Source organism: Paraburkholderia sp. BGA-UO-ETr-F21, from assembly GCF_059567925.1.
This window is the reverse complement of record NZ_JCAQOY010000036.1, coordinates 456,661-511,725: the sequence shown is the minus strand read 5'-3', so window position 1 is coordinate 511,725 and position 55,065 is coordinate 456,661. Positions and strand designations below refer to the sequence as shown.

At 63.1% G+C, this 55,065-nt stretch carries 58 protein-coding genes (2 of these 58 cut by a window edge); 27 read left to right on the top strand and 31 right to left on the bottom strand.

Annotated features, from left to right (window positions below; all coding sequences use genetic code 11):
- The 7 genes from AC57B1_RS23440 to AC57B1_RS23410 all read right to left on the bottom strand — a co-directional run.
- Window positions 1-1,851, bottom strand: partial view of a sigma-54-dependent Fis family transcriptional regulator gene (locus tag AC57B1_RS23440; RefSeq protein WP_496418819.1) — the 5' portion only. 123 nt of this gene lie to the left of the window's left edge; only the first 1,851 of its 1,974 coding nucleotides appear in the window; it begins with the start codon at window positions 1,849-1,851; the stop codon falls past the left edge of the window.
- Between the two features lie 281 nt (window positions 1,852-2,132).
- Entirely contained in the window at window positions 2,133-3,221 is a 1,089-nt protein-coding gene (locus AC57B1_RS23435; RefSeq protein WP_496418818.1) for a fatty acid desaturase, read from the bottom strand.
- A 150-nt stretch (window positions 3,222-3,371) separates the two neighbouring features.
- On the bottom strand, window positions 3,372-4,160 hold the full coding sequence (locus AC57B1_RS23430) for a CDP-diacylglycerol diphosphatase (RefSeq protein WP_496418817.1): 789 nt from the start codon (window positions 4,158-4,160) through the stop codon (window positions 3,372-3,374).
- 49 nt (window positions 4,161-4,209) lie between these two features.
- The gene (gene iaaH / locus AC57B1_RS23425) at window positions 4,210-5,664 is read right to left on the bottom strand and encodes an indoleacetamide hydrolase (protein ID WP_496418816.1); all 1,455 of its coding nucleotides are present in this window, start codon (window positions 5,662-5,664) and stop codon (window positions 4,210-4,212) included.
- Between the two features lie 19 nt (window positions 5,665-5,683).
- Window positions 5,684-6,598, bottom strand: a complete 915-nt coding sequence (locus AC57B1_RS23420; protein WP_496418815.1) for a ferritin-like domain-containing protein — start codon at window positions 6,596-6,598, stop codon at window positions 5,684-5,686.
- Window positions 6,599-6,726: 128 nt separating this feature from the next.
- Window positions 6,727-6,942 (bottom strand): DUF6566 family protein, encoded by a 216-nt coding sequence (locus AC57B1_RS23415; RefSeq protein ID WP_091807664.1) that lies wholly within the window; start codon window positions 6,940-6,942, stop codon window positions 6,727-6,729.
- Between the two features lie 356 nt (window positions 6,943-7,298).
- A complete protein-coding gene (locus AC57B1_RS23410; protein ID WP_091807666.1) occupies window positions 7,299-7,958 on the bottom strand; it encodes an NADPH-dependent FMN reductase in 660 nt (219 codons plus the stop codon).
- A gap of 459 nt (window positions 7,959-8,417) precedes the next feature.
- On the opposite strand from AC57B1_RS23410, the gene AC57B1_RS23405 reads away from it, so the two are divergent.
- The 3 genes from AC57B1_RS23405 to AC57B1_RS23395 all read left to right on the top strand — a co-directional run bounded on the left by AC57B1_RS23405 (window position 8,418) and on the right by AC57B1_RS23395 (window position 10,397).
- Window positions 8,418-9,110 (top strand): J domain-containing protein, encoded by a 693-nt coding sequence (locus AC57B1_RS23405; RefSeq protein WP_408352953.1) that lies wholly within the window; start codon window positions 8,418-8,420, stop codon window positions 9,108-9,110.
- A 339-nt stretch (window positions 9,111-9,449) separates the two neighbouring features.
- Window positions 9,450-9,650 (top strand): hypothetical protein, encoded by a 201-nt coding sequence (locus tag AC57B1_RS23400; protein ID WP_496418814.1) that lies wholly within the window; start codon window positions 9,450-9,452, stop codon window positions 9,648-9,650.
- 222 nt (window positions 9,651-9,872) lie between these two features.
- On the top strand, window positions 9,873-10,397 hold the full coding sequence (locus tag AC57B1_RS23395; protein WP_496418813.1) for an arsenate reductase/protein-tyrosine-phosphatase family protein: 525 nt from the start codon (window positions 9,873-9,875) through the stop codon (window positions 10,395-10,397).
- A 193-nt stretch (window positions 10,398-10,590) separates the two neighbouring features.
- Here AC57B1_RS23395 and AC57B1_RS23390 read toward each other — a convergent pair whose 3' ends face one another.
- The gene (locus tag AC57B1_RS23390; RefSeq protein ID WP_091807673.1) at window positions 10,591-10,923 is read right to left on the bottom strand and encodes an H-NS histone family protein; all 333 of its coding nucleotides are present in this window, start codon (window positions 10,921-10,923) and stop codon (window positions 10,591-10,593) included.
- A 100-nt stretch (window positions 10,924-11,023) separates the two neighbouring features.
- On the opposite strand from AC57B1_RS23390, the gene AC57B1_RS23385 reads away from it, so the two are divergent.
- Both AC57B1_RS23385 and AC57B1_RS23380 read left to right on the top strand, forming a co-directional pair.
- Entirely contained in the window at window positions 11,024-11,377 is a 354-nt protein-coding gene (locus AC57B1_RS23385; protein WP_496418812.1) for a hypothetical protein, read from the top strand.
- A 309-nt stretch (window positions 11,378-11,686) separates the two neighbouring features.
- Window positions 11,687-12,007 (top strand): hypothetical protein, encoded by a 321-nt coding sequence (locus AC57B1_RS23380; RefSeq protein ID WP_408182517.1) that lies wholly within the window; start codon window positions 11,687-11,689, stop codon window positions 12,005-12,007.
- Between the two features lie 114 nt (window positions 12,008-12,121).
- Here AC57B1_RS23380 and AC57B1_RS23375 read toward each other — a convergent pair whose 3' ends face one another.
- A complete protein-coding gene (locus AC57B1_RS23375) occupies window positions 12,122-12,394 on the bottom strand; it encodes a hypothetical protein (protein ID WP_496418811.1) in 273 nt (90 codons plus the stop codon).
- 384 nt (window positions 12,395-12,778) lie between these two features.
- On the opposite strand from AC57B1_RS23375, the gene AC57B1_RS23370 reads away from it, so the two are divergent.
- Both AC57B1_RS23370 and AC57B1_RS23365 read left to right on the top strand, forming a co-directional pair.
- A complete protein-coding gene (locus AC57B1_RS23370) occupies window positions 12,779-14,026 on the top strand; it encodes an MFS transporter (protein WP_408352945.1) in 1,248 nt (415 codons plus the stop codon).
- A 76-nt stretch (window positions 14,027-14,102) separates the two neighbouring features.
- Complete coding sequence (locus AC57B1_RS23365) at window positions 14,103-14,813, top strand: lysophospholipid acyltransferase family protein (RefSeq protein ID WP_408353021.1); 711 nt, start codon at window positions 14,103-14,105, stop codon at window positions 14,811-14,813.
- Between the two features lie 171 nt (window positions 14,814-14,984).
- On the opposite strand, the gene AC57B1_RS23360 is transcribed toward AC57B1_RS23365, so the two are convergent.
- A complete protein-coding gene (locus AC57B1_RS23360) occupies window positions 14,985-15,269 on the bottom strand; it encodes a hypothetical protein (protein WP_091807682.1) in 285 nt (94 codons plus the stop codon).
- A gap of 356 nt (window positions 15,270-15,625) precedes the next feature.
- On the opposite strand from AC57B1_RS23360, the gene AC57B1_RS23355 reads away from it, so the two are divergent.
- Both AC57B1_RS23355 and lhpH read left to right on the top strand, forming a co-directional pair.
- Window positions 15,626-16,747: a branched-chain amino acid ABC transporter substrate-binding protein gene (locus AC57B1_RS23355; protein WP_091807684.1), complete on the top strand. Its 1,122-nt coding sequence runs from the start codon at window positions 15,626-15,628 to the stop codon at window positions 16,745-16,747.
- A 38-nt stretch (window positions 16,748-16,785) separates the two neighbouring features.
- Window positions 16,786-17,793 (top strand): trans-3-hydroxy-L-proline dehydratase, encoded by a 1,008-nt coding sequence (gene lhpH / locus AC57B1_RS23350; protein WP_408352941.1) that lies wholly within the window; start codon window positions 16,786-16,788, stop codon window positions 17,791-17,793.
- A 36-nt stretch (window positions 17,794-17,829) separates the two neighbouring features.
- On the opposite strand, the gene AC57B1_RS23345 is transcribed toward lhpH, so the two are convergent.
- Window positions 17,830-18,039, bottom strand: coding sequence for a hypothetical protein (locus AC57B1_RS23345; RefSeq protein ID WP_091807690.1), 210 nt, complete (start codon window positions 18,037-18,039; stop codon window positions 17,830-17,832).
- A 459-nt stretch (window positions 18,040-18,498) separates the two neighbouring features.
- Between AC57B1_RS23345 and AC57B1_RS23340 the strand changes: the two genes are divergently transcribed.
- The 4 genes from AC57B1_RS23340 (at window position 18,499) to lra1 (ending at window position 22,781) form a co-directional block, all read left to right on the top strand.
- Entirely contained in the window at window positions 18,499-19,251 is a 753-nt protein-coding gene (locus tag AC57B1_RS23340) for an SDR family NAD(P)-dependent oxidoreductase (RefSeq protein ID WP_496418810.1), read from the top strand.
- A gap of 97 nt (window positions 19,252-19,348) precedes the next feature.
- A complete protein-coding gene (locus AC57B1_RS23335; protein WP_496418809.1) occupies window positions 19,349-20,677 on the top strand; it encodes an MFS transporter in 1,329 nt (442 codons plus the stop codon).
- A gap of 37 nt (window positions 20,678-20,714) precedes the next feature.
- Entirely contained in the window at window positions 20,715-21,893 is a 1,179-nt protein-coding gene (gene rhmD, locus AC57B1_RS23330) for an L-rhamnonate dehydratase (RefSeq protein ID WP_091807696.1), read from the top strand.
- Window positions 21,894-21,998: 105 nt separating this feature from the next.
- Window positions 21,999-22,781, top strand: a complete 783-nt coding sequence (gene lra1 / locus AC57B1_RS23325; protein WP_408352934.1) for an L-rhamnose 1-dehydrogenase Lra1 — start codon at window positions 21,999-22,001, stop codon at window positions 22,779-22,781.
- Between the two features lie 15 nt (window positions 22,782-22,796).
- Here lra1 and AC57B1_RS23320 read toward each other — a convergent pair whose 3' ends face one another.
- Window positions 22,797-23,798, bottom strand: coding sequence for a LysR family transcriptional regulator (locus tag AC57B1_RS23320; protein WP_091807698.1), 1,002 nt, complete (start codon window positions 23,796-23,798; stop codon window positions 22,797-22,799).
- 131 nt (window positions 23,799-23,929) lie between these two features.
- Here AC57B1_RS23320 and rhaM point away from each other — a divergent pair, with 131 nt between their 5' ends.
- From rhaM to rhaS, 6 genes are all read left to right on the top strand, one after another.
- On the top strand, window positions 23,930-24,253 hold the full coding sequence (rhaM, locus tag AC57B1_RS23315) for an L-rhamnose mutarotase (protein WP_496418808.1): 324 nt from the start codon (window positions 23,930-23,932) through the stop codon (window positions 24,251-24,253).
- Between the two features lie 78 nt (window positions 24,254-24,331).
- Window positions 24,332-25,225: an amidohydrolase family protein gene (locus AC57B1_RS23310; RefSeq protein ID WP_496418807.1), complete on the top strand. Its 894-nt coding sequence runs from the start codon at window positions 24,332-24,334 to the stop codon at window positions 25,223-25,225.
- Between the two features lie 35 nt (window positions 25,226-25,260).
- Entirely contained in the window at window positions 25,261-26,811 is a 1,551-nt protein-coding gene (locus AC57B1_RS23305; protein ID WP_408184139.1) for a sugar ABC transporter ATP-binding protein, read from the top strand.
- Complete coding sequence (locus AC57B1_RS23300) at window positions 26,808-27,866, top strand: ABC transporter permease (protein ID WP_011492227.1); 1,059 nt, start codon at window positions 26,808-26,810, stop codon at window positions 27,864-27,866. Before AC57B1_RS23305 ends, AC57B1_RS23300 begins: the two co-directional genes overlap by 4 nt.
- Window positions 27,859-28,875, top strand: a complete 1,017-nt coding sequence (locus tag AC57B1_RS23295; RefSeq protein WP_091807709.1) for an ABC transporter permease — start codon at window positions 27,859-27,861, stop codon at window positions 28,873-28,875. Before AC57B1_RS23300 ends, AC57B1_RS23295 begins: the two co-directional genes overlap by 8 nt.
- Before the next feature lie 92 nt (window positions 28,876-28,967).
- Window positions 28,968-29,975, top strand: coding sequence for a rhamnose ABC transporter substrate-binding protein (gene rhaS / locus AC57B1_RS23290; RefSeq protein WP_011492225.1), 1,008 nt, complete (start codon window positions 28,968-28,970; stop codon window positions 29,973-29,975).
- A 131-nt stretch (window positions 29,976-30,106) separates the two neighbouring features.
- On the opposite strand, the gene AC57B1_RS23285 is transcribed toward rhaS, so the two are convergent.
- From AC57B1_RS23285 to AC57B1_RS23270, 4 genes are all read right to left on the bottom strand, one after another.
- The gene (locus tag AC57B1_RS23285) at window positions 30,107-31,183 is read right to left on the bottom strand and encodes a porin (RefSeq protein ID WP_496418806.1); all 1,077 of its coding nucleotides are present in this window, start codon (window positions 31,181-31,183) and stop codon (window positions 30,107-30,109) included.
- Window positions 31,184-31,262: 79 nt separating this feature from the next.
- Entirely contained in the window at window positions 31,263-32,330 is a 1,068-nt protein-coding gene (locus tag AC57B1_RS23280) for an ABC transporter ATP-binding protein (protein ID WP_496418805.1), read from the bottom strand.
- Window positions 32,323-34,092 (bottom strand): ABC transporter permease, encoded by a 1,770-nt coding sequence (locus AC57B1_RS23275; RefSeq protein WP_496418804.1) that lies wholly within the window; start codon window positions 34,090-34,092, stop codon window positions 32,323-32,325. Before AC57B1_RS23275 ends, AC57B1_RS23280 begins: the two co-directional genes overlap by 8 nt.
- A gap of 98 nt (window positions 34,093-34,190) precedes the next feature.
- A complete protein-coding gene (locus AC57B1_RS23270) occupies window positions 34,191-35,279 on the bottom strand; it encodes an ABC transporter substrate-binding protein (protein WP_408352921.1) in 1,089 nt (362 codons plus the stop codon).
- 139 nt (window positions 35,280-35,418) lie between these two features.
- Between AC57B1_RS23270 and AC57B1_RS23265 the strand changes: the two genes are divergently transcribed.
- Window positions 35,419-36,090, top strand: coding sequence for a response regulator (locus tag AC57B1_RS23265; RefSeq protein WP_496418861.1), 672 nt, complete (start codon window positions 35,419-35,421; stop codon window positions 36,088-36,090).
- Window positions 36,087-37,505, top strand: coding sequence for a sensor histidine kinase (locus AC57B1_RS23260; RefSeq protein WP_496418803.1), 1,419 nt, complete (start codon window positions 36,087-36,089; stop codon window positions 37,503-37,505). Before AC57B1_RS23265 ends, AC57B1_RS23260 begins: the two co-directional genes overlap by 4 nt.
- 14 nt (window positions 37,506-37,519) lie before the next feature.
- Here AC57B1_RS23260 and AC57B1_RS23255 read toward each other — a convergent pair whose 3' ends face one another.
- The 3 genes from AC57B1_RS23255 to AC57B1_RS23245 form a co-directional block, all read right to left on the bottom strand.
- On the bottom strand, window positions 37,520-38,668 hold the full coding sequence (locus AC57B1_RS23255; protein ID WP_496418802.1) for a CmpA/NrtA family ABC transporter substrate-binding protein: 1,149 nt from the start codon (window positions 38,666-38,668) through the stop codon (window positions 37,520-37,522).
- Window positions 38,669-38,678: 10 nt separating this feature from the next.
- Window positions 38,679-39,254 carry an ANTAR domain-containing response regulator gene (locus tag AC57B1_RS23250; protein ID WP_091807730.1) on the bottom strand — a complete coding sequence of 192 codons (576 nt, stop codon included), beginning with the start codon at window positions 39,252-39,254 and terminating at the stop codon, window positions 38,679-38,681.
- 175 nt (window positions 39,255-39,429) lie between these two features.
- On the bottom strand, window positions 39,430-40,668 hold the full coding sequence (locus AC57B1_RS23245) for a cyanate transporter (RefSeq protein WP_408352914.1): 1,239 nt from the start codon (window positions 40,666-40,668) through the stop codon (window positions 39,430-39,432).
- Window positions 40,669-40,928: 260 nt separating this feature from the next.
- Between AC57B1_RS23245 and AC57B1_RS23240 the strand changes: the two genes are divergently transcribed.
- Entirely contained in the window at window positions 40,929-41,672 is a 744-nt protein-coding gene (locus AC57B1_RS23240) for a GntR family transcriptional regulator (RefSeq protein ID WP_496418801.1), read from the top strand.
- Window positions 41,673-41,896: 224 nt separating this feature from the next.
- On the opposite strand, the gene infA is transcribed toward AC57B1_RS23240, so the two are convergent.
- The 3 genes from infA to AC57B1_RS23225 form a co-directional block, all read right to left on the bottom strand.
- Entirely contained in the window at window positions 41,897-42,169 is a 273-nt protein-coding gene (gene infA / locus AC57B1_RS23235; RefSeq protein WP_012427521.1) for a translation initiation factor IF-1, read from the bottom strand.
- 131 nt (window positions 42,170-42,300) lie between these two features.
- Window positions 42,301-42,582, bottom strand: coding sequence for a hypothetical protein (locus AC57B1_RS23230; RefSeq protein ID WP_408352910.1), 282 nt, complete (start codon window positions 42,580-42,582; stop codon window positions 42,301-42,303).
- Window positions 42,583-43,180: 598 nt separating this feature from the next.
- Window positions 43,181-43,399 (bottom strand): hypothetical protein, encoded by a 219-nt coding sequence (locus AC57B1_RS23225; RefSeq protein WP_091807738.1) that lies wholly within the window; start codon window positions 43,397-43,399, stop codon window positions 43,181-43,183.
- Between the two features lie 210 nt (window positions 43,400-43,609).
- Between AC57B1_RS23225 and AC57B1_RS23220 the strand changes: the two genes are divergently transcribed.
- The 3 genes from AC57B1_RS23220 to AC57B1_RS23210 are packed head-to-tail and all read left to right on the top strand — an operon-like array spanning window position 43,610 to window position 44,725.
- The gene (locus AC57B1_RS23220) at window positions 43,610-44,254 is read left to right on the top strand and encodes a helix-turn-helix transcriptional regulator (protein WP_408352908.1); all 645 of its coding nucleotides are present in this window, start codon (window positions 43,610-43,612) and stop codon (window positions 44,252-44,254) included.
- 57 nt (window positions 44,255-44,311) lie between these two features.
- Window positions 44,312-44,512: a DUF1653 domain-containing protein gene (locus tag AC57B1_RS23215; protein WP_091807742.1), complete on the top strand. Its 201-nt coding sequence runs from the start codon at window positions 44,312-44,314 to the stop codon at window positions 44,510-44,512.
- Between the two features lie 18 nt (window positions 44,513-44,530).
- Window positions 44,531-44,725, top strand: a complete 195-nt coding sequence (locus tag AC57B1_RS23210; protein ID WP_012427516.1) for a YqaE/Pmp3 family membrane protein — start codon at window positions 44,531-44,533, stop codon at window positions 44,723-44,725.
- 52 nt (window positions 44,726-44,777) lie between these two features.
- Here AC57B1_RS23210 and AC57B1_RS23205 read toward each other — a convergent pair whose 3' ends face one another.
- Both AC57B1_RS23205 and AC57B1_RS23200 read right to left on the bottom strand, forming a co-directional pair.
- A complete protein-coding gene (locus AC57B1_RS23205; RefSeq protein WP_091809233.1) occupies window positions 44,778-45,089 on the bottom strand; it encodes a 2Fe-2S iron-sulfur cluster-binding protein in 312 nt (103 codons plus the stop codon).
- Between the two features lie 46 nt (window positions 45,090-45,135).
- Window positions 45,136-47,124, bottom strand: coding sequence for a sigma-54-dependent Fis family transcriptional regulator (locus AC57B1_RS23200; RefSeq protein ID WP_496418800.1), 1,989 nt, complete (start codon window positions 47,122-47,124; stop codon window positions 45,136-45,138).
- 401 nt (window positions 47,125-47,525) lie between these two features.
- Between AC57B1_RS23200 and AC57B1_RS23195 the strand changes: the two genes are divergently transcribed.
- Window positions 47,526-47,816 (top strand): DUF1488 family protein, encoded by a 291-nt coding sequence (locus AC57B1_RS23195; RefSeq protein WP_091807746.1) that lies wholly within the window; start codon window positions 47,526-47,528, stop codon window positions 47,814-47,816.
- A gap of 214 nt (window positions 47,817-48,030) precedes the next feature.
- On the opposite strand, the gene AC57B1_RS23190 is transcribed toward AC57B1_RS23195, so the two are convergent.
- The 7 genes from AC57B1_RS23190 to AC57B1_RS23160 form a co-directional block, all read right to left on the bottom strand.
- On the bottom strand, window positions 48,031-48,561 hold the full coding sequence (locus AC57B1_RS23190; protein ID WP_496418799.1) for a cytochrome b: 531 nt from the start codon (window positions 48,559-48,561) through the stop codon (window positions 48,031-48,033).
- A gap of 124 nt (window positions 48,562-48,685) precedes the next feature.
- Window positions 48,686-49,987, bottom strand: a complete 1,302-nt coding sequence (locus tag AC57B1_RS23185; RefSeq protein WP_496418798.1) for an NCS2 family permease — start codon at window positions 49,985-49,987, stop codon at window positions 48,686-48,688.
- Window positions 49,988-50,128: 141 nt separating this feature from the next.
- Window positions 50,129-50,626: a YaiI/YqxD family protein gene (locus AC57B1_RS23180; RefSeq protein WP_408352894.1), complete on the bottom strand. Its 498-nt coding sequence runs from the start codon at window positions 50,624-50,626 to the stop codon at window positions 50,129-50,131.
- A gap of 262 nt (window positions 50,627-50,888) precedes the next feature.
- Window positions 50,889-51,149, bottom strand: a complete 261-nt coding sequence (locus AC57B1_RS23175) for a DUF4148 domain-containing protein (RefSeq protein ID WP_408184126.1) — start codon at window positions 51,147-51,149, stop codon at window positions 50,889-50,891.
- Window positions 51,150-51,278: 129 nt separating this feature from the next.
- Window positions 51,279-52,052, bottom strand: coding sequence for a slipin family protein (locus AC57B1_RS23170; protein WP_408352892.1), 774 nt, complete (start codon window positions 52,050-52,052; stop codon window positions 51,279-51,281).
- Complete coding sequence (locus tag AC57B1_RS23165) at window positions 52,049-53,617, bottom strand: NfeD family protein (RefSeq protein ID WP_496418797.1); 1,569 nt, start codon at window positions 53,615-53,617, stop codon at window positions 52,049-52,051. Before AC57B1_RS23165 ends, AC57B1_RS23170 begins: the two co-directional genes overlap by 4 nt.
- Before the next feature lie 84 nt (window positions 53,618-53,701).
- The gene (locus AC57B1_RS23160; protein WP_408352888.1) at window positions 53,702-54,739 is read right to left on the bottom strand and encodes an AraC family transcriptional regulator; all 1,038 of its coding nucleotides are present in this window, start codon (window positions 54,737-54,739) and stop codon (window positions 53,702-53,704) included.
- 250 nt (window positions 54,740-54,989) lie between these two features.
- On the opposite strand from AC57B1_RS23160, the gene AC57B1_RS23155 reads away from it, so the two are divergent.
- On the top strand, window positions 54,990-55,065 hold the 5' portion of the coding sequence (locus tag AC57B1_RS23155; RefSeq protein ID WP_496418796.1) for an acyl-CoA dehydrogenase. 1,058 nt of this gene lie beyond the right edge of the window; the window shows 76 of its 1,134 coding nt (coding positions 1-76); its start codon is at window positions 54,990-54,992; its stop codon lies off the right edge, out of view.

The window sequence follows — 55,065 nt, the reverse complement described above, 5'->3', positions numbered from 1 at the left end:
GGCAATGACGCTGGTGGCGACGTCTTCAAGACGTCCGCTTGGCAGCGGCAAGGCCTCTGTGCTGGCTGTGCCCGGCGCGGTAGCCGTGCGCAAGCCGTCGAAGAAATCGTCTGGCAAATGCTCGCGGCGAATCTGGCCGTCCGCATCGACCATGGCCGCCGCCGTGCGCAGAAGATTGCCCAATTGCCTGAAATTGCCCGGCCATGCGCATTGCTCGAACAGCGCCATCACGTCCGGGGCAACGCTCAGGCGCTGCCCTTCGGCACTTTCGGCAGACGCGCATTGCAGCATCTTTTGAATGACAGCGGACAGATCCGTGCGCTCGCGCAGCGGCGGCAGTTTGACCACCATGCCGTTCAGGCGGTAGTACAGATCCTCGCGAAACCGGTTCTGCGCAATCATCTCACGCAGGTCGCGGTGGGTCGCGCAAATCACAGCGATATCGACCGGTATCGACTTCGACGAGCCGAGCGGATTGACAAGCCGTTCCTGCAGCACGCGCAGCAAGCGCACCTGCAACGGATAAGGCATGTCGCCGATTTCGTCGAGGAACAGCGTGCCGCCATTGGCTTGCAGCAGTTTGCCGATGGCGCCCTTGCGCCGCGCGCCCGTGAACGCGCCTTCCTCGTAGCCGAACAACTCGGATTCGATCAGCGTTTCCGGGATCGACGCGCAGTTGACCGCGACGAACGTGCCGGAGCGTCGCGGCGAGTCGTTGTGGATCGCCTGCGCGAGCAGTTCCTTGCCGGTTCCGGTCTCACCGGTGATCAGGATCGGTATGTCCTTGCCGATCACCTTGCGGATTTTGCCGATGACTGCCGTGATCTGCGGGTCGCCCGTGTCGAGGTAGCTGAGTTTCGACAACGCACCCGCGGCTGGCGCCGGCGCTTCCGCGCGCTGGGCCGTGCGTGGCTCGCGGGTTTCCTGCGGCAGCGAGCTCGCCTCGGTGCGACTGGCGCGGCGGAATTCGACGTGCGCGCACACCACCGCGCCAGTGTGCAGGTTCAGCGATAAATGCCGGTCGCGGCTGACTCGCTGGTGATCGAGCAGTTGCGCGGTCGTGAGACCGAATAACGATGACAGCGTATGCGCGCGCAAGCCCGCGAGCGGCATGCCCAGCTGGAATTGCGCGCTGCGATTGGCGGACAGGAAACGGCCGTCGCAGGTGAACGCGGCGATGCCTTCCATCAAGGTGCCGAGAAATTCAGGGCGGCCATGAAAGGCGATCTGCAAGGTTTCGCGAAAGGTGTTCGTAAAAAGATGATTCTCGATCATCTGCACGGACATTTTCGCCAGCGCCATGGTGTGCTGGTGATAGCTGCGATAGTCGCCGGTGACATCGAGCACGCCGATCAGATCGCCGTATGGATCGAGGATCGGCACACTGGAGCAGGTGAGAAAGCGATTGGCCGCCAGATAGTGCTGCTCGCCGTGGATGGCCGTTGGGCATCGCTCGGCGAGCGCCGTGCCGATTGCGTTCGTGCCTTGCCGGTCCTCGGCCCAGTTGGCGCCCGGGCGCAGCGCGACCTTCTCGGCGCGCCGCAGAAAGTCGTCGTCGCCGATCGAATGAAGAATCAGGCCTTCGGCGTCGGTCAACACGATCATGCTCTGCGTGTTGACGATCTGCTCATGCAGCGTTTCCATCACCGGCGTGGCATGCGCGCAGAGCACACGGCTTTGTTCCAGCTTCAACGAAAGCTCGGCCGCGGGCAGGACGTCGTAGTCCGGCCGCATCAGCGCGCTCAAGCCGAAAGTTTCGGAGCGTTCGTGGGATTTCTGAATCGACGGTGTGAGCCAGCCGGGCTCATGGGCCGTCATTGGCGCTACAGCGTGATAGACCTCATCGCGCATTGTCTCCTCCTGCTGGTCAGCCCCGTTCGTTTTGCCGGGGTCGTGCGGGTACTTCAACAAGCAAGTCATATGCCAGTGAAGTGTTTCGCGGAGTCGGCGGTTGTTCCTGCCATCGCCTTGATGGGGCCGCTGAATTGAGCGTCAACGGAACACGTCGTTTGGATACCCGCGGTCAGTGTGTATGTTCGTGCCGAAACCCGTAGCGGGTTTGATCTGACTCAAACCATGTCCTCGGGGAAGCGATCCGGGCGACTCAATACATTGAGCCGCACTTGCTGCGCTTATAGGGACTGGTGTGTGGTCTGGCGTTCAGCAGTAGCGTGTGCGAGAGCTTCATGGTGTTCCGCGAGGCGGACAACGGACATGAAATTTTCCCGCAATCGAGCCGCGGAAGGGGTGAAAGCAGGCGGATTGCCATGAACGGGGAGAGACGTGACATCGTGAACAGGATGAGCGATCGGAGCGAATGCATAACGTCTTAACCATTCACCATACCCGCGCACCAGAAAGCCTCCCGAGCGATCAATGTATTGCTGGCGGGACGTTTCATACACTTTCCGAAGCGCAAACCAGGGCACTTGGGGAAGGTCATGGTGTACTGCGTGATAGTTGTTGTTCAGAAACAGCAGACGCCAGAACCACGCCGCTTCGTTGACGACGGTGCGATGCTCGTGCGCGTGCGCCGTACGATGTTCCTGGAACGAGCGGACCGAACCCAGCGACAGCGATCCATATCCCACACCGACAATAAAGACCCACGCCGGGACCGCGCAAACATGTTGCAGCCAGGCGGCGAGCGCGGCGAGTGCGGCGAAGTGCGCAAGCCACACTGGCACATCGCGCCATTCACCACGTTTGATCTGACGGAGCGCATCGACACCGGTCGCGGCGATGGCGAACGCGGGCCCGACCAGCAGGCGGCCGATAAACGTATTACGGAAGGTCAGCAGCGCGCGAATCGCCCAACCCGCGCGTTGCCACGCGATAGCGCTGACGAAGTAACTCTCGGGATCGCGCTCGGGATGCGTGAGATGCGGATCGTCGTGATGTTGAAGATGCGAATCGCGGTAAATGCCATACGGAAAGCACACGGCGAGCGGCGCGAAACCGAGCAGCGCGTTGACGAACGGCGAACGCGTGGGGTGGCCGTGCAGCAGTTCATGCTGCAATGACATGTACCACGTGCCGAGCACAGCCAGCAGGAGCGTAGTAAGCGGTAAGCCGAGGTCGCGCGCATGTGTCGCCACGCTGAACCATCCGCCATAGATCGTCACGATCAGCGCCCAGGTCGGCCATTGCGTGCGCCATGTCCAGCTTGTCGCGAGGCGGGCGAGTGTGTTGCGTTGCGTGTCGTCGAGGTAAATCGCCATGAAAGGGATCGGTCGGAATGCAGGTTCAGACCGATCCTACGGACCCCCGAGCATTGCCAGAACCAATTTGTTCAGCAATGCATCTGCTAAAACGTGCATAGCGGCGCCAGCTTGCGCGCGGCGGGCCGCCTGGCCTCGTTGGTCAGGCGCTTACCGGGCGTCCGCCACGCGGCACGCGTGATCGAGCAGGCCTTCGGCCGAGCCGTTGCCGTTCTCCACGTCGATCCCGCTGTTCACGACCAGCCAGCCGTCTTTTTCCGCGGAAGGCCCCGCACCCGTCACGAGGATGGTTTGCGTGGCCATCGTCCCGGCCCCCTGATTGTCCCGCGCGACGATGTGAAACGGATTGTCAGCGTGCGTGAGCGTGCTCACGCGCATGATGCGGTAACGGTTGCCGTCGAGCGTATCCCAATGCCATTCGTCAGGCGCATCTTTCGCGTGCCGTGCGAGCGCTTCACTGATATCACCGCGCATGCAATCGATATGAATATGCAGCTGGTTTTGCGAGCGGCGGTATTGCGAGTTGATCTCGAGGCCGAGTTGATTGTCCGGCAGATCACGCTTGACCGACTTCTCGACGTAGGTCCGCGCGTTCCAGGCGTCGGCCCAGTAGTCCTGCGCGTGCGGCGCGAGCACGAGTGGGCTTTCAATGCCGGTGATGCGGTCGGTTGGGATCAATAGATACTGCGACCGTCCGACAATATCCTTCAGGATAGCGTAGCGTTTGTCCAGGTCGACTACCGTGCATTGGCCCGGCGTGCCGGTGGCCTGTTGCGACGGCACACAGCGCAGGTCGACAATTTTCCACAGCGCATTCGAGTCGATTGTGGCGAGGCGCGCGCATGCGCTTGCAGCCAGCGCGACGGCTAACGTGGCCACGATTCGCGCACCGTAGCGCAAGCGGGCCCGTCTGCGGTGGGCGGGCGTTGGTGTTTTCATCGGCGGTAGAGTCAAATTTTTTAGAGTTGTCGCGAAGGTTGTTTCGGTATCAGAGCAACGGCGCCGGCAGCGAGCCGAGGATCTGCTCGAAGGCGATGCCGATAGCAAGAAGGCGCCGGTCCTCACCGAGAGGCCCATCCAGTTCCAGTCCAACCGGCAGGCCGCCCGCCGTCATGCCGGCCGGCAGCGAAAGTCCCGGAATGCCCGAGGTGCTGGCCGGATCGGTGTTGCGCAGGAACGCGTCCATCGTGTCGATCGGCGGCGATCCGTCTATGGATACCGTCGACGAGCCGTTCACGTCGTCGATCGGCACGGCGGCGAGGCGCGTGGTCGGAAATAGCAGCGCGTCGAGGCGTTCATCGGCGAAGGTCGCGGCAACGTATTGCTGCAAGCGCGGCCGCCAGTCATTCAGCGCCGCGTCGTAGTGCTCGCCGAGGACATCGGCGAGTACGCCGTCGTAGATCGCGCGCACGTCCGGGCTCGCGATGCGGGCCGCCATGTCGACGACGGTTCTGACCGGCGCATCATTGGCGACGAGCCAGGCGAGCACGTCGTCGCGCGCCTCATGGATCGCAATCGGGCCGCCCACCATGCCATTCAGACCGTTCAATTCGCTCATTGCCACCGGCACGAACACCACGCCCGCCGCTTCGAGCCTCTTCAACGCGGCACGCGCGACGTCCTCCACCTGCCGCTCGAGCCCTTCCCACAGCGGCGCGGGCAAGCCGATGCGCAAGCCGTTCAGCGCGATGACCGGCAACGCGCCCGCGCCGGTGATCACGCCGTCGAGCAGCGCGATATCGGCGACGGTGCGCGCCATTGGACCCACCGTGTCGCGCGTATGGCTGATCGGCACCACGGCGTCTGGATCGTGATAGCGCCGCTCGGCGCCGCCGTTGCCGACCGACGGACGAAACCCCACGGTGCCCGTCAACGCGGCGGGGATGCGGGTCGAGCCGCCCGTGTCGGTGCCGAGGCCCGCCGGCGCGATACGCGCGGCAATCGCCGCCGCTGTGCCGCCGGACGACCCGCCCGGAATCAGCGTGGGATCGTAGGGATTGCGCACCGGCCCGGCGTGCGAGGCGAGGTTCGTGCTCGTAATGCCGAATGCCAGTTCGTGCATATTGGCTTTGCCGAGTATGATCGCGCCCGCGTCGATGAGCCGCTGCACCGAGGGCGCATTGGACTTCGGCACGAAGCCCGCGAGCGCCGGGGTGCCCGCCGAGGTTTGCAAGCCGGCGGTGTTGATGTTGTCCTTCACGACAATGGCGAGGCCTGCGAGCGGCAAGCGCACCTTGTCGGCCGCGGGCAGTGCGTCGATGCGCCGCGCGGCGGCGAGCGCGCCGTCGAGGTCGAGCGTGGTGAGCGCATTGAGGCTCGAGAGCGCCGCCGCTCGCGCGAGCAGGGTGGCCACATAGTCGGCGGCCTTCAGGCGGCCGGACTGGATCGCGGCAACGGCTTGCGTGGCGCTCAGCGCGAGTTGTTCATCAACGGTCCATGTCATGGCTGGTGTCTCCTTCGTCTTATGTCGGTGTCCGGCGCGAGGGTTTCATAAAGCGCAGCGCGAGACGCGCGAGCGTCGGCACCAGCTTGGGACGCAACAGTCTTGCATCGTAGCCGCTCATGCGCCGGTCATTTTCCGCGAGGCACAACGCGAACAGGTCGCGTGCGTTCATGGCTTCGCCGATCACGCCGCTGCTCGCGGGAAGGAAATTCGAATCGTGCGCCATGCCTTCAGCGTCGATACCTTTCGCGATCGCCACACGCTGCCAGACCAGCACCACCCAGATCGCGGCTACGCGCAACGCGTGCCACGGTCTGCGCCACAGCGGCATGGTGCGGCGATGCCACGCCACCCAGTTGATGAAAAACAGAATGTGGCGCGCCTCTTCCTGAATCACGGGCTCGAAAGTCTCGACCAGCGCCTCGGGGAAAAAGCCTGACTGCTGCGCCGAGCGGAACAGCCCGAACGCAAAGAAACTGTCGATGCACTCGCTATAGCCCGTGCGCATCCATTCCCACTCGGCGTCGCGCGGGACGGGATAGGGTGGCTCGGGTGCGATCTCGATCCCGTAGGCGGCAATCAGCTTCGAGAGCACGTGCTTGTGACGTGCTTCTTCGTCGCCGTCCATGGTGATCGCTTCGCGCAGCAGGGGATCGCTCAATTGCGCGGCATAGGTATGCACGGCGATCGACGCGCGGCCTTCGGTCTGCACCGCGATGTCCCAGATCGGCAACGCGCACAGCCGTTCGAGCGCATCCGGCGGCAACGCCGGCCAGTCGATCACGGCCGGCTTATAGGGGTTGTGGGTTTCAAGCAGCATGCGGCAAAACATCTGCTTGTGCGCCTCGGAACCGATCTTCACGCGGGCGGGGTCGTGGAAGGTCCAATGGCGCAGGGTGCGGTCTTCGGCAACATCTGTCAGTGTGTCGGACATGGCAGGCGTACAGAGGGCGAACTCGATGTGTCGCCTATTCTGGCACAACCCTTCAAATTCCGACGTCGAGCGGCGCACGCCTCGCGGCGCCGCTCCCGACGCGCATGATGCGCTTGAAGCGAGTGGCGTTACTGGTGGTTATCGATCCACATGCGTCCCCAGCGGAATGCGTAGGCAAGAGCGTGTTCTTCGTCGAAGAAGTAATCGAGCGCGTCGAATGAATACGCCTGAGCGTGACTCGCGGAAGTTTTCTCGATGGTCAGGTTGGCGGCGAACAGGCCATTGGGAAGCTGTTGTGCGGCCGGTGCAACTTCATAACCCTTGTAGCGAATATGTGCGTTCATGATTTTTGACAGTCAGTGTCCCCGCGTGCGTTGCGAGAAGGCCGGCTCGTCGGACGCAACCCGTAGCGTCACGCGGCCGGTAAATCAGCGGGCAGGTCAAAGCCTAGGCCGCGCTGCGCAGCGGGTGAACCAATCAATCGTCGTTAGCAAATCAGCAGGCAGGTTAGGAGTAGCCCCGATCGGATCATATGCGCTGTGTTCGAGCACACTATCCGGCGTTGTGGATTGCGGGTCTGTTATGTGCCGCACGGTTTGCACGAACGACGACGACCGCCGTGGCCGCCCAGGCGGATCCACGGCGTCGTGAGACGGTAGGCAGAGAAGGGAGCTAAACCGAGGGAGTTAAACCGAGGGAATCAAACCGCGTGCAGCAGGCGTGCGGACGGCGTGTCCTTGAGCGCGCTGCCGATCGGCGCGGCGTCCGGCGTGCGATGAGCGTTGAACGCCAGCGCGAATTGCGCGGCTTGCTGGCCGACCGTGGCGAGCTGATCGACGACCTTCGCGTCGGAACAGGTGTCGACGGTATCGAAGCGCGTTTCCAGCGTGTTGATGCCGGCGCCGAACGGCGTGGGCCAGCCGCGCAACGCGTGAACGATCGAGCGCAACGACGTCAGCACCGAGCCGGCGGCTTGCCAGCCGTAAGCCGTGACGATACAGCCGACCGCGCGGCCGTCCAGATACGGGCGTTCGTCGGCGCGCAGTTCTTCCAGCGTGTCGAGCGCGTTCTTGACGAGACCGGATACGCCGCCGTGATAGCCCGGTGTGGCGATGATCAGCGCGTCCGCGTGGCGCACGGCCTCGATCAGTTCGAGCTGCTCGTCCGTGCGGTGGGGCTGTTCCGGAGCATAGTGAGGCAGGCTATGCAGGAAGGTGCCGCCGAACAGGCGGGTGTTCGCGCCGGCGGCTTGCGCGCCACGCAACGCGAAGCCGAGTGCGCGCTCGGTCGACGAAGCGGCGCGCGTCGTGCCGCCAATGCCGACGACGAGCGGCCGGCGAGAATGATCGAAACTGGTCAACGAAATGCTCCTTCGGTAGCGGCTCACGATGCGCCGGCGCGGGGCTGCGCGCAGCGGACCGGGGCGAACCGGACTTTGAAGTGTCATCTTAATGAGCGCGGGGCGCGGCACGAAGCGACTTTTTGTTCTAACGATATAACCGCGCGGCGTGTTGGCGCAGTGGCGGTGCGCCCGCCGCCGGTACGGCGGGGCCATGTAACACGCCCTGCAATGCACTTGAGGCCGCGCCGGATAAGCATATGGCGAAGCATTGGTTGGGGGCGCGACAACGGGCGGCTATGATCGAATCGTCTCCTCCATGACATCTCCTTGACATGGGATTCGGCCTCGCCACGCCAGTGGCGGGGCCTTTTTTTATCCTGCGAGCGAGCAGCGCCCGCGCGGACCGCTTCACGATAAAGCCGTTTTTTGCATGCTACGATGGTCCGCGAAGCGAATCACCGCGAGGTCGAGCAAGCAATGGCAACCCTTTATGACACCCTCGGCGTGCCCACGCACGCCACGGACGAAGAAATCAAGCGGGCCTACCGGAAGGCCGCGATGAAGTGGCATCCCGACCGAAATGGCGGCGCCGAGGAAGTTGCGCGCGCCACCTTCCAGGAAATCAAGGACGCGTATGCGATCCTCTCCGACGCCGCGCAGCGCAAGGTGTACGACTCGGTCTACGCCGAGCAGATGCGCGGCTGGGAAGCGCAACGCGCTCGCCAGCAGCAGGCCCGCGCCGAGCGGGAAGCGGCGGCGCGCGCCGCTGAAGAGGCGGCGTATGCGGAGATGGTCTCGCTAGCCATGCGTTTCGCCGATGATGGCCACAACCGCGATGTGCTGTTCGGCGTGCTGCTCGGGCGTCGCTGCGAGGCGCGGCGAGCCGCGCAGATCGCGGATAGCGTGTCGGCGCTGCAGATCTCGCGCCGTGAAGCTGCGAAGGCAAAAGCGAACGCGGCGGCCGATACGGTCAATGCGCCCGAGGCTGCCGATACTGCCGATGTATCAGCGCAGCCCGAAACCACGTCTGCGAAACAGGACGGCGCGACGCAAGCCGCGCAGGCCAACCGCACCGCTCCTGACAAGCGTGCGGAACCCGCAGCCGAAGCTCATCCGGCGGGTGTCTTCGAAGGCTTGTGGTTTCAGTTTCTCAATGGATTGCGGTTTTAACCTGTCGCGCTGATGGCCCGGCGCCATTGACGTCGGCCGCGCAAGCGGAATGCTCGCGCGTCGGCGGCGATTGTCGCGTTTCGGGCCGAGTTTCGGGCCGAAACAGGAGCCCTCGAATCGCAGCCATGTGAGGAATAGCGCCTTGGCCGCTAGACCATAGAGGTAGACCGAATTGATATAGAGAGCGGGCTTTAGCGCCCGAATTTGCGCTTCTAGAATCAAAGACATGGCCGTGGAATGCGAGGTCCGATCACGGCAAGTAAGAGCGATGCCTGCTCATTGCCACGCGAACCGCTTCGCTCGATTTCCACGCAGTCGATCCCTAGAGGCACGACGGCCATGTTCACTTTCATCGTAGTCGTTGCGGTGGCGGCGTTTATTCCCTACGTCGCGGCACCGGGTATTGCCAATGGCGTGAAGGCGATCAGCACGCCGCCCGCGGCGATGTTGTTCGACACTCCGCCCGCACCGACGGCCAGCGGAAGCGATGCAGCCAACCGGATCGTGTCCGGTCAGCGCGAGACCGACGCTTCCGTCTGAAACGCGCGCGTTTCGGTTGCTCTTGAATGAAGGCTCAATGAAAGCTTTGCGCGTGCGCTGGTACACTTCGGGCCGGCGCAACGCACGGTGTCCGTGAATGAAACTCCCCTGGTACAAATTCTCGTGGCGCAACAAATTTGATCATCGTAGTGTCACGAGGGCGCAAGACTGAGCCGGCAGAATTGCAGATAGAACCAAAAAAATACAGGGTACGGGGTAAGCGTGACCAGAAAATATAAGGTGCTGTTTCTCTGTCGCGAGAATTCGGCACGCAGCATCATCGCCGAAGCTCTATTGAGGGAACTGGCGGGACACCGGTTCGACGCTTTCAGCGCGGGACCGGAGCCGGCCGCCCGGGTTCATCCATTCGCGGTCGCGCAATTGCGGCCAGGCATCTCGGATCTCGGCGTGCTCAGCCCGAAAAGCTGGCTGGAATTCACCGGGGAATGGGCGCCGCGCATGGACCTCGTCATCGCGCTGGACGAATCCGTCGACGCACGCCATGCGCCCGCGTTTCCGGGTGCACCACCGTCGTGCATCTGGCATTTCGCCGATCCGCTCGCCGTGGATATCTCCGAGTCCGAACGCGCGCGCCTGTTCGACAAGGTGTTCTGGCAAATCGTGCGGCAGGTCAGTGGGTTTATCGAACTGCCGGAATACGCAGCGCCGCCATCGGCCACGGTCAACGCGGCAACGATTTGCGCGCCCATCGTTTCGGCGCACGGCGCCACCACTTGCGACGCGTAATCGCTAACCGGTGCCGCTTCGGACACGGCTGCGCTCAAAGCAAAGCGTCACGCAAGGCCACCGCACGGATTGCGCGGAAGTCAGCGGGTCGCCAACGGCTGCATGCGGTTAGCGCGCGAAGCCAGTTCTTTCATGGCGTTATGCCGCTCGATCATTAGCATGAGCCCGCGCGGTGCGGTGGCTCAGCGGTGGTTCAGCGATTGTTCGAGCGCGCGAGCGGACTGCCTGCGAACGGATCATTTTGCCAGTCCACACGTTTTTTCGGCTGCGGCGCGGGCGCCGGCGCCGGCGCGGCCGACAACTCGAAGTGATCGATAGACTGCCCGGCGCTGATGGCCTGTTTCAGCCACTGGGGCATCTCACCCTGGCCGTCCCAGCTATCTCCGGTCGCGCTGCGGTAGCGTTCGCCCTTTTTCGCAGCCGGCTCGGACGCCAGTACTGCAGCAAGGTCTTCTGGTTTGATACCAAACTCTTCCATGCGGTGGCGGAGATACGCAATCATGCTATCTCGCTTCCTTTCGTCCATAAGATATTCGTCCTTCTAAAGCGTCCAGCGTTCTGTCAATTACAGATTGCAAGGGGAAACCGCGACAGCATCGAGCCCATATAGATGGGGACGGCCCGCGGTGTGGTTATCGATTGAAGGAAATCCAAAGGCAGCGTCAGAAAAAAACGTCGTTCCCTATATCGCGGCGCAGCATATGGCCGAACCCGCCGCCTATCAAACCAGGTTATCAGTCAATGGATATTCGAGCAGCTCCGCTGCGCGGCAGATAAGGCTGGATAAGCCTCATGCCCACAAGGGAGGAAACGTTATTGACGATGCATTGATTGCGGATGACCGGTTTCATCTCCACGCTCCGTCTCTCGCCGGTGCCTCGCGCGGGGCCGATTATTTACGTTATGCCAGCATCATAACGCACTGTGTGGCCAAAGCACGTGCAGGGTCGATTGATTTTGTTTCAAAAGCACGCTTTTGAACTTACCCGCCGCGTTGGACCACGCCGGGTGTTCCGCGATTGAATTCCTGAGTGGCCGAGCTATAAAGAAACAGCGGAGCCAAAATCCGCACTTCCAGCCTGCGACGACTGATTCCGGCCATTGGCGAGAACGCGTCCGACATCGGTTGCAGGTCTGGCAAGGTGGTACCCGTTTAGTTCGATGACTCGCCGCAGCAGTTCGCATCGACATCGACTCGTCCGTCAGCCCTATCGGGCCGCCGGGCGTTTTTTCACGGACCGATTGTCTGGAGGACGAGAACTGCTGCGCCGGATTCAAGGAGTCTGGACATGAAACTACGATTATTGATGGCGGCGGCCAGCGCCATGCTCGTTCTCGCGCCGCAAACGGCGAGCGCGCAGGAGATGCAAAGCCCGCAGGCCGCCGGACTGTCGAGCAGCGCGCTGATGCAACGGAACGCGAACGAATCGGCGCAGGCGACGACCGATATGTCTTTCGGCGAACCGGCAGGGGGCATGAATGCCGGCGCCCAACCGGTACAGAACGTGTCCTATGGAGGCGTGGCAGCGGGGCAATCGGAGGCGGGAAGCCGGCAAAGCCAGCGATGCGCTTCTTCCGGGCCGCAATGCAGTGTCTATTTTGGTCAATGACAGATTCATCTTTGAGTTCATCTTTGGGAATGCGGTGTGCATTGCAGGCATCGCATTCCCGTCACTTCCCCGTCGCTTACCATTGCGCTGTGCTTGTTGCTTAAGCGAGCGCTCTTATGCGAGCGACATGCCGTGCTGCGAATGACCGGCGCGTTCGCGTAGACGTCCCATCATCGCGTCAAGATCATGGCCCTGCACCGTGGCGCGTTCGGCGAAACCACGGAATTCATCCAGCAGTGCGCGCCACGACGCATGCCAGCGCGTTTCCCTGATGCACGTTCCCGCTGAATTGGCGATGCGCAAAACGCCGTTGTCCGGATAAAAGGTGACGGTGACCGGCATGCCGTCGATCATGCAAGTGGCGGTGCAGGGGCGGGTGCTAACCATGTGCGATGTCCTCGTTGTGATAAGCGGTTGAAAGCGCGCTAAACGCTGACGTGGCATTCAGCAAACGCTGTGCCCAAGCGTCCCCACTGGAATTTGCCGGGAATCGAAGCGTCATGCTCGCTTAGGCTGCGCGCGCAAGCGCTGCACGAATAACCCCACGCGTGACCGCAATTTTCCGCAGTCGTCAGCGAGCGATTTAATACGATGTTATGGTGTATTCCATTCGGGTTTTCACTCGCTATTTTTCCAGACTGCACTCGCATCGCTGCCGGCAAGCAGGCCAACATGGCCTGCTTTTTTCATCGTGCCTGCGCTTCGTGAATGGATTAGCGCGGTGTGGCCGCTCCAATCCCATCTGTTGTTTAGAGACTCGCTAACAATACTATGTTGATCGAAGATACTCTCCCGTCCAGCAGTGCCTCGCTGGACGACGGCGCCCCGTCGTCCCTGCGATCGTGGCTTGCCGTGCTCGCCGTCGCGGTCGGCGCTTTTGCTTTCGTCACGACGGAATTTCTACCGGTCGGACTGTTGCCGCGGGTCGCCGCGGAACTCGGCGTACTGCCCGGCACGGCCGGCCTGATGGTCACCGTGCCCGGCGTCATCGCAGCCATCTCAGCACCGGGCTTGATGCTGGTGGCGGGGCGTATGGATCGGCGGCGGGTATTTCTTTTACTGACTGCTTTGCTGCTCGCTTCGAATCTGATTTCGGCTTTTGCGCCGAATTTTCTTGTCATGCTGCTCGGGCGCGCGCTGCTCGGCGCTGCATTGGGCGGTTTCTGGACGCTGGCCACGGCGGCGTCGGTGCGGCTCGTGAAGCCGAGAGATTCGGCGCGAGCCATGGCGACGATCCTCACCGGCGTCACCTGCGCAACCGTGATCGGCGTGCCGCTCGGCACGTTCATCGCGAGTTTCGCGTCGTGGCGCGAATCGTTCATGGCAACCGGCGTGCTGGTCGCTATCGCGCTCGTCGCGCAGTTCTTCTTCGTGCCGTCTTTGCCTTCTGAGGCCGCGTTGCGCCTGCGCGACCTGGTGGCGCTACTGCGCCGGCCGCATCCGCGCCGAAGCATGTTGATGGTGGCACTCGTGTTCGGTGCGCACTTTTCGTCGTACACGTACATCACGCCTTTCCTGCTGCACAACGCGAATCTGGACATGTCGACGATCACGTGGCTGCTGCTCGGCTTCGGCATTATCGGTTTCTTCTCGAACTTCGCCGTTTCGTCGACGGTGACGCGCAACCTGAAAGTGTCGCTAGCCGTGATGGTTTCGCTGCTGCTGTTCGCGCTGGTATCGCTGCCACTGCTTCAGCATTCGACGATCGGCGTCATGGCGCTCGTGCTCGCGTGGGGCATTTCGTTCGGCGCGTTGCCGCTGTGCTTCAGCATCTGGATTCAGCGCGCTACGCCCGACTCACCCGAAGCAGGTTCGGCATTGTTCGTGAGCATCATTCAGGTTGCGATCGCGCTGGGGTCGCTGGTGGGCGGCGTGGTGGTGGACCATGTGGGTATTTCCGCCGACTTTCTGCTGGGCAGCGGTCTCGCGTTGCTGGGGCTCGCCGCGCTCGCGAGCTTCGGCCGCAGTGAGCAGACTGTCGCGGCTGAGGCGTTGGCTTGCCCCGCGTGCACGGACTAATGATCGGCGGCTCCGCGCAGTCTCAATGCGTTACGGTGATATTCTTGCGCCGCTTACCCACCCGATCCAGGTCCTGATGCGCTCTACTATCACCAAATGGCTGTTTATTGTTTACCTGCTCGGTAGCGGGACGCTGTATTCCATTGTCATTCTCCTGCTGTTTCCCTTCGTCGGACGGGCTGGACGATACTGGCTCGCGAAACAGTGGTGCCGTGCGCTGGTTTTCGTCATGCGCTGGCTGCCCGGCGTGTCATGTTCGATCGAGGGGCTCGAACATCTTCCCGACGGCCCCGCGATCATTCTGTGCCGTCATGAATCGACTTGGGAAACGCTCGCGTTTCTCGCGCTGATTCCACGCCGCATCAGCTTCGTGTTCAAGGAAGACCTGCTGCGTATCCCGTTCTTTGGCTGGGTGCTGCGCGGTCTCGACATGGTCAGCCTGAACCGCGGCTCGGCCCGGCAGGCTCACCAGGCTGTGACGAAGGAAAGTGCGGAGAGGCTGGCTAAGGGCGATGTCGTCGTCATTTTCCCGGAAGGGACGCGGGTGCTTCACGATGCCCCGTTGAGAATGACATCGGGCGGCGTTCGACTGGCGTGTGCGACCGGCGTGCCTGCTGTTCCTGTGGTGTTGAACGCGGGTAAGGTCTGGCCGACGAAAGGCTGGCCTGACCGACGCGGGCATATTCGCGTGGTTATCGGGCCAGCGCTCTCGCCTCAGGAGATGACGCAGCAAGAGTTGAGTCATGCCGTTCATGACTGGATGAAAAACGAACTGGAGCGGCTCTGACGATTGTCGGCGCTGACTTTCGGACGTGATCGTTGGCCTGCAGTTTCGGCGTTGACTCTCAGCCGAGACTCTCAACCCAGCCTCTCAACCCAGCCTCGCCCCAGGTCGTCTGGACACTCAGCACCGGACGCGCAAGCACGCCACGTCCGGCACCAATGTCCCTGTGAATATTTATTGCCCGGTCTTGGTCGACTGGGCGCCGTCGTCCGGCGACATGCCGGGCATGGTGGAGGCGCCGGTGTCGGCATGCTTTGTCATGTCGCCGGGAACCCGGTTCCAGGGGCTCGAGATAGGCTCGCTGTGGTAGGTCATGCCTGATGTGGCGGCGCCGTGAGAGCCGCCGCTGCCGTTTCCGCCATTGCCATTGCCTCCAGCCTGCGCAACCATAGCGGCGCACGCACAGAGCGATGCGACACCAACCCGCGCCAGCAGGACTTTGAGCGTTAACTTTTCCATAATATTTCTCCAGCGATTCCGGCGCATGCTTCAGCACGCCCCGAAGCTTCATCTACCGCTAAAGACTGACTGATTGCGCAGCGGCGAAGCGCAAACAGCTGCTCGGGTCTGAATGACGCGGAAGTACGCCGCGTTCAGCCGCAAGCCACTGGTCAACCATGGGTCAACGCCGGAATTAACAGAGCGGCGCTGGAGCCGGATATCCACCGGCTTGGCTGATATACGCGCAAGAGTCGTGGCTGGATTCGAAAATTACCCGCGACGTGATCCGAAAGTGGCCGCGGTTCTGGGCGTTAGATTGAATTGGCGCCGAATTGAGCATATGGTGATTGCTCCCCAGTCCAATCGGAGTTCGTATGCGACGTCTTGCAATGACTGCGGCCGCATTGATGGCCGCTGGTTTCACCCTGTCCGCGACGGCCCAGGTCGTCGTCACCATCGGTCATTCGGCTCCGCTAACGGGCCCGCAAGCGCCGAACGGCAAGGACAACGAGAACGGCGCGCGCCTCGCCATCGACGAACTGAACAAGGCAGGAGTAAGCGTCGCCGGGCAGAAGGTCACCTTCAAGCTGGATTCGCAGGACGACCAGGCCGACCCGAAAATCGGCGTGCAGGTTGCGCAGAAACTGGTCGACAGCGGCGTGGTCGCTGTCGTTGGACCGTACAACTCGGGCGTGGCGATTCCGGCCTCGCGCGTCTACAACGCCGGAAACGTGCCGATACTGCCCGTTGCATCCAACCCCGCGCTGACCAAGCAGGGCTTCAAGAACATCTTCCGTATCGGCGCGAGCGACGAACAACTCGGCGGCACGATGGGGCAATTCGCCGCGAAGACGTTGAAGGCCAAAACGGCCGCTGTGATCGACGACCGCACGGCCTACGGTCAAGGCGTGGCGGAGCAGTTCACGAAGGTTGCCAAGGCGAACGGCATTCAGATCGTCGACCAGGAATTCACCAGTTCGTCGGCCACCGACTTCCTCGGCATTCTGACGAACATCAAGTCCAAAAATCCTGACGTGATCTTCTTTGGCGGATACGCGGCGCAAGGCGCGCCGATGGCCAAACAGATGCGCCAGCGTGGGCTCAGGGCGAAGCTGCTGGGCGGCGACGGAATCTGCTCCGCCGACATGGGCAAGGTTGCCGGCGACGCGGCGTCGATCGTCTACTGTGCCCAAGGCGGCATTGCGCTGGAGAAAACACCGGCCGGTCGCGAGTTCCTGCAGAAGTACAAGGCCGCGTACAACATCGATACCCAGGTCTACGCCGTGAGCTACTACGACGGCGTGAAGTTGCTCGCCGACGCCATGGTGAAGGCCGGGACGACCACGGACAAGGCGAAGCTGACCGCGCAACTCGCGAAGGAGAACTATAAGGGCGTCGCGGGCACCTATTCGTTCGACGAGTTCGGCGACCTGAAGGGCGCGCCGACCACCGTGTACACCATCAAGAACGGCTTGCCGGTTCCGTACGGTCAGTAACGTAACGGCAAGCGACCCAGCCACTTCACGAAGCAAACATGAAAATTTCACGCACGATCCAGACTGTCGAAGTCCACACCGGCGGAGAGGCATTCCGCATTGTCACCAGCGGTTTGCCGCGTCTGCCGGGCGACACGATCGTCAAGCGGCGCGCGTGGCTGAAGGAAAACGCCGACGATATCCGCCGCGCTCTGATGTTCGAACCGCGTGGGCATGCCGACATGTACGGCGGGTATCTGACGGAACCGGTCAGCCCCGGCGCTGATTTCGGCATCATCTTTCTTCATAACGAGGGGTATAGCGACCATTGCGGCCACGGCGTCATCGCGCTGTCGACGGCGGCGGTCGAACTGGGTTGGGTGCAGCGTCAGATACCCGAAACGCGCATCGGCATCGATGCGCCGTGCGGCTTCATCGAAGCCTTCGTGAAGTGGGACGGCGAGCACGCGGGTAACGTTCGCTTCGTCAACGTGCCGTCGTTTATCTGGAAGCAGGACGTGACCGTAGAGACGCCGTCGTTCGGTTCGGTAACCGGCGATATCGCATTCGGCGGCGCGTTCTACTTTTACACCGACGGAGCGCCGCATGGTCTCGAAGTGCGGGAGTCGTCGGTGGAAGAACTCGTGCGCTTCGGCGCCGAAGTCAAGGAGGCGGCAAACAGGGCGTTTCCCGTGGTGCACCCGCATATTCCGGAGATCAACCACATCTACGGCACCATCATTGCGAATGCGCCGCGGCACGCGGAGTCGACGCAAGCCAACTGTTGCGTGTTTGCGGACCGTGAGGTGGACCGTTCACCAACCGGTTCCGGGACCGGAGGACGGGTCGCGCAGCTTTATTTGCGCGGCAAGTTGGGCAAGGACGACACGCTGGTGAACGAGTCCATTATCGGCACGGTATTCAAAGGGCGTGTTCTCAGCGAGACGACCGTGGGTGATTTCAAGGCCGTGATTCCGGAGGTGGAAGGTAATGCTTTTGTCTGCGGCCTGGCAACCTGGCTACTGGATGAGCGTGATCCGCTCACCTATGGGTTCCTTGTTCGATAGGTCAGGCATCAGGCGGCAGCGGGCGGCGGCGACCGCTCAATGGGCTGTTTCGATAACGCTCCAGATTCGTTCGTCGGAATCACCGGCGAATTGTCTGGCGATAATGGCCCGGCATTTGTCGCAGCGGTAGTGCTCGAGAACGAGCGCGCCGTTGCGCTCCGCCACGCCAATCAGGGTGAGGTTTTCCTGCCGTTGAACATCGACGGGCCGGCCGTCGATATCGGAGCATCCATCGCAGACTTTCATGGCGCCTCCTGACGTTCGCATCCATCGTTCAAAAGAAGCCCGCGCGACGCGGGCGAAGACTGATGCACCCGCTGAGGAGACAACGCGGGCCAAGTCAGTATCCGGCGCGATCGGACGGTTGTGCAAGTGCAAAAAAATAAACTAAAAAGGGGGCGACCACACAGGGTGGACCGTTGCCCGCGCGCGATTTTCGCGTGATTCATCTTGCCGCCGACGCTGCCTGGTCGGGCAGACCGGCACTTGCGCACCTACTCGCGCAGTCTGCCCGCTCTGCGAAAACGGTGCCGACTGGTTCGCTGCACCGCACACGCCTCCCGATCCACTTTTGTTATCACCTGCTCCAATACTCGGATTGTTAGCGCATCGCGCCGCTCGTATATTGGCTGGGCCAGCAGCACAGACAGCCGGATACAACAACACAAAGGCATGCCGTTCAGGCCTGCCAACAGGAGCACAGCGATGAATCGAATCGATCTGGAGGGGCGCGTAGTCGCCATTACCGGCGGCGCGCGTGGTATCGGCTACGCAGTGGCGCAGCGGGCACTCAACTCGGGCGCATCGGTCGCGCTATGGGATGTGGACGCCGAACGTCTTGCCCGCAGTCAGCGTGAGCTGAGCGAATTGGGCAAAGTCACCGCGATCTCAGTCGAACTGACACAGGAAGCCGCCGTCGCACAGGCCGTGGCGCAAACCGTTGCCGATCACGGGGCGATCGACGTGTTGATCAATTGTGCCGGCATCACCGGCGGCAATGGCACCACGTGGGAACTGGCGCCCGACATCTGGCGCCGCGTGATCGATGTCAACCTGATCGGCCCGTATCTGACCTGCCGCGCGGTCGTGCCGCAAATGCTCAAGCAGGGCTATGGCCGGATCGTCAATATCGCCTCGGTGGCGGGCAAGGAGGGCAACCCTAACGCCTCGCATTACAGCGCCTCCAAGGCCGGACTCATCGGCTTGACCAAATCGCTCGGCAAAGAACTCGCGACGAAGAACATTCTCGTCAATGCGGTCACGCCCGCCGCGGCTAAAACCGAGATCTTCGATTCGATGTCGCAGCAACACATCGACTACATGCTTTCGAAGATTCCCATGAACCGCTTCCTGTTGCCCGAAGAAGCGGCGTCGTTGATTCTGTGGCTCTCGTCCGAGGACTGCGCGTTCAGTACCGCTTCGGTATTCGACCTGTCCGGCGGCCGCGCAACCTACTAAGCCGGCGCGGCGTCGCACCTGCGTTAGCACGGTAGCGCTACACAAGAAAAGAAACCCGCAGAGCCGCCACCCGCGCGTGCTCTGCGAAGGAGACGACATGGACACGCATGCGCCCGTTTCACTCGAGGCGATCAACGGCAAGGTAATGCGCCGGCTACTGCCGTTTCTACTGCTGATGTATGTGCTGGCGTTCCTCGATCGCGCCAACATTGGTTTCGCGCAAAAGGCTTTGCGGCACGACACAGGTTTGTCGAATGCGGCGTTTGCCTTCGGTGCGGGCGTGTTTTTTGTCGGCTATGCATTGTTCGAAGTCCCGAGCAATCTGCTGTTGCATCGGGTCGGCGCGCGCGCCTGGATGTGCCGGATCATGGTGACATGGGGGCTCGTGTCGGCCGCGATGAGCCTCGCGCATACGCCCACGGCGTTCTATACGCTACGGTTTCTGCTCGGCGTCGCCGAGGCGGGTTTCTTTCCGGGCGTGATCTATTACCTCACCCACTGGTTTCCGCAGTCGTCCCGGGCGCGTGCGGTGGGCGTGTTTTATTTCGGCGCGCCGCTGGCGTTTATTTTTGGCAGCCCGTTGTCGGGGTCGCTGCTCGAATTGCATGGCGCGCTGGGTCTTGCCGGCTGGCAATGGCTCTTTCTGGTGGAGGGCGTGCTGGCTTCGCTGGTGGGCGTGTGGGCATTCTGGTATCTCGACAATCGCCCCGAAGACGCGCGTTGGCTCGAACCGCAGGAGCGCGCCACCTTGCGTAGCGCACTCGAAGACGATGCGCGTGCTGCGTCCGCGCACGGCCCGCATAACATTCTGGCCGCCCTGGTGGATAGGCGCGTGTTGCTGCTGTCGGCGATCTATCTGCTGATCCAGATGAGTGTGTACGGCGTGATTTTCTATCTGCCGCAACAGGTGGCGGCTTTCCTTGGAACGACGGTCGGCTTGCGTGTGGGTCTCGTCGCCGCGCTCCCATGGCTGTGTGCGCTGGCTGTGACGTGGTACGTGCCGCGCCGCGCGGATCGCACCGGTGGGCATCGGCGTTGGGCGGTGGCGTTGCTGATCGTCGCCGGGCTCGGCATTGGTGTGTCCGGACTCGCGAGCAGTCCTTCCATCGGCTTACTCGCGCTGTGTTGTGCCGCGAGCGGTTTCATTGCCGCGCAGCCGCTTTTCTGGACGTTTCCCACGCGTCACCTCACAGGCGCGGCCGCGGCGGGCGGTATCGCGTTGATCAATTCGCTCGGCGGGCTCGGCGGTTTCATTGCGCCGAGCTTGCGCACCGCGGCGGAACATGCCTTTTCGTCGAAGTCGGCGGGATTGGTCGTGCTGGGCATGTCGAGTCTGCTCGCCGCGCTTTTGATCGGCACGCTATTGCGGCGCGACGCCGCCCAGCCGGGCGCAACTTTCAAAACCTTACTGCATCGCGCCCGCTAGGCGCTCGCTCGACGCACTCATAACGGAGCCTCCATACATGGCCATGCCTACCATTCGGCACGTGCGTGCCTTCATCGTCCGCGGCGGCGGTGCGGATTATCACGACCAACCCGGCGGACACTGGATCGACGATCACATCTCCACGCCGATGGCGCGTTATCCGGAGTATCGCCAGAGCCGCCAGTCATTCGGTATCAATGTGCTGGGCACGCTCGTGGTGGAGATCGAAGCGAGCGACGGCACCGTGGGTTTTGCGGTGACGACGGGTGGCGAGATCGGCGCGTTCATCGTCGAGAAACATCTCGCGCGTTTTCTCGAAGGGCAACTCGTTACCGACATCGAGAAAATGTGGGATCAGATGTACTTCTCGACTCTGTATTACGGTCGCAAAGGGGTCGTGCTGAATACGATCTCGGGCGTCGATCTCGCGTTGTGGGATCTGCTCGCGAAAGTGCGCAAAGAGCCGGTGTACCAGCTATTGGGCGGTCCGGTGCGCGACGAGCTGGTGTTCTATGCGACTGGCGCGCGGCCCGATCTGGCGAAGGAGATGGGATTCATCGGCGGCAAGCTGCCGTTGCAGCACGGTCCTGCCGAAGGCGAAGCGGGCCTCAAGAAGAATCTGGAAAAGCTCGCGGACATGCGCAGCCGGGTGGGCGACGACTTCTGGCTGATGTACGACTGCTGGATGAGCCTCGATGTGCCGTATGCCACACGGCTCGCGCAAGCGGCGCACGAGTATGGCCTGAAATGGATCGAAGAGTGCCTGCCGCCCGACGACTACTGGGGTTACGCCGAACTGCGCCGCAATGTGCCACGCGGCATGATGGTGTCGACCGGCGAACACGAAGCAACGCGCTGGGGCTTTCGCATGTTGCTGGAGATGCAATGTTGCGATCTGATTCAACCGGATGTCGGCTGGTGCGGCGGCATTACCGAGTTGATCAAGATCTCCGCGCTAGCGGATGCCCACAATGTGATGGTCGTGCCGCACGGTTCGTCGGTGTATAGCTATCACTTCGTGGTCACGCGGCACAACTCGCCGTTCGCCGAGTTTCTGATGATGGCGCCCAAAGCCGACGAAGTCGTGCCGATGTTCACGCCACTGTTGCTCGATGAACCCGTGCCCGTGAACGGGCGCATGAAGGTGCCGGACGCGCCGGGCTTCGGCGTGAGGCTGAATCCGGAATGCGCGCTGGTGCGGCCTTATGCGCGTTGAGTTCGCGTTGAGTTCGCGATGAGTGCGTGTTGATTGCTTGTTGTCGGGTCGAGCCGCGCCGTGCGCGTCACCCGTCGCAAATTCGAACCCTGAAAGGAGAATGACGTGCTGCTCAAGGACAAGGTCGTGATCGTCACCGGCGGCTCGCGCGGCATCGGCCGCGCGATAGCCGTTGCGTGCGCAACCGAAGGCGCGGACGTAGCGATCAACTACTGGGGCGACAACGACGCATCGTATGGACGCCGTTCCGCCGTTGCGGAAGTGGTCGGTGAAATCGAGGCGCTGGGGCGGCGCGTGATTGCGATCGAAGGCAACGTCGCTGCGCGCGAAACCGGTCAGCAACTGGTGCGCCACACGGTCGAGGCGTTCGGCAAAGTCGACGTGCTGGCCAGCAACGCGGGCATCTGTCCGTTTCATGCTTTTCTCGACATGCCGCCGGAGGTGTTGGAATCGACGGTGGCGGTCAATCTGAACGGCGCGTTCTATGTAACGCAAGCCGCCGCGCAACAGATGAAAGCGCAGGGTACGGGCGGCGCGATCGTGGCGACGAGTTCGATCAGCGCGCTGGTGGGCGGCGGCATGCAGACGCATTACACGCCGACCAAAGCGGGCGTGCATTCGTTGATGCAATCCTGCGCGGTCGCATTGGGACCGTATGGCATTCGCTGCAACTCGGTGATGCCCGGCACCATCGCCACCGATCTGAACGCTGAAGACCTCGCCGACGAAGCCAAAAAAGCCTACTTCGAAAAACGCATCCCGCTCGGCAGACTGGGCCGCCCGGAAGATGTCGCCGATTGCGTGACGTTCCTCGCCTCCGAGCGCGCGCGCTATGTGACGGGCGCTGCGCTGCTGGTGGACGGCGGCCTCTTCGTCAACCTGCAATAACGCGCGATGCCGATTTCAGTTCACCGGAGCCGAAGCCGCGACCAGGGAGTCAGATGCGGCCGCGGCGGTGTCGTCGCGTTTGAGCTTGTGCGAGAAACCGCGCAACAGGTCGATGAAACGCAGCGCCGGTTCTGCGAGCGGTTCTTCCTTGCGCGTGAGAATGCCGAAGCCCGAAAGGCTCTTGCCGATTTCGAGCGGCAACGCGACGAGCAGTTTGCCGCGCAAATGATCGCGCACGACCGACTCGGGCAGCATGGCCACCGCATCGTAATTCTCGAGCAATTGCAGCGTAGCGAAGATCGACGCGCATTCGGTCAGATTCACCGGCGTGGCCAGTCCCGCGCGCGCCAGTTCCTCTTCGAACAGCACGCGCGCCGGACTGGTGACGGGCTGCGCCACCCACGGCCAGTCGATCAGCTCACGCAAGCTGACGCGCGCGCGCTGCGCGAGCGGATGCACCGCACGCACCACGAGCAGCAGCGTTTCGCGCGCGAGCGGCTCGAAACTGAAATCGTTGTGTTGCAGCGGGCTGGTCAGGCGCCCGAGCGCCAGATCGACTTCGCGGCGATGCAGCAATTGCACGACCTGGTCACTGGTCTCGCCGAGAATGCGCACGTTCAACAGCGGGCTTTCGGTTTTCAGCGCGGCGACCGCCATGGCCAGCAGATCGGGCGCGGCGCCCATGATCGCGCCGACCGTCAGTTGGCCGTGACCGCCGCGGCGTTTGACGTCGAGGTCTTCGGCGAAACGGGTCAGTTCCGCCAGTGCACGCCGGGCATAGGCCAGCGTGACGACGCCAAGCGGCGTGGGCGTCATGCCGCGCGCGTTGCGCTCGAACAGCAGAAAGCCGAATGCTTCTTCGATATCGCCGAGCATGCGGCTCGCGCTCGGCTGGGCCACGTTGACGGCCTCTGCGGCCTGATGGAGATTGCGCGCGTCGTCGAGCGCGACGAGCAGCGCGAGGTGCTTGAATTTGAGCCGATTGACGAGTGCGACAGTTGCTGAGTGTTGGCTCATGGGTCGGGTGCGATTCGGTTTGTGGATCGCCCAATCCCAACAACGGATTGAGATGCTATCGACGCAGGAATTATAGTCGCATCAGGCGCTTCTCCGAGAAAGCGCTCCGATACGACGGGAGACAGGCCGCAATGGAAACAATCGCTTTCCGGATGGTGCTCAACCCCGGCATGCGCGAGGAATACGAACGACGTCACGCGCAAATCTGGCCCGAACTGGTTGATGCATTGCACAATGCCGGTGTTCGCGACTACCGGATTTTCTTCGACCCGGACTCGCACCATCTCTTCGCCGTGCTGACGCGAAACAACCATCACACCATGGACGAACTGCCGCAACTCGACGTCATGCGCAAATGGTGGGATTACATGGCTGACATCATGCACACGGCGCCGGATCACACGCCGCTTCAGCAGCCGCTCGAACCGGTCTTTCACCTGAACTCGCTGAGCTAAGCCGACTTGATCTGATTGCCGCTCAGCAGACTTACATGATCTGACTCGAAACGATCTTCACCGGACGGAGGATGTCGCATGCAGGTGGTCGATTCGCATATCCATTTGTGGGATCTGAAAACGCATCGCTATCCGTGGCTGGAAAACCCGGGCGTGTCGTTCGTGGGCGATGCGCGTGACTTGAAGCACGACTACCTGCTGGACGATCTGCTGGGCGAGGCGGGCGATGTCGAGGTACTGAAACTGGTGCACGTGGAAGCGAATCACGATCCCGCCGATCCGGTCGAAGAAACGCGCTGGCTGCAATCCATTGCGGATCGCAAGGAATCGCGCGGCATGCCGAACGCGATCGTCGCCGCGGTGGATCTGTCCGCGCCGAATGCGCCGGCCGTGCTCGAAGCGCATGCGTCGTTCGCGAATACGCGTGGCATCCGGCAGATTCTGAACGTGCACGAGAACAAGCTGTTCGATTACGTCGGCCGTCATTTCATGCGCGAGCCGCAATGGCGCGAACACTTCGCGTTGCTGCGCCGTTACGACATGTCGTTTGATCTGCAACTGTATCCGTCACAGATGGAAGAAGCGGCGGCGTTGGCGCGCTCGCATGGCGACACGCAATTCGTGATCAACCACGCGGGCATGTTCGTGGACCGTAATAGCGTGGCGGGCTATCGCGCCTGGCGCGACGGCATGCGCCTGCTCGCCGGTTGCCGCAATGTCGCGGTGAAGATCAGTGGACTCGCGATGTTCGACCACCAGTGGAGTGTTGAAAGCCTACGGCCGTACGTGCTCGAAACGATCGATACGTTCGGCGTCGAGCGCGCGATGTTCGCCTCGAATTTTCCCGTCGACCGGCTGTTCGGCTCATACGCGGATTTGTGGCATGCGTATGCATCGATCGTGGATGGCGCGAGCGTCGCCGAGAAAGAGGCGCTGTTTTGCCGTAATGCGGAACGTTGCTACCGCATCTGAAGGGCATTGGAACGCGAAAAAGAAGGAGACACGCTGTGCAGCAAGCCACATCCTCAGTGCCGCGGCTCGAATTGCGGCACGCGAGTAAATCATTCGGCCGGGTTCGCGCGCTTTCCGACGGCGATCTCGCGCTATGGCCGGGAGAAGTGCATGCGTTGCTCGGCGAGAACGGCGCGGGCAAATCGACGCTCGTGAAGATTCTCGCGGGCGTGCATCAGCCGGATACCGGCGAGTTGCTGGTGGACGGCGTGGCGCGCCGCTTCGCGACACCCGCTGAAGCGCGCGACGCCGGGCTCGCGGTCATCTATCAGGAACCGACGCTGTTCTTCGATCTGTCGATCGCGGAGAACATCTTCATGGGGCGGCAGCCGGTGGACCGGATCGGCCGCATTCAATACGACGCGATGCGCCGCGAGGTGGACGGCTTGCTGGCGTCGCTCGGTGTCGATCTGCGCGCCGATCAACTGGTGCGCGGTTTGTCGATTGCCGATCAGCAGGTGATCGAAATTGCCAAGGCGTTGTCGCTGAACGCCAACGTGCTCATCATGGACGAACCGACCGCCGCGTTGTCGCTGCCCGAAGTGGAGCGGCTCTTTGCGATCGTGCGCAAGCTGCGCGAGCGTGACGTGGCGATTCTGTTCATCACGCACCGGCTCGACGAAGTATTCGCGCTGACACAGCGCGTCACGATCATGCGCGACGGCGCGAAAGTTTTCGACGGCCTGACCGCCGATCTCACCACTGAGTCGATCGTGGCCAAAATGGTCGGGCGCGATCTGGAAACCTTCTATCCGAAAGCCGACCGGCCGCCTGGGGAAGTGCGCCTGTCGGTACGCGGCCTCACGCGCGTGGGCGTCTTCAAGGACATTTCCTTCGACGTGCGCGCGGGCGAGATCGTGGCGCTGGCCGGGCTGGTCGGCGCGGGGCGCAGCGAAGTCGCGCGCGCGATCTTCGGCATCGATCCGCTCGACTCGGGCGAAATCTGGATTGCCGGCAAGCGTCTGACGGCAGGCCGGCCCGCCGCCGCGGTGCGCGCCGGACTTGCGCTCGTGCCGGAGGACCGCCGGCAACAAGGACTCGCGCTGGAATTGAGCATTGCGCGCAATGCCTCGATGACCGTGCTCGGGCGGCTCGTCAAACACGGCCTCATCTCGACGCGCAGCGAGACGCAACTCGCCAATCAATGGGGCACGCGTCTGCGTCTCAAGGCGGGCGACCCGAACGCGCCGGTCGGCACGTTGTCGGGCGGCAATCAGCAGAAAGTCGTGCTCGGCAAATGGCTGGCAACCGGGCCGAAAGTGCTGATCATCGACGAACCCACGCGCGGGATCGACGTCGGCGCGAAGGCCGAGGTGTATAGCGCGCTCGCCGAACTGGTGCGCGACGGCATGGCGGTGCTGATGATCTCGAGCGAATTGCCCGAAGTACTCGGCATGGCCGACCGCGTGCTGGTGATGCACGAGGGACGTATCAGCGCGGATATAGCGCGTGCCGACGCCGACGAGGAGCGCATCATGGGCGCCGCACTTGGCCAACCCGTCGGCCATCCAGTCCAACCGATTCCACCGCTGGGACACGCCGCATGATGCGCCATTCTTCCACCCATCCCGCGCCGGTCCATCCGCCGGTCGCGAAGCGCACGGCGGGCTCGCCGGGCGGCTTTGCCGCAAGCATCGCGAAGAGCCGCGAAACAACGCTGTTCGTCGTACTGATTCTGCTGATTGTGGGCACCGGGCTCGCGAAACCGCAGTTCCTGAACCTGCAGAACCTGCGCGACGTGTTGCTGAACGTGTCGATCATCAGCTTGCTGACGGCCGGCATGACCGTGGTGATCCTGATGCGGCATATCGATCTGTCGGTCGGCTCGACGGTCGGCATCAGCGCGTATGCGGTCGGCAGCCTGTATGTCGCGTTTCCGCAGATGCCGGTGATCGTCGCGTTGGCCGCGGGGCTTGCCATCGGTCTCGTGGCGGGCGGCATCAATGCGCTGCTCGTCGCGGTCGGACGCGTGCCGTCGCTGGTGGCGACGCTATCCACGCTGTACATTTTTCGCGGAGCGGACTATGCGTGGGTGCATGGCGGGCAGATCAACGCCACCAGCCTGCCCGATGCTTTCTCTCGTCTAGCGACTGGAACGTTGCTCGGCATTCCCACGCTTGCGCTGATCGCGATCGTCGTGCTGGCCGGTCTCGCCGTGTATCTGAAGCAGTTTCGCGGTGGCCGCGAACACTACGCGATCGGCTCGAATCCGGAGGCGGCGCGTCTCGCCGGTGTGAACGTGGAGCGTCGTGTGATGGCGGGATTTCTGCTCTCTGGCGCGATTGCCGGTTTCGCGGGCGCGTTGTGGCTGGCACGCTTCGGCACCGTGGATGCCAGCACCGCGAAGGGCATCGAATTGCAAGTGGTGGCCGCCGCCGTGGTGGGTAGTGTCGCAATCACTGGCGGCGTCGGCACGATTCTCGGCGCGACGTTGGGCGCGCTCGTGCTCGGCGTGATCAGCATCGCGCTGGTCGTGCTGCACGTGTCGCCATTCTGGGAGCAGGCCATCGAGGGCGCGCTGATCGTCGCCGCGATTACCGCCGATACCTTGCTGGCCCGCTCCGTCGCAAAACGCATGATGAGGAAACGCGATCATGGCTAAACCCGATTCCGCGCTGCTCACGCGCAAACGCGAAACGCCGCTGCAATGGGAAGTGTTGCTGGTGATCGTGCTGATTCTCTCGCTCGCGCTCGGGCGGTTGCTGTCGCCGGTGTTTCTCACCGGCGCGAATCTGAGCAACGTGCTGGCGGATCTGACCGAAATTGCGTTGATGGCGCTGCCGATGACGCTGATCATCGTCGCCGCCGAAATCGATCTGTCGGTGGCCTCGGTGCTCGGCGCGTCCAGCGCGTTGATGGGCGTGCTATGGCACATGGGCTTGCCGATGCCGCTCGTGATCGTGCTGGTGCTGATCGCGGGAGCCTTGGCCGGTCTGCTGAACGGCCTCGTGATCGTCAAGCTCAATCTGCCTTCGCTCGCGGTCACGATCGGCACGTTGGCGCTGTTTCGCGGCCTCGCCTATGTGCTGCTCGGCGACCAGGCGGTGGCGGATTTCCCCGCGGCTTACACGGCGTTCGGCATGGACACGGTTGGTTCGAGTTTCATACCGCTGCCGTTTGTGATCGTGATCGTCGGCGCGGTGGTGTTCACCGTGCTGCTGCAGTCCACGGCGTTCGGCCGCAGTCTCTATGCGATCGGCGCGAATCCGACCGCCGCGGCGTTCTCCGGTATCGAAGTGGCAAAGATCCGCTTGCGTCTGTTCGTGCTGTCCGGCGCCATGAGCGCGCTGGCGGGCGTGGTCTATACGCTGCGCTTCACGAGCGCGCGGGGCGACAACGGTGAAGGTTTCGAGTTGTCGGTGATCGCGGCGGTGCTGTTCGGCGGTGTGAGCATTTTCGGCGGACGCGGGTCGATGATCGGCGTGCTGCTGTCGCTGCTGATTATCGGCGTGCTGAAAAACGCGCTGACGCTCGACGACGTATCCAGCGAAACGTTGACCATCGTGACCGGCGTGCTGCTGCTGGCCTCGGTGCTGATACCGAATCTGGTGGCGCGCTGGCGCGCGGCGCGCGACCGGCGTTTCATCGCGAAGTCCGCATCTTCAGTCTAAGTTTTTAGCCGTGCCTGCATCTGCGAAGAGAAAGTCCAACAACCGATAACCCGGACAACGTCACGTCCAACAAACAAGGCAGGAGACACTTCATGTTCAAACCTCTACGTCACACCGGCACCGCGGCGCTCTGCGTTGCGTTGATCGCGATCAGTTGCGCCGCGTCCGCCGCGGGCCTGAAAAGCGGTCTGAAAATCGCATTCGTGCCGAAGCAGATCAACAACCCCTACGAAGTGATCGCCGACGACGGCGGCATGACCGCGATCAAGGAGTTCGGCGGCGTGGGCAAAGCGGTGGGGCCGTCGGATGCGGGCGCGTCGTCGCAAGTGCAGTACATCAATACGCTGATTACGCAGCGCCAGGACGCGATCGTGATCGCAGCGAACGACGCCAATGCGGTGGTGCCGTATCTGAAGAAAGCGATGTCGCAAGGCATCAAGGTCGTGACCTTCGACTCGGACACGGCGCCCGAGGGCCGGCAACTGTTCGTCAACCAGGCGAACGCGGAAGGCATCGGCCGTGGCCAGGTTCAACTGGTGGCCAAGCTGATGGGCGGCGAGGGCGAGTTCGCCGTGCTGTCGGCCACGCCCAATGCGACCAATCAGAACACGTGGATCAAGTGGATGCAGGAAGAACTGAAAAAGCCCGAGTATTCGAAGATCAAGCTCGTGAAGATCGCCTACGGTAACGACGACGATCAGAAGTCATTTACCGAAACGCAAGGTCTGCTGCAGGCATATCCGAATCTGAAGGCGATCGTCGCGCCGACCACGGTCGGTATTGCCGCAGCCGCGCGTTATATCTCCACTTCGTCGAGTAAGGGCAAGGTAGCGGTGACCGGTCTCGGTACGCCGAACCAGATGCGTGCGTTCGTGAAGAACGGCACCGTGAAGGCGTTCCAATTGTGGGATCCGGGTCAACTCGGCTACCTGGCTGCTTATGCCGCGGCCGCGCTGTCTTCGGGCACGATCAGCGGTAAGGAAGGCGAGTCGTTCGACGCCGGCAAGCTCGGCAAACGGACCATCGGGCCGCAAGGCGAAATCATTCTTGGACCGCCCACCACGTTCGACGCGAGCAATATCGACAACTTTAACTTCTGAGTGGGCAAGCATCGCCGCGTGGTTTCTCGCGGCGATGCTTTTCACGAGACAAGAAACACGAGGCGCGCCGGCAAACAACAGCCGCGCGCTTTTTTTCTTCGGGAAGCCTTAAGCGCTTAAGCTCAGTTGCTTCAGAAACGATGCTGAATACCCGCCGTCACGCCAGTTTGCGTATCCGCCGCGCCGATCAAATCGCGTGACAGACTGACAGCGTTGTCATGCCTGGCCATCGCATAACCGCCCGCCATATACAGCACCGTGCGCTTGGATAGCGCGTACTGCGCGCGCAGCGAGAACAGCGTCGGATCGGCGTCGCTCGCGTCCCTGATGTCCTGATGGTAGATCGCAGCGAACAGCGAGAAGAACGGCGTCACCTCATATTGACCGCCGAGCCAGTACATGTCGCTGCGCAAAGTGGGCGCGGCGGTGTGGAACGTGCGCTGGTAGTTCCGATAACCGGCCATTGCCTTCACGGGGCCGAAGTCGTAGCTCAGGCCTGCGTGAATGCCCTGGATATAGTTGGTGGTATCGGCGGGCGTGACGCTGTCGTTCGCGCCGTTCTGCCGGTCGAAGGTCACGACCGCGGCGAACGGACCGGTCTCGTAGCCAAGAGCGAAGTCGTACTTCGAACTCGACTTCATGCTGCCCGGCACGTTGCCGAAACCGTACATCGCGCCGAACTTGAAGCCGGAGAAGGTGCCGTCATAACGCACCGCGTTGGACGAGCGCGAGAACAGACCGTCCTTGCGGCCGCCCGTCGCCGTGGATGACGTCGCCCACGAGTAGTTCGGCGCATAACCCATTGGGTCGAACTGCAGCATGTAGTCGTACGTGGTCGTGAAATTGCGTCCGAGCGTGATTTGCCCGAAGCGGTTTTTCAGGCCGATGGTTGCACGGCGGTCGAAGATCGCGCCGGAGCTGTCGTCGAACTGGCCGTTGGCGATGTTGATGCCGCTTTCCAACTGGAACACCGCCTTCAGGCCGCCACCGAGATCCTCGACGCCGCGCAAACCCCAGCGCGAAGTGTTCTTGCCGCCGGACACGAGGCGCGTGGCGCCACCGTCTTTGCTGGCATGGTTCACGTACTCGACACCGGCGTCGACGATGCCGTACAGGGTCACGCTCGATTGCGCGTGCGCGCCGGCTGCAAAACCGGCGAGTCCGGCGCAAGTGACGCCGACGGTCGCCTTCTTCATGCTCCACTTCATCAACAGTCTCCTGTGGTTGGTTTGTAACTTCGATTGGGCAGCCTGAAGGAGAGGTCCTTCGGGGTCTGCATGCCGCGCTTCAGCTCGCCTGAGCGAAGGCCCAGCAGTCGTTGGCGGGGAATTCGATCCAGTGGCGGCCGGCCGCGCGCGGCACGTGGCCAAAGGCGCGCAAGCGCAGGTCGCCGCAATGAAACAGGTATTCCCAGCGGTCGCCGAGATACATCGACGTAACGAGGTCGGCTTCGAGCCGGTTCGCGCCGGGACCGTCGGCGACCTGCACGCGTTCGAGGCGGATCACGGCCTGCGCGTGCTGTCCGGCCGTGAGTGCTTCGCGTGCCTGCGCCTGCAGTTGCCAGCCGTCGCCGGCAAGCGTCACGCGTTCGCCGTCGACCGCGGCCACGCGTGCGTCGATGCGGTTGTTGCTGCCCATGAACTCGGCGGTGTAGAGCGAGCGGGGCGCGCCGTACAGTTCGGCGGGCGTGCCTTCCTGTTCGATGCGGCCGTTGCGTAGCAACAGAATGCGGTCGGACATCGCCATCGCTTCGGTCTGGTCGTGCGTCACGCACAACGCAGAGAGGCCCAGTGACACGATCAGCTCGCGCAGCCAGGCGCGGGCTTCTTCGCGCAGCTTGGCGTCCAGATTCGAGAGCGGTTCGTCGAGCAGAATCACCGGCGGGTTGTAGACCAGCGCTCGCGCAATCGCGACACGCTGTTGCTGGCCGCCGGAAAGCTGATACGGATAACGCGAGGCAAGGTGGCCGAGGCCGAGTTGGTCGAGTGCGGCCTGCACGCGTTTTTTCTGCTCGGCGGGCGAGACGCGCCGCAGTTTCAATCCATAGCCGACGTTATCGGCCACGGTGCGATGCGGCCACAGCGCATACGACTGGAACACGAGTCCCAGCGAGCGCTGCTCGACCGGCAGATCGACATGCGCCGCGCCGTCGAAAAACGCCTGACCGTCCAGTTCGATGCGGCCCGACGACGGCTGTTCGAGTCCGGCCACCGCGCGCAACAGCGTGGTCTTGCCGCTGCCCGACGCGCCCAGCAGGCAGACCACTTCGCCGGGGTTCAGTTCGAACGACACGCCTTTGAGAATCGGGTTGTCGCCATAGCTCAGAAAGAGGTTGTCGACTGAGAGCTTATCCATGCAATTTCACTCCGAAGCGCAGCGCGACACCGAGTCCGGCGCCGACCATCGCGATGTTGATGACAGAAAGCGCCGCGACCTGGTCGACCGACCCGGTGGCCCACAGCGACACGAGCAGCGCGCCGATCACTTCCGTGCCGGGCGAGAGCAGATAGACAGCGGTCGAATATTCGCGCTCGAAGATCATGAAAATCAGCAGCCACGCGGCGAGCAGGCCGAAGCGCACGAGTGGCAGCGTCACATCGAGACTGACGCGCGCACGCGTGGCGCCGACGCTGCGTCCCGCTTCCTCCAGTTCAGGCCCGACTTGCAGCAGCGCGCTCTGAATCAGGCGCATGCCGTAGGCGAGCCAGACGACGGTGTACGCGATCCAGATGCTCCACATCGAGTTCTTCAGTTCCTTGAGGCCAGGCACGAACAGGAACACCCACAGGAACGCGAGACCGGCGAGCAGGCCCGGCACCGCACGCGGCAGCAGCACGAGGTAATCGAGCAGGCGCGTGGCCCAGTCGTTGCGGCGATGACCGGCGAACGCCACCAGTGAATAGAAGCCGACCGCCAGCGCGCCGCCGAACACCCCGATGCCGAGCGTGTTGAGAATCGCGCGGACCAGGTTGTTCTGCTCGAACAGTTCCGTGAAGTTGACAAGCGTGAGCGCATCCGCGAGATGCACGCCATGTCCCCAGTGCGTGACGAACGCACGTAACGTAATGCCGGAGATCGGCACGAACACCGTCAAGAATAGCCACAGCGCGACGATGCCGAGCGCGACCCAGCGCCACACGCCGAGCGGCAGCACGGTCTGCCGTCCCGCCTTGCCCTTGACCGTCACGAAGCGGTTCGCGCTCCTTAGCAGCCGGCGTTGCAGCAGCACGAGCGGGAACGTGATCGCGACGATGCACATCGCAACCGCGGCCATCAGGTGATACGAGGGCACGCCCAGCTTGTTGGTGAGCTTGTAGAGATAAGTGGCCAGCACGAGGTGCCCTTCGGGATCGCCGAGTACGAGCGGCAAGCCGAATACTTCGAAGCCGAGGAAGAACACCAGCACGCCGGCGAACAGCAGCGCGGGCAGGGTCATCGGCAGGCTCACGTCGAGCGCGACGCGAAACGGCCGCGCACCGGCCACGCGGGCCGCTTCTTCGACATCCGAGCCGAGATTGCGCAGCGCCGCCGACGAATACAGGTACACGTGCGGCACATGTGTGAGGCCGACGATCACCGTGATGGCGAAAACCGAATAGACGGTCCACGGCGCTTGCGCGGTGCCGAACAGTTCCATCCACCAGACCGAGTAAAAACCGACCGGGCCGGCGGCGACCACGTAGCCGAAGGCGAGCACCATCGGCGAGACGAACACGGGCGTGAGCAGCAGCGGTTCGAGCCAGCGGCGGCCGGGCAGGTCGGTGCGCACCATCAGGAACGCGAGAATACCGCCGAGCGGAATCGAGATGAACAGCATCCCGGCCGCGATGACAAAGGAGTTTTTCAGCGCGGACCAGAAGTCCGGGTCGCTAAAAATGAATTCGAAGCCGGCGAGGCCGAGCGTGCGCTTTGCGTCGAAGAACGGCGCGCTCAGCACGCTTTGCAGCAGGATGAAGCCGAGTGGCAGCGCCACCGCCACGGTCAGCACCGCGATGACGAGCCAGCGCAGCAGTCCCATGAACGGTTGCAGTCCGCCGCGCGACAGCGCGCCGATGGAGCCGCCGTCTGCCGCGTGCGGTGGTGCCGCGCGGTGTCCGGTTGCGCTAGTGGAAAGCATGAGTGTCCCCCTGCGGCACAAAGCCGCATATCGACAGGTATGGAAGGAAGGGCGGCCGCGCGTGTCAGCGCGCGCGCCGCTGTGTCAAACGCGAAGGGCTAGCGCTTGATCGACTGTTGCCATTGCTTGAAGAATTCGAGGCGCTTCGACTGGTCGAGGTAGACCAGCAAGCCCGAGCCGATCGGGATCGGTTTGAGCGAGTCGCCGAGCTGCTTCGTGAGGCCGGCCATCGACGTTTCACCCTGCACGTCCGCGCGAATCGAGAACAGGCCCGCCTGATTCGCCAGCAAGGTCTGGCCGCGTTCCGAGAGCAGATAGTCGACCCACAGCTTCGCGGCGTTCGGGCTGTGTGCTTTCTTCGAGATCGTCACGAGCCGGCTGACAACTAGCGTGTAGTCCTTCGGATAGACGTAGCCGATCGACGGATCTTTCTTTGCTTTGGTCTGCGCGTACGAGCCGAGAATGTTGTAGCCGATCAGGTTCTCGCCCGAGGAAATGCGCTCCATCATCGCGCCGGTGCTTGATTGCAGCTTCGGGCCGGTGGCGCCAATGGCTTTCACCAGATTCCACGTGACCTGCGGATTGACGCGCACGTCCTGAGTCAGATAGTTGAAGCCCACGCCGGACTTTTCGATGTCGTAAGTGGTGACGCGGCCCTTGAACTGATCGGGCCTGGCTTGCAGCAGTTTGATCAGATCGGCGCGCGTTTGCGGCACGTCGCCGGGCGGCAGCAGGCGTTTGTTGTAGACGATCGCGAGCGGCTCGTAGGTGGTGCCGTAAGCCTGTTTCTGGTACTGCGCCCATTGCGGCAACTGATTCGTTTCGGGCGACTCGTAGGCGGCCATCAAGCCGTCGTTGACGAGCTTGACCTGCAGATCCATGGCCGAACTCCACAGCACGTCGGCGCTGATGCTGCTCGCTGCGTTCTCGCTGATATAGCGGTTGTATAGCTCGGTGCTGCTCATGTCGTTGTAGTCGACCTTGACGCCATACATGCTTTCAAAATCCTTGATGAGCGGACGCACCAGCGCGGTGTCCGTGACCGAGTAGACGATCAGCTTGCCTTCCTTTTTTGCGCCGTCGATAGTGGCCTGGTAATCGCCTGGATAGCCGGCCGGAATGGCTGCCCATGCTGAATTGACGGTGAATGCGACAGCTGCTGCGAGTACTTTCAAAGCGTTTTGCACGTCTTCCTCCAGATAACTTCGTGTTGGTTTTGTGTAGGCGAATGGTAAGAGGTCGGTGCTTTCTGAACGCTTTCAATTTTCGAAGGAAATGCGTCACAATGGTCGAATTCGCCTCATGGATTTCCCTGGGATTCTGCTCATGCGTGTGCTGCTCGTCGAAGACAATCGGATCCTTTCCCGCTCGCTCACCGACGCGCTGACCAGCGCGAAACTCACGGTCGACTGCATGCACGACGGTGAATCAGCCGACCACGTGCTTCGTACGCAGGACTACGCATTGGTGATTCTCGATATCGGTTTGCCGAAACTCGACGGCCTCGAAGTGCTGCGCCGTTTGCGCGCACGCCGCAACGCCGTGCCGGTGCTAATGCTGACCGCGCACGGTTCGGTGGAGGAGCGCGTGCGCGGCCTCGATCTCGGCGCCGACGACTATCTCGCCAAGCCTTTCGCCCTCACCGAACTCGAAGCGCGCGCGCGTGCGCTGTTACGCCGCAGCCACGGCCAGGAACCGCTCAACGCACAATGCGGCACGCTGCTTTACGACAGCGTGGACCGGGGCTTCACGCTCGACGGAGAATCGCTTGCGCTGACGCCGCGCGAGCGCTCGGTGCTGGAAGTGCTGATCCTGCGCAACGGCCGCGCGATCAACAAGGACACGCTGTCGGAGAAAATCTTCGGGCTCGACGAATCGGTGAATGCGGACGCGATCGAAATCTATGTGTACCGCTTGCGCAAGAAACTCGAACACAGTTCGGTTGGCATCGTGCCGCTGCGCGGACTCGGCTATCTGCTGGAAGCAAGAAGCGCATGACGCAGCCGAATCTGCGCGTACGTGTCGCACTGTGGCTGTTGGTGCCGCTGCTTCTGCTGCTCGCGTTCGACGCGTGGCTCACGTATCAGCGCGCAATGAACGCGGCGCATGCGGCATTCGACCGCACGCTCGAATTTTCGCTGCGCTCGATTCGCGACGGCATCCGCTTGCGCGACGGCGAGATCGAAGTCGATCTTCCGTACCTCGCTCTGGAGATGTTCGAATCGAATGGCGGCGGCAACATCTACTATCAGATTCGCGAGGAAGGTGGGCCCGTGGTGACCGGATATCCTGACTTGCCTGACGCCGGCAACGTGCCAGGTGAGCCCTACCGCGTGCGTTTCTATGACGGCGTGTTTCGCGGCCGTCCGCTGCGTATCGCCATGTTGAGGCTGCCCGTGCACGACGTGCCGAGCGCGCAGACGCGGGTGGTGCTGGTGAGAGTCGGCGAAACGATCGAGCAGCGTCAGGCGTTGGCGCGCGAGATTCTGACCGGCTCGCTGCAACAGGAGGGCTTGCTGGTGGTGCTCGCGCTCGGCATCGTGTGGCTGGGCGTGGCGCGCGGTTTGCGGCCGTTGAACCGTTTGTCGGCGAAAGTGGCCGCGCGCGCGGAGGATGATCCAACGCCGCTCGACACGGTCGGTCTGCCGAGCGAAGTGACGCCGCTAGTAGATTCGATCAATCAGTACATCGGCCGCACGCAGTTGATGCAGTCGTCGCGCAGGCGTTTTTTCAACGACGCCGCGCATCAGTTGAAAACGCCGCTTGCGGTGATTCAGGCGGAGTCCGAACTGGCGCTGCGCGATATCGACGGCACGGAAGCGGGTTCGACTGGCGATCGTCGGCAAGCGGTGCATTTGCGGCGGCTGAATCGCGCGGTGCAGCACGCGGTGCGCATCGTGCAACAGTTGCTGTCGCTCTCGCGGCTCGAAGCGCACAGCGGCTATACGGTCAGGCACGCGGCGGTGCCGCTGCATAAGGTGGCGCGCAGCGTGACGCTCGACTGGTCGCCGGTGGCTCGCGCACGTGGCATCGATCTCGGTTTCGAGCAGGACGCGCGTGTCGACGTGATGGGGCAAAGCGATCTGCTCGCGGAACTGGTCGGCAATCTGATCGATAACGCGATCCGCTATTCAGGCGATGGTGCGGTGATTACCGTGCGGGTCGCGCGCGAAGGCGAACAGGCGTTGCTGCAGGTGATCGACAATGGGCCGGGCATTGCCATGAGCGAGCGCGAGGCGGTGTTCGAGCGCTTCTATCGCAGCGAAGCGACGCAGGCGGTGGAAGGCAGCGGACTGGGTTTGTCGATCGTGCGGGAAATCGCGCGCGTACACGGTGCGCTGGTTGCGCTCGCCGATGCGCATGGCGGCGGGTTGATCGTCAGCGTGTTGCTTCCGCCGTTGAAGGCGGCGTAACGCCGGCGCGGAATTCAGCGGCGAATCGGAAAGCGCCGCGCATAACCCGTGGGAGAGGTGCCGCTGCTCCACGTTTCGCCATCGATCAATACCTGTGATGCGCTTTCTTCCGGCACCGCGACGTTTACGCCCGCTGCCGCTTCGCGATACAACTGCGTCTGGTTGATTCGCGCGGCGATGTCCGCATAATCCGCGCGCGCGTCGATCATGCCCCAGCGCTCGAACTGCGTGAGAAACCACGCGCCTTCGATCGCTCGCGGATAATTCACCGCGCCGTTGTCGAAGAAGCGCACGGGCAGGCCTCCCGGCGCGGAAGCCGCGATCACGTTGCCGAGGCGCGCCGCGATCAACGAGGCATCAATGCCAACGTACTCGGGCAGCGCAAGCCAGCGCGCGATGTCCTCGCGATGTCCCGCGCCGTCGAGCCAGCGGCACGCTTCGAGCATAGTCTGCACGAGCGCGCGCGCGGCATGCGGATTCGCGCTGACAAAATCGCGCCGGCACGCCAGCACCTTCTCGGGATGATCGGGCCACACGTCGCTCGTATAAGCGATCGTTCTGCCGACGCCCTGCGCTTCGGCCTGCATATTCCAGGGTTCACCAACGCACAGGCCGTCAAGCTTGTCTTCGGCGAGCGCCGCAACCATTTGCGGCGGAGGAATCACCACGCTCTCGATATCACGCAACGGATCCACGCCTTGTGACGCGAGCCAGTAGTACAGCCACATCGCGTGCGTGCCGGTGGGGAAGGTCTGCGCGAAGACCGGCTTGCGGCCGAGCGTGGCGAGCGCCTTGGGCAGCGTGCCGTGTTCGGCGAGCGCATCGGCGAGACGGTTCGACAGCGTGATGGCCTGGCCGTTGCGGTTGAGCACCATCAGCACGGCCATGTCCGTTTGCGGTCCGCCGAGACCCAGTTGCACGCCGTACACGAGTCCGTAGAGCGCATGGGCCGCATCCAGATCGCCCGACAGCAGTTTGTCACGCACGGCGGCCCACGACGGCTGACGCGACAGCTCCAGCGTCAGGCCGTGCGCGTGGCCGAATTCGAGCAGCTTGGCGGCGACGAGCGGCGCGGCGTCCGAGAGCGCCACGAAGCCGAGCCGCAGATGAGTCTTCTCGAGCGGCCCGGATGGGTTGGTTGCAGTGGTAATGGGAGAGTTCATGGACGGCGCTTCATTTGGGCGAGTCGGCCGACGCGATGATGGCGCGCGCGACTTCGGCGAGTTTGACGCCCTGGTTCATCGCGCGCTTGCGCAGGTTGGCGTAGGCGGCGTGTTCGGTGATCTTCTGTTGATCCATCAGGAGCCGTTTGGCGCGATCGATCAGCTTGCGCTCGGCAAGTTCGCTTTCGACTTGCGCGAGGCGCTCGCGCAATTGCGATTCCTGCGCAAAACGCGCGAGCGCGACTTCGAGGATGGGCGCAAGACGCTCGGTCGCTAGACCTTCGACGAGATAGGCCGTGACGCCCGCGCCGACGGCGTCGCGGATCAATTGCTGGTTGGCGTCGTGGCTGAACATCAGCACCGGGCGCGGCGCGGTGGCGTTCATGACCGCAAGCTGTTCGAGCGTGTCGCGCGACGGCGATTCCGTATCGATGATGATGACATCGGGCCGCTCGCTCTGCACCACGCGATGCAGTGCTTGCGGCGTGGCGGTGCCCGCCAGCATCTCGTAGCCGAGTCGGGCAAGGGCGTCGCGAAGGTCGCCGATGGGCTTATCGGTGTCGGTTACGAGGAGAACGCGCAGCATGGAGTGGGGTTTTATCGACGGCTGACCAGGAATAAAGCAATGGCTATGCCAGTCGATGCGCCCAAGTGTAAAACTCGTGCAGTCACGCACTTGGCGATTGCGTGGGCGCCCGTCGCTGCACCTGCACGGGGCACGTCACGCCGATGCACCGAAGCGGCGCACGCCGCTCAGTTCATCAGCGCCATTGGCCGTAACTGCGGGGCGCAAACACCAAACTCAGCGCCATCATGGCGACGACGCAGCAGGCGAGCATGATCCACGCGGCGCCGAAGCTTCCGCTCCAGCCTCGCACGAGACCGGCCACAACCGGCGCGACGGCGGCCACGATGAAGCCCACGCCCTGGGTGAATGCGACGAGTTGGCCGGCCACGCGATGGTCGGCTGAATGATCCATGGCGGTGACGAGCGTCAGCGAAAAGACCCCGCCCAGGCCCGCGCCTGCTACGCCGGCCCACAGCAAGGGCGCGGCATCGGGCCAGACAATCAAGCCAAGCAGTCCGAACAGTTGCGCCGCGAGACCGAGCATCAGCCATGGCCGGCGATCCCGGAACGACGCCGCGGCAAGCGGCAACAGCAGTGCCGCGCTCGCCTGAAACACCGTCATGCCGGCCAGCAGCGATCCGCTCGCCGCCACGCTCACGCCGCGCTGCTGATAAAACGCCGGCAACCACGCGACGAGACTCGTATAGCCGCCGTTCACAATCCCGAAGTAGAGCCCGAGGGTCCACGCGCGCCGCGTACGCCAAAGTGAAAGGGTGTCTGCTTGTGCCGAAGCAGCCGCTGCGGCGCCGTTGCCGGAAGACCGGCGGTTCAATGCCCACCAGCAGGCGAGCGCCGCACAGGCAGGAATCGCCCATGCCGCGAGCCCTGCCTGCCATGACTGCATCGCGTGGCTCACCCAAGGGCTCAAACTCGCGCCCAACCCGCCGCCGCCCATGATGGACGCGGAGAACACACCCATTGCGAGCGGCACGCGCGCATGAAAGCGCTGCTTCATCACGGCGGGCAGCAGCGCCTGAATTGCGGCGACCCCGGCACCTGCCAGCAACGCGGTGGCGAGCAGCGCCGCGCCGCTCGACGCCGTCCACCGCGCCGCGCATGCCAGCGCGATAGCCAGCAAGCCGAGCGCGACACCGCGTGTTTCGCCGAGCGTGCGGGCCAGCGCGCCCGCCCCGAATGCGCCGATCCCCATTGCGACGACCGGCAGGCTGGTCAGCAGCGACGCTCCGTAGAAGCTGAGGCCGGTTGCGTCGCGGATCGTCGTCATCAAAGGGCTGATCGAGGTCAGCAACGGCCGCAGATTGATGCCGATCGCGACGATCGCACCGAGCCACACGACGTCCCGCCACGTCAGCGCCACAGCGGCGTGGTGAGCGGAAGTGCGGGTCGAACTGGCTTGGGGGTGCGAATTCACAATGGTCCTGGTGGCGAGAGAGGGGCGGCGCGCCGTGTGCTGGCGCGGTGGCGAAGCGGCGAGGTGGGCGTCGTTGGCGAAACCGGTGAGCAGCAGTGTGAAAACCCACGCGCGGCTTATTTTGGTCAACCATAATAACAAAAAATGGTTAACCATTTTTATGATGTCCGGTATAGCGAGCAGCATAAGCGGATGGCGCCGGCTGCCCGCCGCCGCTAGAATGCCTGGGCCTTTTCGCTCCATTTCCGGTCACTGAAGCCATGCCACCACGTCCCCGGCGCTCGTCGTCTGCTGATACAGATGCGCCCATTCAACCCGCACGCGAAGACGATTCGTCCAGCGTCGAAGAGCGTATTTATGCGTCGATTACCGCGGCGTTGCTGCAGGGACGCCTGCGGCCGGGCGCGCAACTGGTCGAGCGGGATCTGGCCGCCGCCTTCGGCTGCACGCGCGGCGCGCTGCGCAAGGTGCTGGCGCGGCTAGGCTTCGAAGGCAAGCTCGTGCTGGAGGCGAATCGCGGTGCGTTTGTGCCGTCGCCGTCCGAGGAGGACATTCGCCAGGTGTATCGCGCGCGGCAGATCGTCGAGGCGGGCATCGTCGCCGCGTTGTGCGGGGCATTGAGCGCGCAGCACAAGCGGAGCTTGCGCGCGCACGTTCGCAGCGAAGAGAAGGCGCTACGCGCCGGGGCGGTCGAAGACTCCGTGCGTCTTGCCGGCCAGTTTCACGTGCTGCTGACGGAGTTGGCGGGCGGCACCGAGCTGCTAGGACTGGTCGGGCAACTGGTCGCCAAAACCGAGTTGTATAAAGCGCTGTTCGACCCGTCGAAGGGTTCCACCTGCTCCGCGGACGAACACACGCAAATCATCGACGCGCTCGAATCGGGCGACCTCGCCGCGGCATTGGCGGCAATGCGGGAGCATCTGGCTGAACTGGAGGAGCGGGTGGTCGAGCAGGTGCGCAAAAGCGCTGCCGGAGAGGATCTCGGGACGGTGTTCGGCCTTTGAGCGCGTGTGGAGGGAAGCGGGGAAGGCGGTGAAACGCCCACCGGCAGCAGAAAGCGCCAGGCGATGAGGGAATTTCGGGTTGCAACAAGGCGACGCCGCAGCGCGCCGCTCAGGCTCGAATCAACGAGTCAAGCCGGAGAAGGCGCGCGAATGGCTTCGCGTACAACTCAATCGCAATGGATCACGCCGGGACCGCGCAAAGCGCGCTCAGCGTGCCGCCGGCCTTAACGGCGACGGAATTGCGTGTTGCGAGCACCGCCGCCACCGGTGGCGCGCTCGTCTTTATGACGGAAATTGATCCGGCCTTTGGTCAGATCGTAGACGGACAGCTCCAGCGTCACGCGGTCGCCCGCGAGAATGCGGATGTGGTTCTTGCGCATGCGTCCGGACGCGTAAGCGCCAACCACGACGCCGTTGTCGAGCGTCACGCGGTAACGACTGTCCGGAAGTACTTCGTCGACGATACCGTCAAGTTCAAGCAGTTCTTCTTTCGCCATGCATAACTCCTGGTCGATGGGATAAGGGGTGTTGGTCGCCCACGCCGGGCAGCACAACATCAGATTGGGGCGATAGCGGGTTTTTCGAGCCCGCTGTCCTGCGGCATCAGCCTATATGCTGATAGTACCGCTCAAAGATCGGCGACGGACTGGCCGTCTACACGGCCGTCGATCAGTTGCTCGGCGTGGGCCATGCACGCGATGCGCGCCTTGCCCGTGCCGTCGAACGGAAACAGGTACTGCAGACGGAACACACGGCCGTCGGCGGCCGCATTGGCGCCCACGCGGCAGATGCGCACCGACGCGTCGTAACCGGCGTCCGGATTGCGGCTCGTCTGACCGTCCGCCGGGCGGCGCGGATAGACGAGCGGGTGAATTTCGTAACCCTTGTACGTCTTGACTGCTGAATTCATGAAGCTTGTGTCCTGTATTACTTGGCCGGCGTGTCACGCGTGTTACGCGCGGCAAGACGGGCCGGGCAGCGCAGCACCTTGAGGCGCGCCGCCATGGAAAAAGTGTGGCACAGGCCCGATGACAAGGGCTTGAGCGCGGCCGCGCAAAATCGCGGATTCGATGGAGAAGAAACACGCTGATGTCGCGCGGACATCGGGCGCGTGAATGAACCCTCAGCTGCACAGCTCGCGACGGCGAATGCATGCGACGCATTGCCGGAGTGACGGGACCGCCAGCAGGCGGCGGTCGAACAGTCGGGGGTGGTGCGGAGATGCCGGTTTGAGCCTGCCCGGTATTGCCTGAGGTTCCACCCGCGATGATGCTGCGATTTTGCCAGGAAACGCCGGAACTACGAATGCGGAATACAGCTATTCCAATATGATGCACTAAATGGGGCTAATTGGATAGCAAAAAGTTCCACGCAGGGGTGAACCGCCCAGCCGGCGGGGCCTCGCGCGCGACGCGGCGCTCGCGCACGGCGTGCCTGGCCATGAGCGGCACGCCGGGTGAAGGGTTGCGCCGTCGTGGCGCGCGCTGAACGATCAACAGGGTCTTGCTTCAACGGGATGTTTCGGCGACGCGCTTCTGCAGCTCGCGCGTTGCCGCGAGCGGAATGCGCGCGTCATCCCAGCCGGCCAGCCATTCGACTTCCTTCGACGTGAAAATCTGCCCGTGATTGCGCAGCGTGTATTGCAGCGAATCGATGATGTGATTGCGGATGATCTCCGGCGTGCCTTCGTCATCGAGCACGGCGCGAAACGCTTCGAGCGTGGCCATCTGTTGCTCCGTGAAATAGATACGCCTTTTATCGCACGAAAAAAAATCGCTCGCCAAGCGGACAAAATTCGCCGTGCGCGAAAGGGCGGCGTCGAGAGGCCGGCGCCCGCGCCCGTTTTTTGAGGGCGTGATCGCCGCCGCGGTCGCCGCGGCGCGGCGGGGTGGCTACAATGGCGAGTTGCCGCATCCCTTGAACACCGCGATTCCCCAATGCGCAACCCAAACGTGTCTCCTGTGAAAGACCTGCTGCTCGAGCGCTACGCTCCCATTGCCGACGGCATCGCGGCGCTGTTCTATCCGTGCGCCGAAGTGGTGATTCACGACCTGCGCGACCAGACCATCGCGTACCTCGTGAACAACCTGTCGAAGCTTGAGGTGGGCGGGCCGTCAGTGCTGGACGAAGTCCATTACGCGGCGCGCGGCCAGACGATCGGGCCGTATGAAAAGCTCAACTGGGACGGCCGGCGCATGCGTTGCGTGAGCAACATCCTGTTCGACGACGACGGCAAACCGGCCGGCATGCTGTGCATCAACTTCAATATCGCGGTGTTCGAAGATGTGCGTTCCACACTCGATCTGTTCATCAAGGGCGGCAACCTGAGCGAGGCACCTGCGGAAGAACTGTTTCGCGACGACTGGCAGGACCGCATCAACACGTACCTGCATACGTGGCTGCGCGAACGACAGATCGGCATCAATGCGCTCACGCGCGAACACAAGCGGGAAATCGTCGAGGCGCTGCACGCACAAGGCGCGTTTCGCGGCCGCAGTTCCGCGAACTACGTGGCCGCCGTGCTGACAATGGGGCGCGCCACCGTCTACAAGATTCTGAAGCAGATGAAAGAGGGCGGCTGACGGTTCGACCGTTGCCGCGCGAAAGCGCTGCGTTTTTTCAATTCAGGGAGGATGCGAATGGTGCGTTACCGGCACTACAAAGGCGGGATTTACGAACTGGTTTGCGAGGCCACGCTCGAGTCGGATCCGACCGTCACGATGATCGTGTACAAAGCCGCCAATGGTACGATCTGGACGCGTCCGGCTTCGGTATTTTTCGAACTGATCGACGTGGATGGCGCCAAGGTGGCGCGCTTCGCGCCGATCGATCAGGCATAGCCAACAACAGGAATCTGAATGCGTTTACTGCTTGCCATCATTCTGCCGTGGTTTCAGTTTTTCACGATCGGCCGTCCGTTCGCGGGCATTATCTGCCTGATCCTGCAGATCACGCTGATCGGCTGGATTCCGGCCGCGATCTGGTCGGTGTATGCGCTGAGCCAGTACAACACCGATAAGAAAATTGCCCGGGCAATGGGCAGCGGGCGTTAAGGCTTGCGAGGAGCGGCGTGAGTGTGCTTCAGAGCCATGAAGCCGCCGCACTTCAGCTGGATGGCCTCGATGCGACTGCGTCTGGTGCTTCGATTACCACATCGGATTCGGCTATTGCCACGCACGGCAGAATGTAGCCTTCCTGCTTTTCTTCCCGGCTGAGACCCGGCCACTCGATCGTGTAGCGCACACGTCCCGCAGTCATCCTGCAGATACACGTACGACACGTCCCATTCCTGCACGAGCGCGGCAAACGCAGATTCGCAAAACTTGCGGCTTCGAGAATCGTGAGCGAATCGGGCGCTTCGAAGCTTTGACCAATTGGCTCGACGCGAACCAGAGGCGGGCGGATAGAGTCGGACATCGTGTGAGTCTGTGACGGATTGCGCCACACTTTACACGTTGCCGTCTCAATGCGTCGCGCCGCCGCGCCGCAAATACCGGTACACCGTATTGCGCGCCAGCCCCAACTCGCGCGCCGCCGCCGACACATTGCCGTCCAGCCGCTCGAGCGTTTGCGCAATCAACGCGGCCTGCCACGCTTCCATCTTGCCGGACGCTGGCTGCCGCGGAATTTGCGCCGCGGCAACGGCTTCGGCGTCCGGGCTTGACCCTGCAAGCGCTGCCGGTGCTTGCACGCTTTGCTCTGCGGTAGCGTCGATGCAATCCTGCAAGAAGTCCTCGGGCAAATCGTCGAGTTCGATCTGTTGCGCGCCTTCGGCCATGATGCTCGCGGTGCGCAACACGTTGGCCAGTTGCCGCAGATTGCCCGGCCATCGGCACTGTGCGAACCGGTCGAGCACCTCGGCTGAGACGCGGCGCGGCAGGCGTTCGCCATCGGGCTGCAACGCCAGCATGCGCGTGACGAGCGCGTGAAGATCGGTGCGCTCGCGCAGCGCGGGCAAAGTCACGACGAGTCCGTTGATCCGGTAATACAGGTCTTCGCGGAAGGTGCCGGCTTCGATCATCGCGCGCAGGTTGCGGTGGGTCGCGCAGACGATGCGCAGATCCACCGGAATCGCCCGTGTTCCGCCGAGCGGCAAGACGGTGCGCTCCTGCAGCACGCGCATCAAACGCACTTGCTGGGCGAGCGGCATGTCGCCGATTTCGTCGAGAAACAGCGTGCCGCCATCGGCTTGCACGATCTTGCCGACGCTGCCGCGTTTTTTTGCGCCGGTGAACGCGCCGTCTTCGTAACCGAACAACTCCGCTTCGATCAGGGTCTCCGGCAAAGACGCGCAATTCAGTGCGATGAACGGCGCGGCCTGGCGCGGCGAATCGTGATGGATGGCGCGCGCGAGCCACTCCTTGCCGGTGCCGGTCTTGCCGAGCACGAGAATCGGAATATCGCGGCCACGCAGTTTGGTGACACGCCGCAGGATCGCGGCGACTTGCGCGTCGCCGGTATCGAGCGTTTCAAGCGTGGCGAGTGGTGCGGGATCCACTGTGCGCGACGCACGACGTGCTCCGCCGGCGAGCGACGCGCGGGACCTATCGACGTCTTCCGACGGTGCGACATAGCGAGGCGTTGCGTATTCGCCGCGCGCCACCACGCGCACGCCGCTCGGCAGCGTCAGCAGAATGGTCTCGCCGGGTGCGCGCGTAATCTGCTGCAACAGCCGCGCGAACGCGATTCCGAACAGCGCGTCGAAGGGTTGCCGCTGCAACTCGGCCAGCGGCTGCCCGAATTGAAACAGCGCACTGCGGTTGGCCGACAGAAACGTGCCGTCCGGCGTGAACGCCGCGAGCCCCTCGAACAACGTGCCGATGAACTCCGCGCGCGCGTGAAAGTGAACGCGGATCGCGTCGACAAATTGATTGGAGAACAGATGATTTTCGATCATCTGCGCCGACATCCTGACGAGCGCGAGCGTGTGCTTGTGAAAGCCGCGCGTGTCGCCGCTCACGTCGAGTGCGCCGATCGTGCGCCCGAACGGATCGGCAATCGGTGCGCACGAGCAGGTGAGAATGCGGTTGGCGTGCAGGAAGTGTTCTCCCGCATGCACGACAGTGGGCTGTCCGTCGACTAGCGCGGTGCCGATCGCATTGGTGCCGCGATCCGCCTCGGCCCACGAGACGCCCGGACACAGCGCGACGCGATTGGCTTTTTCAACGAAGTCGCTATCGCCGAGGCTGTGAAGGATCACGCCATGATTGTCGGTGAGCAGCACCATGCTTTGCGTATCGACAATCTGCGCATGCAGCGTTTCCATGACGGGAAGCGCATGCGTATAAAGCGATTGATTGCGATCGACGAGCTCACGCAACGCGGGCCGGCGCAGCGGATGAAAGTCCGGCGTTTCGGACGCGCGGAGCCCGAGTTCGAGCGAGCGGGCGTGCGCCTGCGCGATGACATCGGGCCGGCCGACGGCGGGCGGCGTGGCAGAACGTTGGGTCAAGGCATGTCTCCGGTGAAACGGACACGGCGGGTACGTTGCCCTCCGCTCGATGCCGCAGCGCAACATCTGCGCATACGGTCGAACACCGATCTTACAGGACGAAACGCGCAGTGCGCGGCAGGGAAAAAACGGAGGCGGCGCACACGTCTCGCCTCAAAAAAACGCGGAGGGCACCAAAATCAGGCAAACCAAAAGGAAAACTTGCGCCGCGCCCGAACTCGTCTAAAGTGAATCAAATCACCTACGCGGGCCGCGAACTACAGCGTCGCAGCCGCGAGGTGACGAGCCCGCGTCGTCAGCATTGGACAAGGAGGTTGGCGCTTGAGACGCGACCAGTTGCAACCGGCGTGCGCATTACCCGGCTAGACCATGCGCAGCACCTACCTTCCAGGTGAACTCCCATGCAGATCCTTTTCCCGAAAGAAACCCCTGAATATTCAGGTCGCGAACTCACCTTGGCTTTCCCCGCGATGGTCGATGGGCAGAGGGTGGAATGCATGATCACGGCTGAGGCACTGGAAGACCACTTCGGCGCCGCCTCGCCGCGCCTGGAAGACATGGTCGGCGCATTCGACACGCATCGCGCCCGGATCGAAGCCGCCACGCGGCGTTTGCTTTCGGAAACGAGGGCGCAATGTCTCGTGCTCAGAAGCGGCTATGTGCGCTTCTATGAGGCCAACTGGCGCAATTGATCGAGCGCGTTTCCGGCTGACGTTAGGGCCGACGCCGGAAGCTGATCGAAAGCCGCGCAAGAATCAGAAGGTGTGGAAACCCGCGCGGCATTCATCGATCATTCGAAACCGGCTGCGGCCAAGCGTGCCGCCGGTATCAGCACGAAACTCGCAAAGCACGAAACACGCAACGCTCAGAACGCGCCCACGCTGTAGCGCGAGCGGCTGAGTGCGCTCAAATCATTCGCCGCAGCGTGCGATCCTTGAAGACCACGTGATGCGCGAGCGCCGCCAATGCGTGCAGGCCGATCACCCAATAAAATGCATTGCCGAGCCATTCATGCGCGGTTTTGAGCAATGGCCGCGCGACAGGATCGGCGCCAACCAGCGTGTAATTGATATTGAGCCACGCGAGCGTGACAGGATGTCCGCCGGTGTTGATCATCAGAATGCCGAGCAACGGCTGCGCGAAGATAAAAACGTATAGCGCGAGATGCGTGGCGCGCGCGAGGAATGCGAGCACGCGGTTGCTATCCACTTCGGCGGGCGCGCCGGCCCACAAGCGCCACAGCAAACGCAGAGCGGCGAGCCCCAGCACGAGCGTGCCGCACCAGAAATGCACGCTACTCCAGAACGCGCGACTGTCGCTGCCCTTGGGTCCGCGAATCTCGATTGCCACGTATGCCAGCGCGATCAGCAGAAACATGGCCCAGTGAAAGAAAATGGCGGGCGGCGTGTAGCGCTCCGAGGTGCGGCTGTAAGACATGAAGGGGGCTCCCGAGACCTGGTCGATCGTTTTTATGAATCATCAGATGATAAACGGTGCCTGACCGGAATGGCACCATCAATAAAATCGTGATCGATCCAGGCGAGAGCGCGCGGCGCGGAGCTTACTCGCTGCCGAGATAGAAATAGCGGAACAGGAAAATGGCCGCGATGATCCACACCACCAGCTTCACCTTGCGCGCCTGGCCGGTGAGCAGTTTCAGGCCCGCATACGAGATAAAGCCGAACGCGACGCCATTGGCGATCGAATAGGTGAAGGGCATCAGAAGCGCGGTGAGCGCGGCCGGCACCACCTCGGTGGCGTCGTCCCACGGCAGGTCGAGCATTTCGCGCAGCATCAGGCACGACACGTAGAGCAGCGCCGGTGCCGTCGCGTAGCCTGGCACCACGCCCGCCAGCGGCGCGAAAAAGAGCGCCGCAAGGAACAGCACGGCCACGGTGATGGCGGTCACGCCGGTGCGTCCGCCTGCCTGCACACCCGAAGCGCTTTCTATGTACGCGGTGGTCGACGAGGTGCCCAGCATCGAGCCGGCCAGAATCGCCGTGCTGTCGGCGAGCAGCGCGCGGTTCAGCCGGTGCATCTTGCCTTCCACCAGCAACCCGGCGCGATTGGCGACGCCCATCAGCGTGCCGGTCGCATCGAACAATTCGACGAGGAAAAACACGAGGATCACGTTCAGCACGCCACCCGACAGCGCGCCGCGAATGTCGAGTTGAAACAGCGTCGGCGCGATGGACGGCGGCGCCGAGATGATGCCGTGAAACTGGTTGCCGCCGAAGAAAAAGCTCAGCACCGTCACGCCGACAATGCCGATCAGGATCGCGCCACGCACCCGCAGGTGGTCCAGCGTGACGATCGCGAAGAAGCCGATCACGGCGAGAATCACGTGCGGATTGTGCAGGTCGCCGAGCGTCACGAGGGTGGCCGGATTGCCGACCACCACGCCGGCCGACTTCAATGAAATGATCGCGAGAAAGAGGCCGATACCGCCGGTAATGGCAATGCGTATCGAATGCGGAATGCCGTTGACGATCACTTCGCGCACGCGGAACAGCGTGACGATCATGAACAGGCAGCCGGAGATGAATACCGCGCCGAGCGCGGCCTGCCAGGTGAAGCCCATGCCCTTGACGACGGTGTACGCGAAGTACGCGTTCAGGCCCATGCCCGGCGCGAGCGCGATCGGATAGTTCGCGTACAGACCCATGATCAGCGAGGCGAGCGCCGCGACGATGCAGGTCGCCACGAACACCGAGTCCTTCGGCATGCCGGCGTCGCCGAGAATCGCCGGATTCACGAAGATGATGTAGGCCATCGTGAGGAAGGTGGTCAGGCCAGCGAGCACTTCGGTGCGCAGGTTGGTGCCGGCAGCTTCGAAGCCGAAGTAGCGTTTTATGGAGTCCATGAGGCGGGTCTCTCGTCGTTCAGAAAGCTTTTTTGTGGTTGGAGCGGTGCTTGCGCGGCGTCGGCGCCGGCGTTACGGGCGGATTGTAGTCAGGATTGGCGGCGGCGTGCCGCTTTGTGCGGGCGAGCCGCCGCGTAAAGCTCATGCGATAGGCGGTTCGCCGGGAGACTGTGGCGTCGGCGCATCAGACTGCGGCCGTTGCCGTGCCAGCCAGCGGTCCAGCTCACCCGCGAAGCTTTTGCTGTCGCGCGCGCTGAAGGCGGCCGGGCCGCCGGTATCGACGCCGCTGCTGCGCAACTGGTCGAGCATGGAGCGCATGCGCAGCCGTTCTTCGATCGTGCCGGGCGTGTACCAGTTGCCGCGCGGATCGAGCGCCTCGGCGTTCTTGGCCAGCACGGCGGCGGCGAGCGGGATGTCGGCGGTGATCACGAGGTCGCCCGCGGCGACTCGTTCGGCGATCAGATCGTCGGCGGCGTCGAAACCGGCTGGCACCTGGATTGCGCGGATCAGCGGCGAGGGCGGCACGCGCAGAAACGAATTGGCGACCAGCGTCAGCGTCATGCCGGTGCGGCGCGCGGCACGGTAGAGCATGTCCTTGATCACGACCGGACAGGCGTCGGCGTCAACCCAGATTGGCATGGTTCGGATTCCGGCAGCGGGGTTGTCGAAGGGGCGAGATGATACCTTGCCAGCGCAAAGGGCGGCGCGGCAAGTGAATTTGCGAGGCGGGTGAAGGGGGCGAGGCGGCGAGGCGGCGAGGCGCTAAAGCGCTAAGGCGTTGAAACGGTAAAGCGGTAAAGCACCGCAGAACGCAGCAAATCGGAACGGCATGCGGAGCCAACCTCGCCCACGACCATCGCAGTCGCAGGCGGCGCCGCATGCCGCGCGGTGTGGCTCGCGCTTACTGTGTCATCGTCGCGCCGGATTGCTGCGCCCGCCGCGCCGCGACGATGCGGCCCGCGCGCTGAGCATTCTGCGGATAGTCGATCCAGTCGAGCGGATCGTAGCCGGCGGCACGCCAGTCGGCCAGATCGGCCCGCACTTCGGCGCGCGTTTTCGGCGCCGACGGGTCGTAAGGCCGCGCCGAAGTCTGCGCAAACGCGGTGCTCATGCTCACGGCGGCCAACAGCGCGCCGAGTCCAACAGTAGAAACGATTTTCATGACGAGCTCCTATGGAGCGGTTAAAAACGACCTCGAGATTCTAGTTTTCACAGGCATTTCGAGTAAGGCGATTGAAGGCAATGCACCATTTCACCCAGTGAACCAAACCCAACTGGGCAAACCAGAGGTTCAGGGCGCCGAAGGCTTGCCAAAGCGGTCCAGCACGGCGCTCAGCAGATCGATCGGCAGCGGGAAAACGATCGTCGAATTCTTGTCGGCGGCAATCGTCGTCAGGGTTTGCAGGTAACGCAACTGCATGGCCTGGGGCTGGCGCGACAGCGTTTGCGCCGCTTCCAGCAGGTGCTGCGAGGCCTGCAATTCGCCTTCCGCGTGAATCACCTTGGCGCGCCGTTCGCGCTCGGCCTCGGCCTGGCGGGCAATCGCACGGATCATCGTCTCGTTGATATCCACATGCTTGATTTCCACGATCGATACCTTGATGCCCCAGGCGTCGGTCTGAGCGTCGAGCACTTTCTGGATATCGGCGTTCAACTGCTCGCGATCGGCCAGCAGTTCGTCGAGTTCGTGTTTGCCGAGCACCGCGCGCAAAGTGGTCTGCGATAACTGGCTGGTCGCCTCGAAGTAGCGTGCCACCTGAATCACCGCTTTCTCCGGATCGACCACGCGGAAATACACCACGGCGTTGACCTTCACCGAGACGTTGTCGCGCGTGATCACGTCCTGCGGCGGCACGTCGAACACAACAGTGCGCAGATCCATGCGCACGGCCTGCTGCACGATCGGAATGATCAGCACGAGGCCCGGCCCCTTGACCTTCCAGAAGCGCCCGAGCATGAACACGACGCCGCGTTCATATTCCCGAAAAATCCGTATCGACGAAGCAATCAGCGCGGCCACCAGCAGAATCAGAATGCTGCTGAAGCCGAATGTAAAACCGATCATGAAAGTTCTCCTTGTTGTCGTACTTCCGTGGGCACCACGGTCAACGTCAGGCCGCGCCGCGCGGTGACGCGCACCGCATGGCCTGCCGCGACCGGGGCCGTGCTGGACACCCGCCAGCGTTCTCCGTGCACGCGCGCCCAGCCGGCCAGCGCGCCACCGGCCGCGGGGTCCGCAGCGGCGGTCTCAGGCAGCAGGCCGCCGTCGAGCACCACGCCGACACTGCCGATCAGCGCTTCCGAGCCCGTCACCACCGGCCGGCGCCGCGCGCGCAGCGCGAGTCTCGACACGCCCAGCACGAACAGCACGCTGAAGACGACCACGGCGGCGATCATCGGCAGCGGGATGCCGTAGCCGGGCACGTCGGTGTCGATCAGCATCAGCGCGCCGATCACGAACGCGACCACGCCGCCGAAGCCGAGCGAGCCGAAAGTGGGTAGAAACGCCTCGCCGATCAGGAACGCGATGCCGAGAAAGATCAGACCGAGGCCGACGTAGTTGATCGGCATCATCTGCATGGCGAAGAGGCCGAGCAGCAGGCTGATTGCGCCGACCACGCCGGGCAGCAGGAAGCCCGGATTGGCGAACTCGAAGAACAGGCCATACATGCCGATCATGAGCAGAATCAGCGCGACGTTGGGATCGGTGATCACGGCGAGGAAATGGCTGCGCCAGTCGGCTTCGAGCGTGACGACCGGCGCTCTGGCCGTGCCGAGCGTGACATTGCCGGCGCTCGTGACGATCGTGCGGCCGTCCACCTGGCGCAGCAGGTCGGGTACGTCGCGCGCATTCAGATCGACGACGTGCTGCGCGAGCGCGTCCGCCGCCGACAGGCTCACGGCTTCGCGCACCGCGCGCTCGGCCCAGTCGGCGTTGCGGCCGCGCATTTGCGCGAGGCCGCGGATATAGGCGGCGGCGTCGTGAACCTGCTTGCGCATCTCGGTCGATTGGGTGTCGAGCGGTAAGGCGCTGGCCGAACCGGTGGGCGCCGAAGCGGCGGGTTGGGCCGACCCGCCGGCACCGCCGCCAACGCCGGGCAAACCCGGCGCTCCACCGCCCGCCGGCGGCTCGGCGCCGCCGATGCCCATCTGGATCGGCGTCGCCGCGCCCAGATTGGTGCCCGGCGCCATCGCCGCGATATGGCTCGCATACACGATGTAAGTGCCAGCGCTCGCCGCACGCGCGCCGCTCGGCGCGATGAAGGTGGCGACCGGCACCGGCGAGGCGAGGATCGCCTTGATGATCTGCCGCATCGACGTATCGAGGCCGCCGGGCGTATCGAGTTGTAGCACGGCGAGTTGCGCGTGCTCGTCGGCGGCGCGCTGCAGGCTGCGCACGATGAAGTCGGCGCTCGCCGGACTGATCGCACCATTGACAGGAATGACCACCACGCCGTTGGGCGCGACGGCGGCGCGAAGCGGCACATTCGATTCGCACGACGCGAACCCGATCGCCAATAGCATCCCGAGCACGGTCATGCCGCGCACCAACCGGCCCACGATATCGCCACGGATAAGCGAGAAGCGCGAGCCAGACTGCCGGAACGGGAGACGCGGATACGTGCTCATCGCTGACGGCTGCCGCGCCCGGTCGAAGCGTATCGACTGGCGCGGGCCGATACCCCACAAGAAGGCTGGCCTGCTCCTTACAGCTTAGTCCGATTCCGCCCGGTGCGTGAAATCCGCGCGCGCCGGCCGGTAATCGGTCGGCCGCATGCCGGTCCATTTGCGGAACGCGCGATGAAACGCGCTCGGTTCGGCAAAGCCCACTGAGGTGGCAATGTCGGCGATGGTGCGGTCGGTGTCCTGCAACTCGCCGATCGCGATGTCGCGCCGCAGGTCGTCCTTGATCGACTGGTACGTGTAGCCTTCCTGTTTCAAACGCCGCCGCATGGTGGCCTCGGCCACATGCAGCCGTTCGGCCATCTGATCGGCGGCGGGCCAGCCGGCCATCGGCATGGCGCGCAGCATCCTGCGCACGCGCGCCGCGAGCGAGCCGGGATTGCGATATTTGACGATAAAGCTGCCCGGCGCATCGCGCAGGAAAGGCTTGACCGACTTGGTGGTCTGGATCACGGGGAGTTCCAGAAACACGGGTGCGAGATCGACGTACGACTCGGCCTGGTCGAAGCACATGTGATCGCAGAACATCAGGCGGTATTCGTGCGCGGCGGGCGGCTCGGCGCAGCGAAAGCGCGCTTCGAGCAACGGAATGCGCCGCCCGACCAGCCAGCACAGCAGGCCGTACACGAGGATAAAGTAGGTCGCATAGGCGAACATGCCCGGCGCTCGCGCAGCGGGGTTCTCCACGAAGCGCAGCCTCACGCGCTGCGCGTCTGTTTCAATCTGCGTGCCGAGATCGTCCAGCACCAGCCGCATGAAGCCGACCGCGCGCGCCAGCGCCTGCGCGCCGTTGCGCGCGGTCAGCGCGGTTTGCGTCATGGCGATGAAGCTGCCGCTTTTCATGCGATGCGAATCCTGGCCGAAGAACTCGTCGTCCAGCGCGCGCGCAATCGCGGCCCACAGCGCGCCGTATTGCGCCGACGACACGCGGCTTTTCGGCGACGCCAGCATCGGCGCCGCGATGCCGGCGGCTTCGGCAAGCGGCAGCGCGTCGAGGCCGCGCGAGCGCGCCAGCGCGAGGGTTTCCTCGACCATGCTGACGGAAATCGTGCCTTTATCGTATTTCATGCGTGTCCGGCTGATTGGGGCGATCTGGCAAAAGCGCTCAACATTTTGCTTCTGACGCTTCGCCAAGTCCTTGAAATTGCGGGTGGAGTCAGCTTCGCATCGTACCAGTATGGCAAATGCGCTCAGTCAGATTGATCGGGCTGAGCATCGAACCTGCACCGTGGCTTGCCTACACTGGGTCCGAACCGATCGCGCGCAGGCTGCCTTGGGCAACCACCGCGATCAGACGCACAGCACAGGATCGAGCGCTATGGACAGCTTCTACACCGACGAACAACGCATGATCCGCGACGCGGCGCGCGACTTTGCCACCGAGCGGCTCGCCC

What these genes read in the sequence shown, in the direction of transcription:
- AC57B1_RS23435 (WP_496418818.1), bottom strand. Translation starts at nt 3,221, where the DNA reads ATGGCGATTTACCTCGACGACACGCAACGCAACACACTCGCCCGCCTC.
- AC57B1_RS23430 (WP_496418817.1), bottom strand. Translation starts at nt 4,160, where the DNA reads ATGAAAACACCAACGCCCGCCCACCGCAGACGGGCCCGCTTGCGCTAC.
- iaaH (WP_496418816.1), bottom strand. Translation starts at nt 5,664, where the DNA reads ATGACATGGACCGTTGATGAACAACTCGCGCTGAGCGCCACGCAAGCC.
- AC57B1_RS23420 (WP_496418815.1), bottom strand. Translation starts at nt 6,598, where the DNA reads ATGTCCGACACACTGACAGATGTTGCCGAAGACCGCACCCTGCGCCAT.
- AC57B1_RS23415 (WP_091807664.1), bottom strand. Translation starts at nt 6,942, where the DNA reads ATGAACGCACATATTCGCTACAAGGGTTATGAAGTTGCACCGGCCGCA.
- AC57B1_RS23405 (WP_408352953.1), top strand. Translation starts at nt 8,418, where the DNA reads ATGGCAACCCTTTATGACACCCTCGGCGTGCCCACGCACGCCACGGAC.
- AC57B1_RS23400 (WP_496418814.1), top strand. Translation starts at nt 9,450, where the DNA reads ATGTTCACTTTCATCGTAGTCGTTGCGGTGGCGGCGTTTATTCCCTAC.
- AC57B1_RS23390 (WP_091807673.1), bottom strand. Translation starts at nt 10,923, where the DNA reads ATGGACGAAAGGAAGCGAGATAGCATGATTGCGTATCTCCGCCACCGC.
- AC57B1_RS23380 (WP_408182517.1), top strand. Translation starts at nt 11,687, where the DNA reads ATGAAACTACGATTATTGATGGCGGCGGCCAGCGCCATGCTCGTTCTC.
- AC57B1_RS23375 (WP_496418811.1), bottom strand. Translation starts at nt 12,394, where the DNA reads ATGGTTAGCACCCGCCCCTGCACCGCCACTTGCATGATCGACGGCATG.
- AC57B1_RS23370 (WP_408352945.1), top strand. Translation starts at nt 12,779, where the DNA reads ATGTTGATCGAAGATACTCTCCCGTCCAGCAGTGCCTCGCTGGACGAC.
- AC57B1_RS23365 (WP_408353021.1), top strand. Translation starts at nt 14,103, where the DNA reads ATGCGCTCTACTATCACCAAATGGCTGTTTATTGTTTACCTGCTCGGT.
- AC57B1_RS23360 (WP_091807682.1), bottom strand. Translation starts at nt 15,269, where the DNA reads ATGGAAAAGTTAACGCTCAAAGTCCTGCTGGCGCGGGTTGGTGTCGCA.
- AC57B1_RS23355 (WP_091807684.1), top strand. Translation starts at nt 15,626, where the DNA reads ATGCGACGTCTTGCAATGACTGCGGCCGCATTGATGGCCGCTGGTTTC.
- lhpH (WP_408352941.1), top strand. Translation starts at nt 16,786, where the DNA reads ATGAAAATTTCACGCACGATCCAGACTGTCGAAGTCCACACCGGCGGA.
- AC57B1_RS23345 (WP_091807690.1), bottom strand. Translation starts at nt 18,039, where the DNA reads ATGAAAGTCTGCGATGGATGCTCCGATATCGACGGCCGGCCCGTCGAT.
- AC57B1_RS23340 (WP_496418810.1), top strand. Translation starts at nt 18,499, where the DNA reads ATGAATCGAATCGATCTGGAGGGGCGCGTAGTCGCCATTACCGGCGGC.
- AC57B1_RS23335 (WP_496418809.1), top strand. Translation starts at nt 19,349, where the DNA reads ATGGACACGCATGCGCCCGTTTCACTCGAGGCGATCAACGGCAAGGTA.
- rhmD (WP_091807696.1), top strand. Translation starts at nt 20,715, where the DNA reads ATGGCCATGCCTACCATTCGGCACGTGCGTGCCTTCATCGTCCGCGGC.
- AC57B1_RS23320 (WP_091807698.1), bottom strand. Translation starts at nt 23,798, where the DNA reads ATGAGCCAACACTCAGCAACTGTCGCACTCGTCAATCGGCTCAAATTC.
- rhaM (WP_496418808.1), top strand. Translation starts at nt 23,930, where the DNA reads ATGGAAACAATCGCTTTCCGGATGGTGCTCAACCCCGGCATGCGCGAG.
- AC57B1_RS23310 (WP_496418807.1), top strand. Translation starts at nt 24,332, where the DNA reads ATGCAGGTGGTCGATTCGCATATCCATTTGTGGGATCTGAAAACGCAT.
- AC57B1_RS23300 (WP_011492227.1), top strand. Translation starts at nt 26,808, where the DNA reads ATGATGCGCCATTCTTCCACCCATCCCGCGCCGGTCCATCCGCCGGTC.
- AC57B1_RS23295 (WP_091807709.1), top strand. Translation starts at nt 27,859, where the DNA reads ATGGCTAAACCCGATTCCGCGCTGCTCACGCGCAAACGCGAAACGCCG.
- rhaS (WP_011492225.1), top strand. Translation starts at nt 28,968, where the DNA reads ATGTTCAAACCTCTACGTCACACCGGCACCGCGGCGCTCTGCGTTGCG.
- AC57B1_RS23285 (WP_496418806.1), bottom strand. Translation starts at nt 31,183, where the DNA reads ATGAAGTGGAGCATGAAGAAGGCGACCGTCGGCGTCACTTGCGCCGGA.
- AC57B1_RS23280 (WP_496418805.1), bottom strand. Translation starts at nt 32,330, where the DNA reads ATGGATAAGCTCTCAGTCGACAACCTCTTTCTGAGCTATGGCGACAAC.
- AC57B1_RS23275 (WP_496418804.1), bottom strand. Translation starts at nt 34,092, where the DNA reads ATGCTTTCCACTAGCGCAACCGGACACCGCGCGGCACCACCGCACGCG.
- AC57B1_RS23265 (WP_496418861.1), top strand. Translation starts at nt 35,419, where the DNA reads ATGCGTGTGCTGCTCGTCGAAGACAATCGGATCCTTTCCCGCTCGCTC.
- AC57B1_RS23260 (WP_496418803.1), top strand. Translation starts at nt 36,087, where the DNA reads ATGACGCAGCCGAATCTGCGCGTACGTGTCGCACTGTGGCTGTTGGTG.
- AC57B1_RS23255 (WP_496418802.1), bottom strand. Translation starts at nt 38,668, where the DNA reads ATGAACTCTCCCATTACCACTGCAACCAACCCATCCGGGCCGCTCGAG.
- AC57B1_RS23250 (WP_091807730.1), bottom strand. Translation starts at nt 39,254, where the DNA reads ATGCTGCGCGTTCTCCTCGTAACCGACACCGATAAGCCCATCGGCGAC.
- AC57B1_RS23240 (WP_496418801.1), top strand. Translation starts at nt 40,929, where the DNA reads ATGCCACCACGTCCCCGGCGCTCGTCGTCTGCTGATACAGATGCGCCC.
- infA (WP_012427521.1), bottom strand. Translation starts at nt 42,169, where the DNA reads ATGGCGAAAGAAGAACTGCTTGAACTTGACGGTATCGTCGACGAAGTA.
- AC57B1_RS23230 (WP_408352910.1), bottom strand. Translation starts at nt 42,582, where the DNA reads ATGAATTCAGCAGTCAAGACGTACAAGGGTTACGAAATTCACCCGCTC.
- AC57B1_RS23225 (WP_091807738.1), bottom strand. Translation starts at nt 43,399, where the DNA reads ATGGCCACGCTCGAAGCGTTTCGCGCCGTGCTCGATGACGAAGGCACG.
- AC57B1_RS23220 (WP_408352908.1), top strand. Translation starts at nt 43,610, where the DNA reads ATGCGCAACCCAAACGTGTCTCCTGTGAAAGACCTGCTGCTCGAGCGC.
- AC57B1_RS23215 (WP_091807742.1), top strand. Translation starts at nt 44,312, where the DNA reads ATGGTGCGTTACCGGCACTACAAAGGCGGGATTTACGAACTGGTTTGC.
- AC57B1_RS23210 (WP_012427516.1), top strand. Translation starts at nt 44,531, where the DNA reads ATGCGTTTACTGCTTGCCATCATTCTGCCGTGGTTTCAGTTTTTCACG.
- AC57B1_RS23205 (WP_091809233.1), bottom strand. Translation starts at nt 45,089, where the DNA reads ATGTCCGACTCTATCCGCCCGCCTCTGGTTCGCGTCGAGCCAATTGGT.
- AC57B1_RS23195 (WP_091807746.1), top strand. Translation starts at nt 47,526, where the DNA reads ATGCAGATCCTTTTCCCGAAAGAAACCCCTGAATATTCAGGTCGCGAA.
- AC57B1_RS23190 (WP_496418799.1), bottom strand. Translation starts at nt 48,561, where the DNA reads ATGTCTTACAGCCGCACCTCGGAGCGCTACACGCCGCCCGCCATTTTC.
- AC57B1_RS23185 (WP_496418798.1), bottom strand. Translation starts at nt 49,987, where the DNA reads ATGGACTCCATAAAACGCTACTTCGGCTTCGAAGCTGCCGGCACCAAC.
- AC57B1_RS23180 (WP_408352894.1), bottom strand. Translation starts at nt 50,626, where the DNA reads ATGCCAATCTGGGTTGACGCCGACGCCTGTCCGGTCGTGATCAAGGAC.
- AC57B1_RS23175 (WP_408184126.1), bottom strand. Translation starts at nt 51,149, where the DNA reads ATGAAAATCGTTTCTACTGTTGGACTCGGCGCGCTGTTGGCCGCCGTG.
- AC57B1_RS23170 (WP_408352892.1), bottom strand. Translation starts at nt 52,052, where the DNA reads ATGATCGGTTTTACATTCGGCTTCAGCAGCATTCTGATTCTGCTGGTG.
- AC57B1_RS23165 (WP_496418797.1), bottom strand. Translation starts at nt 53,617, where the DNA reads ATGAGCACGTATCCGCGTCTCCCGTTCCGGCAGTCTGGCTCGCGCTTC.
- AC57B1_RS23160 (WP_408352888.1), bottom strand. Translation starts at nt 54,739, where the DNA reads ATGAAATACGATAAAGGCACGATTTCCGTCAGCATGGTCGAGGAAACC.